Origin of the sequence: Hymenobacter plasmatis, from assembly GCF_020711255.1 — a bacterium.
In the GTDB taxonomy this organism is placed as follows: Bacteria; Bacteroidota; Bacteroidia; order Cytophagales; family Hymenobacteraceae; genus Hymenobacter.
Genome location: NZ_JAJFAW010000012.1, coordinates 1 through 57,671, shown reverse-complemented (window position 1 = coordinate 57,671; position 57,671 = coordinate 1). Strand labels below are relative to the sequence as shown.

Genomic DNA, 57,671 nt, shown 5'->3' with positions numbered 1-57,671 from the left:
CCGGTTCGCTCGCGTAGCTCGCCAGCGGTTTTTTCCAGCACATCCAGCTTGCGGCTGGTAATGGTGACGTTTGCTCCAAGCTGTAGGAAATAGGTGGTCATGGCCCGGCCCAAGCCAGTACCGCCGCCGGTTACAATGATGGTTTTTCCGGCCAGGGCGTTGTCGCGCAACATGGGCTGGGTGTAGGGTGTGGTCATGCGAAAGCAGTGATGAAGGTGGGAATTGCGGATTTAATCGAGGCCCGAAGGTACAAGCCTACAGATGCGAATCTTAACCAATCAGGCTTGAAACCACCGCCACATATTTTGGTTACGGTATAAAGTACTACGTATTTTTTTCGCAACTTCGCACTCAGTACCAGAGAAACGCAATAATTTTACATGAATAGTTCCAGTTCCAGAAGCTCTATGGGCGCAGATTTGGGAGCGGAACCCCAAACGGTATTGGTAATGGGCTGCGGCTGGCTGGGCATGGCCCTGGCGCGCGCGCTGGTGGCAGCGGGGCACAGAGTACTCGGCACCACCACCACCCCCGAGCAACTGCCCATCATGGAAGCGGCGGGCATTGAGGCGCACCTGCTTCGGCTGGGGGCCGATTTTGACGCTCCGGCCGAAAAGCTGCTTCACCGCCTCCTGCAATCGGCCGATGTGCTGGTGCTGAACGTGCCGCCCAGGGCCTCCGCCGCCGGAGCCTACCCGACCCTCTTGCGGCCCGTGCACCGAGCGGTGGCTGCCGCTGGCACCAAGCACGTAATATTTGTAAGTTCCACGAGCGTGTACCCCGACGAGCCCCGCGTGATGCACGAGACCGATGCCTTGAGCACCCGCGATGCGGCGTCCGACGTGTTGCGGGCAGAGGGCCATTTTGTGCCGCGCTATGGCCAGTGGAAGAGCACTGTGGTCCGGCTGGGCGGTCTAATTGGGCCCGACCGTTCCCCGGGTCGCTTCCTGGCCGGCCGCCGGGACCTGGCCCAGGGCAATGCGCCCGTCAACTTGGTGCACCTGACCGATGCGGTGGGGGTCTTGTCGGGTATTATCAAGCACGGCGTATGGGGCCACACCTTAAACGTGTGCTCGGCCCAGCACCCGCTGCGGCGCGACTTTTACCCTGCCGCAGCCCAGTACCTCAAGCTGGAATCGCCCACCTTTAAGGACGAAACAGGCCCGAGCGGTAAAACCATCGACAGCAGCTTGGTGCGCAGCCTGCTGCCCTACCAGTTTCAGCACGACGACGTGCTCAATGCCCTCGCCCACTGCTAAACCCGCCCCAATCGCCTCGGCGGGCGCCGTACCTTTGTCCCGTGAACAACGATGCAGCCCAACCCCTCGTGGCCGTGCTGGGCGGTGGCGCGGCCGGCTTTTTCGGCGCCATTGCCTGTGCCGAGGCCAACCCCAATGCCCAGGTCATACTGCTAGAAAAGACGGGCAAGCTGCTCAGCAAGGTTCGGGTTTCGGGCGGCGGGCGCTGCAACGTGACGCACGCCTGCGACACTGCGGCCCAACTGGTGGCCCACTACCCGCGCGGCAACAAACAGCTCAAGGCGGCTTTCCAGCAGTTTGGCGTCCCAGAAACCATCGCCTGGTTTGCCAAGCGCGGCGTGCAGTTGAAGACTGAAGCCGACGGCCGGATGTTTCCCACCACGGATTCCAGTGAAACCATTGCCCAAGCCCTGGAGCAGGCCGCCCGCCAGGCAGGCGTCCGCATTCTTACCAATTGTGGGGTCGAAGAAATTGAGCCATTGCCCGGGGGTGGTTTTCAGCTCAAGCTGAGTGGCAGCAGGGCGGCCCAATTTGGGACCAGCCTCCGGGTCGGCCAACTGCTCATTGCCACCGGCGGTAACCCCAAAAGCGCCAACTACGACTGGCTGCGCGCCTTGGGCCACACCATTGCCGAGCCGGTGCCGTCGCTATTCACGTTCAACGTGCCCAACTCGCCGTTGAATGAATTGATGGGCGTGAGCGTACCCCAGGCCCGTGTGGTGCTGGCTGGCGAAAAGCTGCAATACGAAGGCCCGCTGCTCGTCACGCACTGGGGCGTGAGCGGCCCGGCGGTGCTCAAGCTTTCAGCCTGGGGCGCCCGCCGCCTCAGCGAATTGGGCTACGTGGGCACGGCCCTCATCAACTGGATTCCCACTTTTACCGAAGAAACCTTGCGGCCGTGGCTGCAGCAGTTCCGACAGGAAAACGGCAAGAAAACTGTGGCCGCCAACCCGCAATTTGGCTTGCCGCAGCGGCTGTGGCGCAACCTCCTCGAGCAAGCCGGCATTGCTCCCGATATCCGGTGGAGTGACCTGCCCGCCAAATCCCAAAACCGCCTGCTGGAGCTACTGCTGCGCACCCCCCTAGCCGTACGTGGCAAGACTACCTACAAAGAAGAGTTTGTCACCTGCGGGGGCATTTTGCTGGAAGAAGTTGACTTAAAAACCATGGAAAGCCGTCGGGTTCCGGGGCTGTATTTCGCCGGCGAAGTGCTCGATGTCGACGGCATTACCGGCGGTTTCAACTTCCAGGCGGCTTGGACCACGGGGTTTCTGGCCGGGCGCGCCATGAGCAAACCGGGCCATCAGCAGTGTTAGATAATGTTGACGAATCAGCCCAATTCTTCCAATACAAACAGCTCACTGCTAATACTTAACGGCCTGTCCGCAACTTTCCTTAGGGTCAGACAGTAAAGGAGATAGTAATTCTTCACTTTTAACTACTCCCCTTTTCCGATGGAAGCCAAAGCCACCCAAGCCCTGCTCAACGAATTGGTTGAAACCCTCAAAGATGGCCAGAAAGGCTACGCCGACGCCATGACCGACGTTGAGGACCCCAAACTGAAAGACACCTTCAAAAAATACGCGGCCCAGCGCGCCGGCTACATCACCGAAATCGAGGACCAAATGTTCAAACTGGACCTCAAGCCCGACGAAAGCTCTTCGTTAACCGGCACCGTGCACCGCGCTTGGATTGACCTGAAATCGGCCCTGACCAGCAAAGACAACAAAGCCGTGCTAAATGAGTGCGAGCGCGGCGAAGACTACGCCATCAAAGCTTACCAGACGGCCCTCAAAGCGCAGGACCTGCCCACTCCCCTGAAATCGGTAATCGAAAAACAATACCAAGGCGTGCAGGAAGCCCACAACACCATCCGCACCCTGCGGGACACGGCGAAATAAATTTGCCTGATTGTTCAGCCCAACAAAAAAGCCGCTCAATTTGAGCGGCTTTTTTGCTTTCTAACCTAATATAATCTTACCTGATTGCTCACATAAGCTGGATAATCCAGGTACACTTACATACTAGCTAGCCTATTCGTCGAAGCTCTCGTTGCGGGGTGCACGGGGCGTACGGGGGGTTTCGTACTCGCGGGGAGCGCCGTAGCTCGGCTTGTTGCCATAGCTGGGCTTGTCGCCGTAGCTGCCCTTGTTGCCACCGTAGCTGGGCTTGTTGCCGTAGCCGCTGCCGCCTTCGCGGTTGCCGTACGCCGGCTTGTTGCCGTAGCTGGGGCGGTCGCCACCGTCGCGGTTGCCTTTGTAACCACCGCCGTAGCCGCCTTCGCGACGCTCGCCACCACCGTAGCTGCTGCCACCGCGGTTGCCGCCTTTGTAGCCACCCTCGCGGCGCTCGCCACCGCTGAAGGGACGACGCTCGCGGTCGCCGCCGAAGCCGCCGGGACCACCCGAACCACCGGTCCGGTTGAAGCCTTCTTCTTTAGCTGCGCCCTCCTGAACCGGAGTGGCGATGCTGAAGCTAACTGGGGTGCCCTGGATGCTGGTGCGGCCTAGTTTCTCCACAATCTCGTTGGCAAACTCCGACGGCACTTCCACGAAGCTGAACTTGTCGTAGAGAGCGATGTCGCCCACTTTGCTACCGGTCAGGTTGGTAGACTCCGAAATCAGGTCCACGATGTCGCGGGGGTGAATCCGGTCTTTCTTGCCCATCGAAACGAACAGACGGGTGAAGCCGGCGCGCGCCGTACCGGCGGCCTTGCTGGCGTCGAGGCTCTGTTGAGCACTCTTGTCCTCCTTCATCGTCATCTTCAGCAGGGCAGCAGCGATGTCGAGCGAGGTAATTTCTTCGCTTTGGTCGAGCAGGCGCTGCACGCGGCCCACGTATTTCTCGAGGTTGCCCTTCTCCACGATTTCCTTGATTTGATTCAGGAACAGCGTAGTTTTCACTTCCGATACGTCGGCAAACGACGGCACCTGCTCCAGTTTAATCTGGGCCTTGGTGAAGCGCATGATGTCGCGCAGCTTGTAGATGTCGCGGCCGCTCACAAACGTGAAGGCTTTGCCCGACTTGCCAGCGCGACCCGTGCGGCCGATGCGGTGCACGTAGTATTCTTCGTCGGCGGGCAAGTCGTAGTTAAATACGGCTTCCACGTTGTCTACGTCGATACCACGGGCGGCTACGTCGGTAGCAACCAGTACTTCGATGGTCGACTTGCGGAATTTATCCAGCGTGTTTTGGCGCTGCTGCTGGCCCATGTCGCCGTGCAGGCCTTCGGCAAAATAGCCCTTGGCTTGTAGGTCCGACACGATTTCGTCTACCATGCGCTTCGTGTTAGCGAATACGATGGTCGACTTCAGGTTGTACATGTCGAGAATACGCGTCAGCACGTCCTTTTTCTGGGGGCCGCGTACCTCAAAGTAGCTCTGCTCGATGTTGGTCACCGTCATCGTCTGGTGGTTCACCTTCACTACTTGCGGGTCGCGCTGGTACTTCTTGGTGAGCTCCATGATGGGCTTGCTCATCGTGGCCGAAAAGAACACCGTCTGGCGCTCCTTCGGCATCTTGCTCAGAATGAACTCGATGTCGTCGCGGAAGCCCATGTCGAGCATTTCGTCGGCTTCATCGAGGATGATTTTAGTCGTGTTTTCAAGCTTCAGGGTGCCACGCTCGATGTGGTCCATGATGCGGCCAGGAGTACCGATAACAATCTGTACACCACGCTCCAGGGCGCGGAGCTGACGGTCGTAGGGGCTGCCGCCGTAAATCGGCACTACCATCAAACCGCGCTTGTATTTGCCCAGCTTCTGGATTTCGCCCGAAACCTGCACCGCGAGTTCGCGGGTGGGGCAGAGCACCAGTACTTGCACGTCCTTGCTCTCGGTATCGATGTTATCGATAGCCGGAATCGAGAAGGCGGCGGTTTTGCCGGTACCCGTCTGGGCCTGGCCAATAACGTCTTTGCCAGCGAGGAGCACGGGGATAGCAGCAGCCTGAATGGCCGATGCTTCTTCATAGCCCATCTCGGTGATAGCGCGTTGTACTTCCTCAGAGAGGTTCAGTTCGTCAAAACGAACTACAATTTTTTCAGCTTCCATGAATGTGGAAAATGGTAAGGGGTAAGAGACTCGCTCCGAAAACAGCCGTACTCAGCGACGTTTCCCCTCCTTCTACCTTGTCACAATCAGGCGGGAAAAACAACCAAAAAACTATGCGGCCAATGCGTTATGCCTCTCTCAGGCTTGCGCGGACTTAGGGCCGTCCTCAAATGCGGGTGCAAAGGTAGGGTTTTTATTTTGGATTAGCTAGACAATGGGCGAAATGGGTTTTCGAGTTCGGATAACCGTCATGCTGAGCGCAGCCGAAGCATCTCGCGTGTGGCAGTAATCCATTCGTGAGGACGTTGCGAGCGAGATGCTTCGGCTGCGCTCAGCATGACGTTCTTTTTGCTTTCGTTCTTACGGCCACACCGGGCACAAAAAAAAGCCCACCAAAGGCGGGCTTTCTTAATACAAAGCTAAGGCAGGATTAAACCAGCGATACTTTAACAGCGTTCGGGCCTTTTTTGCCCTGAGCTACTTCAAATTGAACTTTGTCGTTTTCGCGGATCGAGCTTACTTGCAGGTCGCTGATGTGTACGAAAATGTCTTCGCCAGTTTCGTCGTTTTTGATGAAACCAAAGCCTTTGGTCTCATTAAAGAATTTTACCGTTCCGGTGGGCATGGTGGTTGGTTGTGGAGTTTCCCTAAGCTTTTGGGCCACCGTGGCTTGGTTTCTTAGGTTGCGTCAAAGATAGGCACAATTTCCAAATCACCAAGTGCATAGCTATTTTTTTCAGCCGGTGCCGACCTTTGCCCGCTCCCCTCCTGTTTAATAGCCATGGCCGAGGCACCCGCTCATTCTTTCTCCCACGATTTCGAAGTACCCAACAGTGCCATCGACGCCCTGGGCCACGCCAACAACGTGGAATACGTGCGCTGGGTGCAGGATATTGCCGAGGCGCACTGGCAAGCCATCTGCCCGCCCGAGAAGCGCGACGACATTATCTGGGTGGTGCGCGAGCACCGCATTCGCTACAAGCGGCCAGCTTTGGCAGGCGAAATACTGCGGGCCACTACCTGGGTGGGCGAATCCAGCGGAGCCACCTCGCAGCGTTTCACCCGCCTGACCCGCGCCCGCGACGGTGTGCTGCTGTGCGAAGCCGAAACCACCTGGGCCCTGCTCGACCCCAAGACGGGCCGGCCGGTGCGGGTGACTTCGGAGATGGTGAATTGGTTGACTGCTGATATTTCTTAATTGCGCTACGGTGCTGGCCTGACTGCTTCAGGCGCCGCGCCCCTTTCTTACCTATGTCTGCTTCCTTCCGCATCTACTCTTCTTCTGCCGGCTCCGGCAAGACGTACCAGCTCACCAAAGAATACCTGCTGTTGGCGCTGGGCGCCGACGACCCGGCCTATTTCAAGCGCATTCTGGCCATCACCTTTACCAACGACGCGGCGGGGGAAATGAAGGAGCGGATTGTGGGGGCGCTGCGGCGTTTTGCCTACCCGGAAAGCGGCAAGGCTGACGGGCTGCTGGTAGAAGTGGCGGCGGAGCTGGCAGCCAGCGGGCAACTGCCGCCCCACGCCCAAACCTCCGAGGAGCAGCAGCGGGAAGTGCAGCGCCGCGCCGCCGAAACGTTCCGGCTGGTGCTTTACCACTACGCCGACTTTGCGGTGAGCACAATTGACTCGTTTGTGCAGCGCATCGTGACGGCCTTCACGCGGGAGCTGGGTTTGCCGGCCACCTTCGAAGTTGAGCTGGATACGGATAGTGTGCTGCAAAGCGCCGTGGCCGCGCTGCTCGATAAAGTGAACCGGGACCCGAACAGCAAGCTGCTTTCGCAAACCCTGGCCGAATATGCGCTGGGCCAGGCCGAAGAGGGCAAAAGCTGGAGTCGGCTGCCCGAGGAGCTGGCCGGCTTTGGCAAGGTGCTCTTTAATGAGACGGTGCAGGAGGCCGTAGCTCAACTGGGCAAGCTTTCGCTCGCCGATTTCCGGCGGCTCGACAAGCAGATGCGCACGCGGCGCGCTGAGCTGGAAACGCAGGTACTGGAAATTGGCCGGCAGGCCACTGAGGCCATCACAGCCGCGGGCCTCGACCCCACGCACCTGAGCGGCGGAAAAAACGGCATTTTCACGCATTTTGCCAATCCGCTGCGCTGGCTCCAGGCCGGCGATACGCCCACGGCCACGGCCCGCAAGGTGGTAGAAAGCGGCAAGTGGAGCAGCGGCCAGGCCAAAACCGACAAGCGGCTGGAAGACGTTGAGGCCGTGCGCCCGGCCCTGGAAGACGCGTTTCTGGCCTTGGCCGAAATCCGTCTGGCTCAACTTTCCAACTACGGCCTGCTGACCGCCATGCAGCCCTACTTGTTTCATGCCTCCCTGCTGAGCGAGCTCAATAAGCTGGTGGAGCAAATCAGCCAGGAACGCAACGTGGTGCTGATTTCGGAGTTTAACCGGCGCATTGCCAGCATTGTACTCACCGAGCCGGTGCCGTTTTTGTACGAGCGGCTGGGCGAGAAGTACGAGCACATTCTCATCGACGAATTCCAGGATACGTCGGTGCTGCAGTGGAACAACCTGCTGCCGCTGGTAGAAAACACGCTGGCCAACGGGCACTCCAGCCTGGCGGTGGGCGATGCAAAGCAGGCCATTTACCGGTGGCGCGGCGGCGAGATGGAGCAGATTCTACGCCTGCACCAAGGCGACACCGCGGCGCTGGTATCCCGGGCCCGCGACGAGGAAATGCGCGAGCTGCTGCGGCTGCGCTACGAAACCCTCGACCCCGCCCTGCAAGCCAAGGCACTACAGGTGAACTACCGCTCGGCGCGAGAGATTGTTGATTTCAACAATGCTTTTTTCGAGGCGGTAAGCACCCGGCACGCGGCCCTGGGCCTGGTGGGCGGCATTTACGATGATGCGTTTGGCCAGCAAGTGCCCGAGGCCCGCGCCGGCACGCAGCAAGGGCACGTGGAGCTGCTCTTTACCCAAAAAGACGCGCCCGCCCGGTGGTTCGATGCCGCGGCGGGAGCCTATATCGAGGAGCCGCTGCCGGGCCACCTGCCCGAAGCCCTGCTTACCTACGACGAAAGCACCTGCTACCTCACGCTGCAGTTGGTGGAGCAGGCTTTGCGCGACGGCTTTGCCCTGGCCGACATTGCCGTGCTGTGCCGCACGCGGTACGCCAGTAAAATCATTGCCAAGTTCCTGAAAGAGCGGGGCTACGCCATCATTTCGGCTGATTCGCTGGCCCTGGAATTTGCCGAGGTAGTGAACCTGCTGGTAAGCATCCTGCGGGTGCTGCACCAGCCCGCCGATACCCTGGCCCGCGCCGAAACGCTGCTGCTTGTAGATAAGGTAGTGCGGGGCCTGGCTCCTACCCCTGCCCGCGCCCGGCACATTGCCGAAATTGCCAACGCCCTGCACGGCAAGCCCTTTTTTGACGAGCTGCGGGCCTTGGGCTACGACGTGCGGGAGGACGAAACCGGCAACCTAGGCCTCTACGAACTGGCCGAGCGCCTGCTCAATTTGTTTGGCCTGCTGGGCCGCAACGGCGAGAGCGACTACCTGTTTCGCTTCCTCGATTTGACGCTGGAATACAGCCTGAAGTTTGGCAATAACCTGGGCAACTTCCTTACTCACTGGGAAGAGCGCAAAGGCCGCATCAGCATTAACGCACCGGGCGGGCGGGCGGCCATCACCATTACCACGGTGCACAAGGCCAAGGGCCTGGCATACGGCGTAGTCATTGTGCCCTTTGCCGACTGGAGCCTCGAGCCGCACCGCGGCACTTTACTGTGGGGGCATTTAGAAACTGAGTCAAAGCCCTTGGAAGGCATGCCTGAGGTTGCGGTGGTCAGCCTCAGCAAAGGCATTCAGCAAACGGCGCTGGCCGCGCAGTACGACGAGGAACGCGAAAAAACCTTCCTGGAAGGGCTCAATACGCTGTACGTAGCCTTTACGCGGCCGCGCCACCGGCTCTACGTTATCAGCAAGCGGCCCGAGGAAAAGAAAACAGCGAAATCGAGCGACGAAGCCGGGCCCTCGGTGCCCGGCACGGCGGCTCGCAACGTGGCCGATTTGCTCCACGGCTACCTGCTGGCGCGCGGCGAGTGGCAGGAAGACCAGGTATCCTTTGTGCTGTCGCAGGGGTCGATGGCGGTGCTGCAGGCGGCGGCCGTACCGGCTCCCACTTTTACCCTCACCAACCTGGCCGCCGCCCCCTGGGAAGACCGCCTGAAGCTGCGCCGGCACGCTACCACGCTGTTTGACTTTGACGAGCAGCAAGCCCAGGGTGAGTGGAACCGCAAGCTGCACTACGCCCTTCGCCGCCTGCTGACAGCCGCCGACGTGGGCCGGGTGGCGAGCCAGCTCGTGGCCGAAGGCATCCTGGGCGCCCGCGAACGGCCCGCCCTGGTTGAGAGTCTGGAAAAGCTGGTGAGCGACCCGCGCCTGGCCCCCTACTTTGCCCCGCACCTGAGCGTGGAAACCGAGCGGGAAATACTAGTGGGTGGCGTGCGCCTGCGCGACTACAAGCCCGACCGCGTGGTGCTGGCGCCTTCCCTGGAAGTGTCAGACCGCACCGGGGGCCGCGTCACGCTGCTGGATTTCCGGCTGCCACCGCCTCAGGAAAAACACAAGCGGCTGCTGCGCAATTACGCCACGCTGTTCGAGCAATTGGGCTACGCCGAGGTGCGCGGTATTATTTATTACTTCGGCACCGAGGAAGTGGTGGAGGTTTGAGGGCGGTGGAACGGGGGTTGAGCTGAACCTTGGGCCGCCCCTGCCGAACTTTGGCCCATGCACACCCTTGAACAACTGCGCGCCGGGAAGCTGGCCGGCATCCAGCGGCTCGATTTGGCCGCTGGCTTGACCGAGTTTCCCCGCGAGATATTTGACCTGGCCGACACGCTTGAAGTCCTGAATCTCTCGGGCAACGCACTGACCGAACTGCCGGATGACCTGGGCCGCCTGCACAAGCTGCGCGTCCTGTTCTGCTCCGACAACCGCTTCACCACCGTGCCCGCGGTGCTGGGGCAGTGCCCGCAGCTGAGCATGGTGGGCTTCAAGGCCAACCAGATTCACACCCTGCCAGCGGAAGCACTCACCCCGGCTCTACGTTGGCTCATTCTCACCGACAACCAGCTCAACGAGTTACCCGATGAAATCGGCAATTGCCCGCAGTTGCAAAAGCTGATGCTGGCCGGCAATCAGCTACGGGAGCTGCCCGAGAGCCTAAGCCGCTGCACATTACTGGAGTTGCTGCGCATTGCGGCCAATCAGCTCACGGCCCTGCCCGCCTGGCTGCTCGATATGCCACGGCTCGCGTGGCTGGCTTACGCCGGCAACCCATTTTGCGAACGAGCCGAAACCGCAGCCGTGGCCCAACACCCCATAGGCACCATCGATTGGGCGGAACTGGCCATCGAGCAGCAACTAGGCGAAGGCGCATCAGGCGTGATTTACCAAGCGCAGTGGCAGAAAGCGGGTGCGCCCGCGGCGAATGTGGCCGTCAAGCTGTTCAAGGGTGCCCTTACCAGCGACGGGCTGCCGCACAGTGAAATGGCGGCCTGCATCAGCGCAGGCGCGCACCCCAACCTGATTGCCGTGGAAGGCAAGGTAGCTCAACACCCGGCCAATGCAGAAGGGCTGGTGCTTGAGCTGATTAGCCCGGATTTTCAGAACCTGGCGGGCCCGCCCAGCCTGGCCTCCTGCACGCGGGACGTGTATGCAGCCGGCACTTCTTTCACCCAGGAAGCTGCCCTGCGCCTAGCCACCGGAATAGCCGCCGCCACTTCTCAGCTCCACGCCAACGGAATTTTGCACGGTGACTTGTATGCGCACAACATTCTGACCACCGACACGGGTGACGCGCTGTTGGGCGATTTTGGCGCGGCTTGCTTTTTCTCACATGATGAGCCCGAAACATCCCGCAGCCTGCAGCAGTTGGAAGCGCGGGCCTTTGGGTGTCTGCTGGAAGAACTACTGGAGCGTTGCGCGGTTGCGGAGGCCACGCCGGAGCCATTTGAGGCACTCTGGAACCTGCAGCGGCAATGCGTGCAGCCCACCGTGGCTGCCCGGCCCGTATTCAGAGAAATTCACCGCTCGCTCTTGCAAGTGCAAAAGGCGGCCGCCCAAATCCTCAGCCGGTAGCAGCCTGTTGAGCTAAATACCCTTCGCTGTTGCGCGCTACTTGCTGGCGGCAGGCTCGGGCGCAATGCGGGTGGGCGTTTGCCGGCCGGCCACGATGCCGCTCGCGCTTTGCGCAATGGCCTGGATGATGGCCGTCATGTTGGGCAGGTTCAGGCTTTCCACCTCGTCGTCAACCGAATGGTACAGCTTGTCGTCGGGAATCTGGTCGCTGCTGATGGTGTGGGCCGGCACGCCGAGCTTGGCCAGGGTGGCGTTGTCGGAGCGGTAAAACAGATTTTGCTCGGGGTATGGGTCGGGCTCGAAGCGAAACTTGCTGCCCGTCAGGTTGGCTTGCAGCAATTTGCCAAAGTCTGATTTATCGAACCCCGTTATGAATGCAGTGTTGGGCCCAAACTTGGCTTCTTTGCCAATCATCTCGATGTTGAACATGGCCACCACCTGCTGCGGGGCAAGCTGCTGGGAGAAGTAGCGGGCCCCAAACCCTCCAACTTCCTCGGCCGCAAACGCCGTGAAAATGAGCGGCCGGGCGTTGTCGTTTTTCAGCTTGAAATATTCCGCCAGCGCTACTACCGCGGTGGTCCCGCTGGCGTCGTCGTCTGCCCCGTTGGCAATGGAATCGCCAGCGGCGGAGGGCTTGATGATGCCCAGGTGGTCGTAATGGCCCGAAAACACCACTTTTTCTTTGGCCCGCGCCGTGTCGCGTCCAGGCAGCATGCCCACCACATTGCGCAGCTCGGTAACCACCTGCTCGGTCTTGCCCTTCACCTCAAACGTGATGCTCTTGGCCCTGGCGTTGTTGGCCAGGCTCGGCGCTGTGGGCGTAACGAGCACCACGCAGGAATACGGGCTGCCGGCCTCCGTAGCCCGAAACCGCACTTGCCGCCGGCTATCCACCAGCTTCTTAAAATCGGCGCTGTGAATGGGGTCTAGCAGCACCAGTAAGTTCTGGCTGGGCCGCCGGATTTTGCTCAACACCTGCCCAAAATCGCCGTTGGTCGTAATGGTGAGCACCTCCAAGTCAGGGGTTTGCTGGGTCCACTCCACTGTGGGCTGGTTGCTGACAAGCAGCAGCTTGTCAGCCGGGATGGCGGCCCCATTCAGCGTCGCGCTCAGCCCGGCCACCCGCGAACTATATACCGGAAACACCTGCTCGAATCCCGTAGCACCGGGCAGCGGCAGCAGCCCAATGCGCTGGAATTCGCCCGCCAGAAATTGAGCTGCCTTCAGCCCTCCCGGCTGGCCGGTGCCGCGGCCCTGCATGGCATCGCCGGCCAGGGTGGTGAGCACGCGCCCTACCGTGACCGCCGAAACCAGCGGAGTCGCAGGGGCAGCTTTTGGGGCTTTGCGCCGTTGGGCTGGGGCAGTGAGAGCCGTGAGCGCGAGCGCTAAAGTGAGCAGGTGTGCTTTCATTTAAACGAATTGAAGGGTAGTGCCCCTTTTCAAGAATCAACTTAAGATTTTATGTTTGGCGCAGTAACCTTGCACCTTGCGCAAACATACACCTACCCCGGTCGGAAGAGCTATTCTTTTCATATCAATAAATGGCCAGGCAGGCACCCTTGGTCGTTTATTTCGTGAGCCACCCGTTGGCGTCGAGCCAGTTTCTCAGGTGTTCGGTCCAATCGTCTTTCGTGGTTTTGTTATGCAGGCCGAAGCCGTGGCCGCCGTGTGGGTAGAGGTGCATTTCGGCGGGCACGCCGTGGCGCAGGCAGGCCTGGTAGAATACGATGCTGTTGTTGACGGGAACCGTCTTGTCGTCCTGGGCGTGTACCAGGAAGGTGGGCGGCGTTTGGGCCGTCACCTGCAACTCGTTGGAATACTGGCGCACCTGCTCCGCCGCAGGGGTTTTGCCCAGCAGATTATCCCGGGAGCCGGGGTGGCGCAGGCTGTCGCTGAAACTGATAACCGGGTACATCAGCACCAAAAACGCCGGCCGCACCGACACGGGGCCGGGATTGGGGCCCACCGGCTTCGCAAACTGCGTTCCAGCCCAGGCGGCCAGGTGGCCACCGGCCGAAAATCCCATCAGGCCAATGCGCTCTGGGTTAAGGCTGTACTTGGCCGCCTGCTGGCGCACGAGGCGCAGGGCCTGCTGGGCATCGAGCAAGGGCGCAATGGTCTTATCGGGCTGGCTCTGGTCGTTGGGCAGGCGGTATTTCAGCACGAAGGCCGTCACACCCATTTCGTTGAGCCGCTTGGCCACGTCGTACCCCTCGCTGTCGATGGAAAGGCGCGTGTAGCCGCCGCCGGGGCAAATGATGACGGCCGTGCCGTTAGCGGTACCGGGCGCAGGCAAAAAGGCCGTTAGATTGGGCTGGACCACGTTGGAAATGCGCACCCCACCGTTGGCCAACGTGATGCTCGTTTCCTGGATTCCGCTGGGCTTGGAATCGGGGATGGTGCCGGAGTAGAGCGGGAAGGTTTGCTGGGCCAGCAGGCGGCCGGCAGCCAGCAGCACGAGGCCAGGAATGAGGAGAAAGCGGGTCGTTTTCATAGATAACGCAATTGTACGAACTGTTGAGCTAAATAGCCACATGGTGGCATTATCTTACATAGATTTTCTATTTTTCAAGGAAATTACGTCAAAATGCAACCCTAAATGAACCATGCCGTAGCGCGGCGGGTCTTGGCTGCATGCGAAAGACCACTCTGTTGGCCGTCGCTGCTCTGCTGAGCAGCCCCGGCCTCACCCTGGCCCAGAACACGCCGGAAGAAAACAACCCCAACGTTGATGCCCCTTTCGTGCGAAACATTCGCGCCGACCGTCCCGGGCAAACCATCACCGCGCAGGTGCTGCAGCCCGGTCGCTTTCAGTTGGAAGTAGGCACGCTGCGGACGTCTCCCAGCCTTGGCCCAAGCATGTTGAGCACCGGCGCCACCCTCCGCGTGGGCTTTTTCAACAGCATGGAGCTGCGCGTGACCCAGCCGTACTTTCACAACTACCGCCGACTCAACCCCGAATCTGGCCAAATGGAACCTACCCCGGGCTGGGCGCCGGTAGTAGTGGGGGCCAAGTTTATGATTTCGCCCAACTACGATACCCGCACCCAAGTGGCCCTGCTGGTTGAGTCGCCAATTCCGAATACCGGCAGCGAGGCCCTGGCAGCTAAAACCCTCGCCCCCAGCGCCCGGCTGCTCATTAGCGAGCAAATTGGGCAGCGCTACGGCCTCGAAGCAAACTTCGGCTTCAGCCAGCCCGGCATGAAAGTGGCCGACATCGAGAAAGGCCAGTTCCTGGGCACGTTGGCCCTGAATGGCGCCATTACAAATAAAACCGGCTTTTTCGTGGAAGCCTACGGAACCGGCCGATCGGTGCTCACCTCCGGCACCACGGCTGGCCTCTACTGGCGCCCCGTACCGCAGGCCCGCGTAGATATCAATGCCGGCCGCGTACTCGGCGGCCTGGCCAGCGGCACGGCTACCATAGGCGCCGGCCTGACCTTTAAGCTGGGCCAATAAATCAATAACCCAAAAAAGGCGGGTCGCAGCTGGAATGTATCCGGCTGCGGCCCGCCTTTTTTGGGTTATTGAATTTAGCTCAACGTCAGTACCAAATCGTCGGCTTGCACGCGGCTGCCTTCGGCCAGCACAATGCTGTCGACCACCACATCGTGCGGGGCGGTGATGGTGGTTTCCATTTTCATGGCTTCGATGACGAAGAGCGGCGTGTTTTTGGCTGCGGCCTGGCCGGGCTTCACCAGCACCTTGCTCAGCATGCCTTGCAGCGGCGCGCCCACTTGGTGTGGGTTGGCCTTATCGGCTTTGGCATTGCTAATTTTGGTGACGGCCACCGACTGGTCGCGCACTTGTAGGTTGCGGGTCTGGCCGTTGAGGGTGAAGAAAATGGTGCGGCAGCCTTCCTCGTTGAGCGTGCCCACCGACTCGACGCGCACGATTACCGACTTGCCACGGGCTATTTCAATGATGGTTTCCTCGCCTGGTTTCAGGCCGTAGAAGAACACCGACGTGGGCACTTTGCTTACATCGCCAAACTTCAGGCGGTGAGCCCAATATTCTTCGAATACTTTGGGATACAGCAGCGACGACAGCATGTCGGTGAACTTCGCGCCCGGAAACTTCTCCTGAAATGCGGGCCACTCCTTGTCGAAATCAATGGGCAACAGGTGCTCATTGGGTCGGTCGGTGAAGGGGGATTCGTTCTTAAGAATGAGCTTCTGCAGCTCGGCAGGCCAGCCGCCTTCGGGCTGCCCAATGTCGCCGCGAAACAACTCGCGCACCGACTCGGGGAAGTTCAGGGTTTCGCCTTTCTCCATCACATCGGCTGGCGTGAGGTTGTTGCTCACCATGAACAAGGCCATGTCGCCCACCACTTTGCTGCTCGGCGTCACCTTCACGATATCGCCAAACAGGTCGTTCACGTCGGCAAAGCGCTGCTTCACTTCCTCAAACTTATCGAGCAAGCCCAGCGACGCAGCTTGCGGGCGCAGGTTGGAGTACTGCCCGCCCGGAATCTCGTGCTGGAACACTTCCGAAGTGCCCGCTTTCAAGCCCGACTCAAACGGGTAATACATCTCGCGCACCGCTTCCCAGTAGTTGCTGAACTCGTTCAGTGACTGCTGGTTGAACTCGCGGTGGCGCGGCGTGTGACGCAGCATCTCTACTACGGAGTTGAAGTTGGGCTGAGAAGTGAGGCCCGATAAAGAGCCCAGCGCCACGTCAATAACATTAACGCCGGCCTCTACGGCCTTGGCGTAGGTGGCGGCCTGCAGCGAGGATGTGTCGTGCGTGTGCAGGTGAATGGGCAGCTTTACGGTATCGCGCAGGCCCTGTATCAGCTCAGTAGCGGCGTAGGGCTTGAGCAAGCCGGCCATGTCCTTGATGCAGAGGATATGCGCACCGGCATCTTCCAACTGCTTGGCTAGCTTCAGGTAATAGTCGAGCGTGTACTTGGTGCGGCTAGGGTCCAGAATGTCGCCGGTGTAGCAGATGCAGGCTTCGGCCAGCCGGTCGGTTTTGTTGCGCACAAAGCCGATGCAGGCCTCCATGCCCTTGAGCCAGTTCAGGGAATCGAAAATGCGAAATACGTCGACGCCGGTTTCAGCTGCCTGCATCACAAACCGCTCGGTGAGGTTATCAGGATAGGCCTTGTAGCCCACGCCGTTGGCCCCGCGGATGAGCATCTGCAGCAGGATGTTGGGGATGGCTTCGCGCAGCTTGGCCAGTCGCTCCCACGGGTCTTCGCGCAGGAAGCGCAGGGCCACGTCGAAGGTGGCGCCGCCCCAGACTTCCAGGGAGAAGGTTTGGGGGTGTTGCTGGGCGTAGGCACCGGCCACTTTCAGCATGTCCCAGGTGCGCATGCGGGTGGCCAGCAGGCTTTGGTGGGCGTCGCGCAGGGTGGTGTCGGTGTAGTGCACCAAGGGCTCGTCGCGCAGCCATTGAGCAAAGCCTTCGGGGCCTAACTCGTGCAGCTTTTGCTTGGTGCCGGGCGCGGGCGCCGCGTGGTCGAATTGCGGGATGCGAGGCCGGCGCGGGTTGGCGCGCGGGTCGAGCAGGTTTCGCACGTCGGGGTTGCCGTTCACCACCACCTCGCCGATGAAGCCGAGCAGGCGCGTGGCCCGGTCCTGCCGGGTCTCAAACTTGAACAGCTCAGGGTGGTCCTTGATGAAATCGACATTGGCCTGCCCGTGCTGAAACTCCTCGTTGCCGACGATATTCTTCAGAAACTGGATGTTGGTTTTCACACCCCGCACCCGGAATTCGTCGAGGCTGCGCAGCATTTTTTGGGCCGCGCCGGCCAGCGTGGGCGCGTGGGCCGACACCTTCACCAGCATCGAATCGAAGAACGGCGACACCACCACGCCCTGGTACACCGAGCCCTCGTCGAGCCGGATGCCGAAGCCGCCGGCGGCCCGGTAGGCCACGATGGTGCCGTAATCGGGCTTGAAGTCGTTCTCGGGGTTTTCGGTGGTGATGCGGCACTGGATGGCAAAGCCCGCGCGCAACGGCACCACGTCGGGCCCGAGGCCAATTTCGGGGTCGCTGAGATTGTAATTAGCGGCGATGTAAATCTGCGTTTTAATCAAATCAACGCCCGTAATCATCTCCGTCACCGTGTGTTCGACTTGGATGCGGGGGTTTACTTCGATGAAGTAAATCCGGTCGTGCTCGGGGTTCACCAGGAATTCCACGGTGCCCACGTTGTCGTAGCCCACGGCCCGACCGATGCGCAGGGCGTATTCATAGAGGAGGTGGCGCTGGTGGTCGGGCAGGTTCATGGCCGGGGCCACTTCCACCACTTTCTGGAAGCGGCGCTGCACCGAGCAGTCGCGCTCGTAGAGGTGCACAAGGTTGCCGTGGTGGTCGCCCACCAGCTGCACCTCGATGTGCTTGGGCCGCTCCACAAATTTTTCCAGGAACACGGTGTCGTCGCCGAAGGCATTCATAGCCTCGTTGCGGGCCTCAAAAAAGCCTTTCTCCAGCTGCTCGTCGTCGCGGATGATGCGCATGCCGCGCCCGCCGCCGCCGCTGGCCGCCTTCAGCATCACGGGATAGCCAATGCGGTTGGCCTCGGTTTTGGCCGTTTCAAAATCGACCAGGTCGGCCTCGCTGCTTTCAATCTGAGGCACCTGGCAGCGCAGGGCCACTTCCTTGGCCCGCACCTTATCGCCGAGGGCTTCCATCACCTCGGGCCGGGGGCCCACGAAAATGATGCCTTCCTCGGCGCAGCGGCGCGAGAGCGTGGCGTTTTCGCTCAGGAAGCCGTAGCCCGGGTGGATGGCGTTGGCCCCGTTCTCCTTGGCCACCCGCAGCAGGCCCTCAATGTCGAGGTAGGGCTTCAGCGGCTCGTCGTCGCGGCCTATCTGGTAGGCTTCGTCGGCCTTATAGCGGTGCAGCGAGTACCGGTCTTCGTAGGTATAAACGGCTACCGTGGGGATGTTGAGCTCGGTGGCGGCGCGCATCACGCGAATGGCAATCTCGCCACGGTTGGCGACCAGGAGTTTAGTTATGTTCATATGCGAGGAGTGAGACAAGCGCGCTTACGGCGAAACTACGTCATAGGCTGCCCAATTCAGGATTTGCCTGGAGTAGAATTACGCAGCTCAGGTGCAGCAAATGCCTGATAGCTGTATACGGCTATATTTGGCTCAACTTGGCTGCGACAGTCCGCCCTTTGCTTATGATGCGCTTCCGCTATCTCCTACCCGCCCTGCTGCTAAGCCTGGCGGCGCGGGCACAATCGGCGGCGCCGCTTCCGGCTCCTGCCAGCCCAGGCGCTTGGGGCGGTGGCATTGGCATCGGCAATGGCCTGGAAATCCACGCTGATTACCTCAAAGGGCACCTGCTGCTAGTGGGACGCAGCCGCTATAAGTGGTGGGGGCCCCAGGAAGGTCCCGGTTCCAGCAACTTGCTACAGAATTTCAACACCCGTTCGCGGCAGACCGAAGTGGCCGCCCTGGCCGGCTACGGCCTACCCGTAGGCCGCGGCCTTGCTTATGCAGCAGCCGGCGTGGGCTACGTAGCCGGCCGGGAGCTCGGAGCCTACCGCTACACGATTAGAAGCAACAACTTCTTTTCCAACGACACCCATTACTATGCTTACCGCAGCTACCAGGCCATTGGAGTTCCGCTGGAAGTGGGCTTGCTAACCCCGGGCACGAAACGGGGCTTGGGTATCGGGCTCGCGTTTCAAACTAACCTCAACCCCGAGAAGTCCGTGTACTGCCTGCTCCTCACGTTCTGGGGCGGCCAGCTTGGCGCTTCCCCTTCGGGCCACGGCAACTAATGGCCCAGCAGCTCACGCCTTATTTACCCGCCACTTTTCCTGCCACGATGCGTCCACTTCTTACTCACTTGCACGGACATATGCTCTTCATGGGGTTATTGCCCCTGGTGGTCGGCTGCTCGCTTACGTCCAGCGAAGTGGAGCCGAAGTTGCCCACCGGGCGCATCAGCGGCGGCAACACGCTCGTTTACCGGGCCGAGGGGTTGCCCGTGGTGGCTCACAACGATTCCAGCTTCGGCACCATCATCAGCTCAATATTTGGCGGAAAGGGCCCGGTTAGCGGCTATCTGGATTTCACCAACCAGCTGGTTATTCATGGGGTGGATAGCCAGAACCCGCCGGCAGCCGGCCAAAAGCAGCACGTGCTGCACCTGGAGTTGCCCGCGTTTCAAGGACCAGGCACTTACGCACTTGGCGCGCCGGAGACATTCTACCAAGTGTCGGTGTTCAACAGCGACAAGCGCTTGGATTCGCCCCTGACTTTCTATCCCGTTTCAGCACCAGGGGCGCGGGTTACGGTTACGCAATGGGATGCTGCAAGCAGGCACCTGCAAGGCACTTTCTCAGTAAAGTTGGTTGAGCAGGGCACTGGTCAGTCGGTGGCGCTCACCGACGGGCGTTTCGACCTGATTCTCGAGCAATAACCTCCGCGGCCTGGCGGCAAAACATGTGGGCAGCATAGGGGTTAGGAAGGCACCTCCCGCTATTCTTCACTTCCCCACATGGATTTCACCGACAAAAACATTCTGCTCATCGGCGCTTCGTCGGGCATCGGCTTGGCCACGGCGCAGCTGCTCAGCCAGCTGCACGTGAACTTGTTCACCGCCTCCCGGCACCTGTCGCCGGAGCTGGAAGCCCTAGGCACCACGCACATTGTCTATGATGCCACCCAGCCCGTCGGCACTGCTTTCGACGGGTTGCCGGAGGTGTTGCACGGCGTGGCTTACTTCCCGGGCAGCATCAAGCTGCGGCCGTTCGAGCGCATTCCCACCGATGATTTTCTGGCCGATTTTGACTTGAATGTGCTGGGTGCCGTGCGGGTGCTGCAAGCCACCATCAAGCGCCTGAAAAAGGCCGAAGGCGGCGCCTCCGTAGTGCTGTTTAGCACGGTGGCCGCCGATACGGGCATGAGCTTCCACACCAGCATCGCCACGGCCAAGGCGGCGGTGGAAGGCCTCACCCGGTCCCTTGCCGCCGAGTACGCCGTCAGCGGAGTGCGCGTGAATTGCATTGCGCCTTCCCTCACCAACACTCCCCTGGCTGCGGCGCTGCTCAACTCGCCCGAGAAAGTAGAAGCCGGCGGCAAGCGCCACCCCCTGCAGCGCATCGGCCAGCCCCAGGACCTGGCCTACACAGCCTCGTTTCTCCTCTCTGACCACAGCTCTTTTGTAACCGGCCAAGTGCTGGCCGTGGACGGCGGTATGGGCAAGCTGAAATAGCACAGTGTTATGAAAATCTGCATTTTCTGGCACCGGCGCGACCTGCGCCTCCACGACAATGCCGGCTTGGCCGCCGCCCTGGCCAGCGGCTTACCGGTGGTGCCACTTTTCATTTACGACCAAGACATTCTCGACCACCTGCCCAACAAGGCGGACGCCCGACTCACCTACATTTTCGATGAAGTGGAGAGCATGGCCGCGGCCACCGAAGCAGCCGGCGGCACCTTCCTGGCGCGCTACGGTAAGCCGGTGGAAGTGCTGGAAAAACTGGTCCAGGAGTTTGAAGTGGCGGCCGTGCACACCAACGAAGACTACGAGCCCTACGCCACCCAGCGCGACGCAGCCGTACAGCAGATGCTCCAAAAGTACAACGTTGATTTCCTGCTTTATAAAGACCAGGTCATCTTCGCCAAGGAAGAAATCATGACCAAATCGGGCACCGTGCCCAAGGTATTTGGGGCGTACCACAAGAGCTTTCTGGCCAAGCTCACCGACGACCTATTACTACCCTACGGCTCGCTGGGCGACTTTACAGCTCAGAATCTGCAGCGCCTCCCGGCCGCCAAAGCCGGCCCCCGCCCTACCCTGACCAGCATGGGCTTCGAACGGCTGGAGCAGTACGTGCCCACCGCCGACTTGCCGGCCGAGGACGTGGTCCGCAACTACCACAACACTCGCAACACCCCTGCCCTGCAAAACGGCACGGCCCGCATTTCGGTGCAGCTGCGCTTTGGAACGCTCAGCGTGCGGCAGGTGATGCGGCAGGCCAAAGCCATGAATCCGAAGCTGCTGGCCGAAATCATTTGGCGCGACTTCTTCATGATGCTGCTCTGGCACTACCCCAACACTGCCACTGAGGCCTACGACCCCAAGATGCGGCATGTGCCCTACCGCAACAACGAAGACGAATTCCAGGCCTGGTGCGAGGGCCGCACCGGCTACCCGCTCGTGGATGCCGGCATGCGCGAGCTCAACGCCACCGGCTACCTGCCCAACCGTGTGCGCATGACCGTGGCGGGCTTTCTGGTGAAGCACCTGTTCATCGATTGGCGCTGGGGCGAGCGGTATTTTGCCGACAAGCTGCTCGACTACGAGCTGGCCAACAACGTGGGCAACTGGCAGTGGATGGCCGGCACCGGCGCCATCTCGGCCCCGTGGTTCCGGGTGTACAGCCCCGAAAACCAGCTGGCTCAAGTTGACCCCGAAATGAAATACGTGAAGCGCTGGGTGCCCGAAGTGGGCACAAAGGATTACCCGGCCCCAATTGTGGAGCACAAGTTTGCGCGGGACCGGGCCGTGGAAGCCATTCGGGCCGCCCGGATCGCGGCATCGTAGCGTGGACTCTACGAGTCCGCGCCGGGCCAGGATTTTCGATGGCGGGCGCGGCCTCGCACAGTCCACACTACATCAGAACCGTAGGCCCCTTGCGGCGGTTGTGTAGGCATGGAAAAGGACCGTATCAAACAAGCCTATCTCAGCTTCGTGCTCAACGAAGGCCACCCGCCGCAGTCGGTGTTCAAGCTCACGCAGCAGTTGGGCATTGCGGAGCAGGAATTCTACAAGCATTACCCGAATTTTGAAGCCATCGACCGCGAGCTGTGGTCCGACTTTGGCCGGCAGGCGCGCACCACAGCCGCATCCGAGCCCGTGTGGGAAGGCTACGGGAGCCGCGAAAAGCTGCTGGCCTTCTACTACACGCTGCTAGAGATTCTCAAGCAAAACCGCTCGTATGCCCTCATGAGCCTGCGCCGCTCGCTGCACCGCATGCCGGCGCTCACGCCCCGCGTGCTCGACGATTTCCGGCAGGATTTTGAGCTGTTTGTGAGCGACTTGCTGCGCGACGGCCGGGTGAGCGGCGAAATAGCCAACCGCCCGCTGGTGCAGGAGGGCTACCCCCGCTTCTTCTGGCAGCAGGCGCTGTTCGTGCTGGGCTTTTTTGCCAAAGACGACTCCGTAAACTTCGATCGCACCGATGCCGCCGTGGAAAAAGCCGTGACGCTGAGCTTCGACCTCGTGGGCCGCAACACTCTGGATTCGGCCGTGGATTTCGTGCGGTTTTTGGTGCGTCGCTAATCCTGCCTTGATGTCCGACGAACCCCAAACCTCCCTGCCCACCACCAAAGTGGCCCGCGCCGCGCGCTTTGCCAAAACCGGCATCAGCGTGGGCGCCAACTACGTGAAGCACTACGCCAAGCGGGCCGTGGGTGCCGAATCGACCACCGAGGACCTGCACGCCGCCAACGCCGCCGAGCTCTACGGCGCCCTGAGCGAGATGAAAGGCTCGGTGCTGAAGGTGGCCCAGATGCTGGCGATGGAGAAAAACATGCTCCCCACCGCCTACGCCGACCAGTTTGCCAAGGCCCAGTACCAAACGCCGCCGCTCTCCGGGCCGCTGGTGGTGAAGGCTTTTCGCGACGCTTTCGGGCAGTCGCCCTACACGTTGTTCGATGAATTCGAGCCCGAAGCCCGGCAGGCCGCCAGCATCGGCCAAGTGCACCTGGCTCGAAAGGATGGCCGCCCGCTGGCCGTGAAGGTGCAATACCCGGGCGTGGCTGCAACCATTAAATCCGACATTAACCTCGTAAAACCCATTGCCCTCCGGATAATGGGGCTCAGCGAAAGCCAGGTGCGGCCCTACCTGGAAGAAGTTGAAGCGCGCCTGCTGGAAGAAACTGACTACCAGTTGGAGCTGCGGCGTGGGCAGGAAATCGCGGCCCAATGCCAGGGGCTGCCGCACCTGGAGTTCCCGGCTTACTACCCGGAATATTCCACGGCTCGCATTCTGACCATGGACTGGCTCGGCGGCCAGCACCTGAAGGAGTTTTTGGCCACCAACCCGGCGCCGGAGGTCCGCAATCAGCTGGGCCAGGCGCTTTGGGACTTCTACCAGTTTCAGTTTAACACCCTGCACCGGCTGCACGCCGACCCGCACCCCGGCAATTTCTTGATGCGCGCCGACAACGGCGGCACCCTCGGCGTGCTGGATTTTGGCTGCGTGAAGGACGTGCCGCAGGACGTGTACGAGCTGTTTACCGCCCTGCTGGCTCCCGAAACCATCGTCGACGAAGCCCGGCTCGCCGCGCTGCTCACGCAGGCCGGTGTGCTTCGGGCTACCGATGCTCCGGCAATGCGGGTGCTCTACCTTCGCACCATGCAGGTGTCGCTGGAGCTGGTGGGCCGGCCCTTCCGCCAGGCCACCTTCGACTTCGGCGACCCCACGTACATGGCCGCGCTCTATGCCCTGGGCGACGACCTGATGGCCGACCCCGAGCTGCGCAAGCAGCGCGAACCGCGCGGTTCTGAGCATTTCATTTACCTCAACCGGACCTATGTGGGACTGTTTGCCCTGCTTACCGCGCTGGGCGCCGTGATAGAAACCCACGTGCCCACTGCGGCTGAAGCTGCAGTTTGGCAATTCGAGAGATTGAGTTAAAACCTGGCTCCATTGGCCGTGCTACCTTCGCGGCCATGAATATCCGGGCGGAGCTACTGCGGGAACACTCGGCGCGCCAGACCAAGCGGCTGACCGATTACGCCTGCTCGCACCCGGCGTGCTTGGCCGAGCTGCTGCAGGTGTTCTGGTACGGCGAGCCCCGGGAGCGGCAGCTGGCCGCCGATGTGCTGGGCTGGGTGGGCCAGCGGCGGCCGCAGTGGCTGGTGCCGCACTTGCCGGGCCTGCTGGCGGCCGCGCAGCCCAGCCCAGGCCAGCACCCGGCGGTGCGGCGCAGCGTGGCGCGGGTGCTGCAATTTGTGCCGGTGCCGGAAGAGTGGCAGGCGCTGGCCTTTGATACCTGCCTGGGCATGCTGCAATCCCCGGCCGAGCCGGTTGCCATCCGGGTCTATGCGCTGAGCGCCGCCGTGCGCTTGGCCATGCCCTACCCTGAGTTGACGAGTGAGCTATTGGCGGCGGCCGAAAATGTGCTGGCTACTACGAAGTCGGCCGTTTTGCACAGCCGTGCGGAGCGGGAATTCCCCAAACTTCGCAGTGTTTTGCGGGAAGATTTGCCGGGTTAGTTGTTGTTTTGGCACATTTGTTCCAATTCTCAAAATTCCCATGAAAAAACTACTTACCCTCGGCGTAGCCCTGCTGAGCCTCACTTTCTCCGTTTCGGCCCAACAAATGGCCAGCTGCTGCGCCAAGCCGGCCGCCAACCTCTCGGCCTCGGCCACCGAGGCCTTCGCCATGCTGGCTGCCGACAAAGATTTCTCGGGTGGCCACGACGCGCCCCTGCCCTTCGTGTTCACGGGCGAAGGCAAGGATATCACCTTCAAAACGCCCGACGGTGCCACGGGCCGCGGCTACGAAATCAAAAGCGCCACGCCCAGTAACAAGTACCTCTTCGTAATTCACGAGTGGTGGGGCCTGAACGACTACATCAAGAAGGAAGCCGCCACCTTCGCGAAGGAGCTGCCCGGCGTCAACGTCATCGCCGTGGACCTCTACGACGGCAAGGTGGCCACCACGCCCGAAGAAGCCGGCAAATACATGGGCGAAGTAAAATCGGAGCGCGCCGTGTCCATCCTCAAAGGCGCGCAGATGTACGCCGGCCCCAAGGCGCAGTTTGCCAGCATCGGCTGGTGCTTCGGTGGCGGCTGGAGCTTGCAGGAGGCCCTGCTCGGCGGCAAGCAAACCGTGGGCTGCGTGATGTACTACGGCATGCCCGAGAAGGACGTAGCCAAGCTCAAGACCCTGAATTCCGACGTACTGGGCATCTTTGCCAGCCAGGACAAGTGGATTAACCCCGAGGTAGTGAACCAGTTCAAGAAAGACATGGCCGCAGCCGGCAAAAAAGTAACCGTGTACAGCTACGACGCCGACCATGCCTTTGCCAACCCCTCCAACCCCAAGTTCAACAAGGAGTTTGCTGCCAAGGCCCACAGCCAAGCGCTGGCTTACCTGCGCACCAAATTCAAGGTAAAAGCCTCGTAAAGCCGACTACCCAATAGCAAAAAAGCCTTCCCAATTGGGAAGGCTTTTTTTATGCTAATTTGTTGGCCCTTACAAGCTACCTGGCTCAACTTTCTCCTTTCTAGAATTCCCATGGCCTCGCTCTCCGACCTCTTGTCCGAATACGGTGAAAGCCACCAAAACCCGACCAACAAGCTGGTACACTGGGTGTGCGTGCCGCTTATCATGTTTTCGCTGCTGGGCTTGCTTTGGGCCATGCCGGTGCCGGCTGCCATTCAGCGCATCAGCCCCTGGCTCAATTGGGGCACGCTGGTGATGGCGCTGGCCCTCGCCTACTACGTGCGCCTGAGCGGCCGCCTGGCCTTGGGCATGGTGCTGGTATGGGTGGCCATGGCCGGGGCCCTGCACCTGGTAGCCGAGGTTGCCGTGCTGCCGCTCTGGGCCGTCTGCCTCATCATTTTCGCCTTGGCCTGGGTGGGCCAGTTCTGGGGCCATAAAGTGGAAGGCAAGAAACCCAGCTTCCTCAAAGACTTGCAGTTTCTGCTAATTGGGCCGCTCTGGCTACTACACTTCGTATACCGCCGCTTGGGCTGGAGCTACTGACTGCCGGCACGCTAGCCGAGACCAAAAAGGCCGATTAGGTTACTCAGCGGCCTTTTTGGTTGAAGTGATTTACCGGTTAAACTGGTATTCGTGACGCTGCAGAGAAGCTTGGCCATTGGAAAAGCTCACTTCCTTTTTAACGTAAAACTGGTGGCGGCCCAAGGTGATAGTTTTGCGGATGGTGGCAGGCCGGTTGTCGTCCTGCCCCGGTCCTTCCAGCACCAGGCGCAGGGTTTGCTCGGGCAGCCATTGTTTAGCTTGAATGGTGAAGTCGCTCTTGTCCCAGCGCATGTGGGCGCCGTCACGGGCGAGCGTTAGGGTATCCGTTCCCAGCACGTGGCGCTTGTTGGGCTCTTCGTAGTCGAAATGCAACAGGAGTTGGTTGGGGCCGGCCATTTCGCCACGCATGGTGGTGTTGAGCTTCACGGTTTTGCCGCTGCTGTAATCCAGGTACGTGAGCGAGCCCTGCCATTGACCCATCGCCTCGGATAGCTCCGATTCGGTCAGGCGGGGCGCGGGTACCGTGCTGCTAGTACGAACGGGTTCATAGTCCATCCGCAAATCGGTATCGCCGGTAATGGTCAGGTCCAGGCGGGCGTTGGTGGCGCTCGGGTTGAGCAGCACGGCCGTGGAGCCGGCGGCAAAACGAAGCACCCCGCGCTGGCCCGGGGCCAGGGTGGTTTTCCCAAAAATACCGCCGCCACGGAGCCGCTCCTTGATTTCCACGGCCACGGTGCCCGTATTTTTTGCCGATACCCGGAACGCGCCGCCCTGGCCGCCCCCCAGAATAAACTGCTTGCCGGGCTCAATGGTCAAATCGGAATGAATGGGGCCAAAGGAACCGCCCGCCACGGCGGGTACGGCGATGAGCAATGCCCCCAGCACCATGATGACACCTAAGTGCAAGCGGAAGACGAACAGCCCCAAGTAGGTGGCTGGGCCGCGCCAAGCGGCCAGGGAGGAGGTTGCGGTTTTCATGGGGAAGCAGGCGAATGTGGGTTGTGAAACGATGCCCCAAATGTCCCCCGCTACACTTTCCGCCGCGCTTCAACTTACGCCTTGGGCCGTCCCAGCTTATGATTTGGGCCTACTTACCTCCCCCGGGGTGCGGCCAGTCAGTTTCTTAAACACCCGGTTGAAGGTAGATTTGGAATTAAAGCCACACTCTAACGCAATACCTACCAACGAGTAATGCACCAAGCGCGGGTCCTGGAGTTTACGCTCGGCCTCAGCCACTCGGTAGCGGTTCACGAAGTCGTTGAAGTTTTGCCCGCAGCCGGTGTTGATGACGTGCGAGAGCAAGGAAGTATTGGTGCGGAGGCGGTGCGCCAGCTCAGCCAGGGTCAGCTCCGGCTCCAGCCACGGCTGTTCCTCGGCCATGAGGCGCAGCAGTTTCTCGCGCCACGGCTGTAGCTCCGGTGCCAGCTCAACTACCGCAGCAGTCGGCATTGATTTCTCAGTAACGCCAGTAGTTGCGGTAGATTGGGCTAACCCCGGGCCGCTCCCAGCTGTTGGTATTGTGACTGCGGTTGAGTTGGAAGAATGCTTCCACCCCGGAAGTTGGGCTGGCATCTGCTGCTGCTGGTAATCCTGACCGGGCATCCGCCGCGGTGCCTTCCCCATCAGGCTCGAAACGCAGCGGCACCACGGCGGCGTAGTTGGCTTGCAAGCCTACCACGCTCAGGTAATAAATGAGCACGCCATTGGCCAGGTACGCAAACCAGGAGTCGCGGTAGCCCAATGGCCCCACCAGGGCATCTAATACGGAGAAACCCAGCCACACCACCAGCGCCAGCAGGGCGGCGATTAACAAATCGCGCAAGCCGCGAAATCGCAGCCGGGTGGTATCCGAAAAGTTGTTGTCGAGGTAGCGGCGGTACTGGCGGTAGCGGCGCAACGTGGCTGCGCCGTAGCCCAACATCAGGGCGTAGCCGGCCATCTCAGTCCACAGGCTGATGTGCTCCAGTGCTTCAATGGCCGCGCCTTTCGTGCCGAAGTGGTACGGCAGCGCTTGGCCCCGCAGGCCGCGCTGCCAGCCCAAGTCGTAAATCGCCGCCGCCCCATGCAGGGCCACGTACACCAACCACAGTGCCAAGTGCCACCAGTGCCCCTTGAGCTGAAACTGCTGGTTGGTCAGGCTGCGGAAGTACAGGTAAAACACCGGTCCCCAGGCCAGCCACGGCCGCCACGGCACATAGAACATGAACGTGGAATGCCCATCGTGGCTGTCGTACCAGCCGGCAAAGCCCAGCATCCACTGGGCCACCGGCAGCACGTTCAGAAGCAGCAGCAGCGCCAGCAAGCCATCGGCCAGGGTACCGTGGCGGGCGGCCCGCACCAGTAAGTGGAGCGCGAGCACCAGCCCCGGCGCCACAAACGGCAACAGCAACGCACTATGGGCATTAAATTCAAACAGCACGGTGCGAAGCTACAAACCGCAGGCGGCTGTTGGTCACCGCTTTCGGCAGCTCCCTAAGCCGTCACGAACATGCCGGCCAGCTCGGCCACGTAGTCGGTGAGCTGCTCCCAGGCGGGCAGCACGAAGTACTGGTCTTGGTAGCGCGCACCGGTCACGGGCGTCCGCAATACCGTGGCCAGGTCAAACACCAGGCGCGGCGTGTTCTCATTCACGCAGTGGTGGATTTCGCCGGCCGAAGAAAGCAGGCCCGCGCCGTAGAGCCGGGGCTGGCCCTCGTGCTGCACCAGCCCAAATTCGGCGGTGAAGAAATAGAGCGCCCACAGCTGCTCGCGCGCCGGCGAGCCCACGGGCTGCGCCCGGTACGCCTGCCCCAGCATGTGAAGGAAATCGGCCAAGCCTTCGTCCAGGAGCATGGGCACATGCCCGAACAAATCGTGGAACAAGTCGGGCTGCGGGCTGAAATCGAAGGCGTGCATGGGCCGGATGCGGGTCACAATTGGGAACCGGCGCTCAGCCAACAGCTCGAAGAAAGCGGCCGGCTCGAAGGGCCGCCCCACTGGCGCCAGCTTCCAGCCCGTTTGCTCAAACACGGTGGCGCTGAGCTCGCCGATGTCGGGGATAACCTCGCGTCTCATGCCCAAGCGGGCCAGGCCCTGGGTAAACGCCGGCGCGGCCCGACGGTGCAACAGCGCGGTCTGGCGGTCAAACAGAATCTTCCAAATCAGCTGGTCTTGGCCGGTGGCAGTTGCGGGGTTGAGCTTGGCAAACATGGTACTTGAGCTAATTAAAAGGGCGAAAAAAAAGCCCGATATCCTGGCGGATTCGGGCTTTTGAAGGTTCTTAGTGAAGGTCTGGCATCATGCCTTGCTCTTCCTTTTCGCCAATAGCAGCCCAATCTCCCCCTGTTTGGGGCAAGTCATTAGGTTGGTAATATTGACGTGTTGGTGGCGCATGATTAAGACGAATTTAAGGACGGATTTTAAGAATACAAGGGCCTGCCAAAATTAAATTTGAGTAAGCTCAACCGCTAACCGCTTCTATTCGAGCTCGCCGCGCAGGGCAAACACGCGCCGCAGGTTGCGCACCAGCTTGGCCGACTCGTCGAAGTTCAGCGTCTGCTGCCCGTCCGAGGCAGCGGTTTCGGGCGTTTCGTGAGTTTCGTATACAATGCCGTCAGCGCCGGCCAGCACGCCCGCCAGGGCCATAGCCGGCACATAGTCCCGAATGCCAATGCCGTGCGACGGGTCCACGATTACCGGCAGATGGCTCTTCTCCTTCAAAATGGGCACCGCGTTCAAATCCAGGGTATTGCGGCTGGCTGTTTCGAACGTACGGATGCCCCGCTCGCAGAGAATCAGTTTCTCATTGCCCCCCGAAAACACGTATTCGGCCGAAGAAAGCAGCTCTTCGATAGTACCCGAGATGCCGCGCTTTATCATCACCGGCTTGTCGACGCCGCCCAGCGCATCGAGCAGGTTGAAGTTCTGGGTGTTGCGGGCGCCCACTTGGAACACGTCCACGTAGTCGTGCATTTCCTCGACTTGCGAAACCTGCATCACCTCGGTCACGATTTTGATGCCGCGCGCGCGGGCCATCTGATGGAACAGTTTCAGGCCGTCCATGCCCAGGCCGCGGAACGAGTAGGGCGATGAGCGGGGCTTGAACACGCCGCCGCGCATCAGCCGCACGCTGTTTTCGACGAGGTGCGTCATCACCTTTTCCATCTGGGCTTCGCTCTCGATGCTGCAGGGGCCGGCGCACAACGCCAGGGTCCCTTCGCCTATCGTCACGCCGTCGCCGAGGTCGAGCACGGTGGGCTTCACGCGCCACTTGCGGCTCACTAGCTTGTAGTCGTCGGACACGCGGTGCACGTCGCGCACGCCCGGCAACTGGCCAATGGTGCGGATGTCGAAGTCCTTCTTCCCAATAGCCACCAGGTAGTGGGCGTGCTGGGTAGTGACTTCGGTGGTTTTGTAGCCCTGCTGCTTCAGATGCTCGGTAATGGCCGGCACTAGGGCAGTTTTCTCAAGTTGAATTATCACGGAGTGAAGAAGTTAATTAGACCGTCATGCTGAGCGAAGCCGAAGCATCTCGCGTGCAGCAGTAATACAGATGGTTGCAACGAAGCGAGCGGGATGCTTCGGGTGCGCTCAGCATGTCGGTCTTTTTTGGTGATTGTAAGGTTTACGCTTGCTTGATGGCTTGCACGAATCGGGCAGCCGTGGCGGGCGCATCGTCAGTATCCTCCAGCGCGCGGATGAGGGCGGAGCCGATAATGGCGCCGTCGGCATGGCCACAGGCGCGGTCGAAGCCGGTTTTGTCGGCAATGCCGAAGCCGATGAGGCGCGGAGTCTTGAGGTTCATGGCAGCAATGCGCTCGAAGTACTCTTTCTGAGCTTCCACATCGGGTAGCGTGGTGCCGCCGGTGGTGCCGGGCCCCGACACGAGGTAGAGAAACGCATCCGACAAGGCATCGAGCCGGCGAATGCGTGCTTCCGAAGTCTGCGGTGTAATCAGGAACACCGCCTTCAAGCCATATTTCTGAAACATCGGGTGGTACATCTCCTCGTACTCATCCAGCGGCAAATCTGGGAGTATGAGGCCATCGACGCCCACTTCTGCGGCTTTTTGCAGAAAGACTTCCACCCCAAACTGCAGCACGGGGTTGAGGTAGCCCATGAGCAGCACCGGCGTTTCGGGCACGGCGGCGCGCAGCTCCTGCAGTTGCCCAAACAACACCGGCAAGTTCATGCCATTGGCCAGGGCCGCCGAGCTGCTGCGCTGAATTACGGGGCCATCTGCCAGCGGGTCAGAGAACGGCATGCCGATTTCAAGAATGTCGGCGCCGGCGCCCACCAAGGCTTTGGCAAGGGGCAGCGTGTCGTGCAGGCTGGGGTAGCCGGCCGTGTAGTACATGTTGAGCAGGTTTTGCTTGCTCGCGAAGGCTTGTTTAATTCGGTCCATCGTAGTTGTGAAGTGGTGGGCCGAGGGCTACACCAGCTTGTCCATGTTCTTGAGGTAGGTTTCCAGGTCCTTGTCGCCGCGGCCGGAGAGGTTCACCACCACCACGTCGTCGGGACCGGCGCCAATCTGGCCCAGAGCCGACAGCGCATGGGCCGTTTCCAGGGCGGGAATGATGCCTTCCAAACGGCTCAATTCGCTTACCGCCTTCAGTGCCTCGTCGTCGGTGATGGAAACGAACTCGGCCCGGCCCGAGGCGCCCAAATGAGCGTGCAACGGCCCAATGCCCGGGTAGTCGAGGCCAGCACTCAGCGAATACGGCTCCGTGATTTGGCCGTGCTCGTCTTGCATGAGCAGCGTGCGGCTGCCGTGGATGATACCCGGCGTGCCCAGCACCGACGTAGCCGCCGAATGCCCGGAATGAATGCCGTGGCCGGCCGCTTCCACCGCAATCAGGCGCACCGAAGGTTCATCCAGAAAATGGTAGAACGCACCCGCCGCATTGGAGCCGCCGCCCACGCAGGCCACCACAAAATTGGGCAGCTCGGAGCCGGTTTTCTCCAGCAGCTGGGCCCGCATTTCCTCGCTGATAACGGCCTGCAGGCGCGCCACCAAGTCTGGGTACGGGTGCGGGCCCACCACCGAGCCGATGATGTAGTGCGTATCCACGGGGTTGGAAATCCAGTCGCGGATGGCCTCGTTGGTGGCGTCTTTCAGGGTTTGGCTGCCGCTTTCGGCCCGCCGTACTTCGGCCCCGAGCAGGCGCATGCGGGCCACGTTGGGCGCTTGGCGCTCAATGTCGACGGCGCCCATGTACACCACGCAGGGCAGGCCCATGAGGGCGCACACCGTGGCCGTGGCCACGCCGTGCTGCCCGGCGCCTGTTTCGGCTATGATGCGCGTTTTTCCCAGACGCTTGGCCAGCAGAATCTGGCCTACGGTGTTGTTGATTTTGTGCGCGCCGGTGTGGCAGAGGTCCTCGCGTTTCAGGAACACCCGCGTGCCGTAACGTTCCGACAAGCGCTTGGCTTCGAACAGCGGCGTGGGCCGGCCCACGTAGTCGCGCAACAGCAGCTGCAACTCCGCTTGGAAATCCGGGTCGGCCAGGATGTCCAGGTAGCGCGTGCGCAGCTCTTCCACGTTGGGGTAGAGCATTTCGGGGATAAATGCGCCGCCAAATTCGCCGTAGTAGCCGCGGGCCGTGGGTTGCTGATAGGATGGAGTCATGGTGATTGATTTTATTCTCTAAACGTCATGCTGAGCGAAGTCGAAGCATCTCGCCCACTTCGTTGCAATTGCATTGATTACTACGACACGCGAGATGCTTCGACTTCGCTCAGCATGACGTTCTTTTTTAGACTATTAAGTCACTGTAGGTCGCAACGCTTTCAGCATCTTCCCTACCCTAGTGGCGTCTTTCACGCCCGGCGCGGTTTCAAATCCGCTGTTTAAATCGACGCCCACCAAACCCGGCAGGCGCAGAGCTGCCAGCTCAGGGGCGTGTTCTAGTCCTAGCCCACCGGCCAAGAAATACGGCACGGGCAGGTTGTAGCTTTTCAATAAGTCCCAATCGAACACGGTCCCGTTGCCGCCCGGCGCTGCGCCTTTGGTATCGAAGAGGAAGAAGTCGCAATGGGGCACGTAAGGCAGCAGCGCGGTAAAGTCAACTGCTTTGCCCACCGAAAATGCTTTAATGACTAGCAGGCCGGCTTCGCTTAATTCCTCGCACTGCGCGGGCGTTTCCTGCCCGTGCAACTGCACCGCAGCCAGTCCGAAACGTTGGGCAGTAGTGACGATGGTTTCAGTCGTTTCATTAACAAACACGCCCACTTTCCAGATGCTGGCGGGCAAGGCCTGCACCAATTCCGGGGCCAGCGCCTCGCCTAAAAAACGCGGTGAAGCTGGCGCGAAAATGAAGCCCAGAAAATCCGGGGTCAAAACCGCTACCTCAGCGAGTGACGCGGCATCGCGCATTCCACACACTTTCACCAGCAGCCGCGCCGGGGGAGCCGGGTGGGCTGGGGCCTGCGGCCGGTCGCTGGCTTCGGGCAAGCCGGCAGCCTTAGCAACATCGGCGGGTAAGTGGCGGGGCGTTTTCATTGCTAGGGCTAGGAAACGGCAGCCGGTTTGGGCAAAGCGGCAATCTCCTGCACGAGGGCCGCGCAGGCGCGCTCAGGGCGGGCGTTGCGCATAAAGGCCTCCCCGAGTAGGAAGCCGCGGTAGCCAACTTCGCGCAACTGGCCGATGGCAGCCGCACTGGAAATGCCGCTTTCCGACACCTTCACAAATTCGTTCGGGATGGCGGCCGCGAGCTCCAGCGAAGTATCCAGGCTCAGGCTGAAATCGTGGAGGTTGCGGTTGTTAACGCCCACCAAGTCCACGGCTTGGGCATTGGCCGAGCGGGCCAACTCTTCGCCATCATGTACTTCCAGCAGCACTTCCAGACCCAGGGACTTGGCCAGGCTGCCCAGCGTGTTGATTTCTTCGGGCGTGAGCACGGCGGCTATCAGCAGCACGGCATCGGCCCCGATGCTTTTGGCTTCGAGAATCTGGTATTCGTCCACCACAAAATCCTTACGCAGAATGGGGCAGAAATTGAAGCGGCGAGCCGTAGTCAGGTCCTCGTTTTTACCACCAAAAAATTCGGTGTCGGTAAGAATGGACAGTGCAGCGGCGCCGGCCTGCATGTAGCCCAACGTGGTGCGCTCAACCGGGGCGTACTGGTTTATCCAGCCTTTGGAAGGCGACTTGCGCTTGAATTCGGCTATGAGGCCGCTGCCGTTTTCGCGGAGCAGATACTGGCGCAGCGACACGGGCTGCGAGTTGAAGTACAAGCTGCTTTCAAGCAGCTTGACGGGCACCAGCTCGCGGCGGGTGGCCACCTCTTTCCGCTTGTGCGCGACGATGGTTTGAAGAATAGTGGGCTGAGACATAGGTAGGGAAACAGGGAGGCGAAGATTTTGCTTCGCAAAACGTTGATTATTTAAGAAATTGAGCCAGCAGCGCTGCCCTTATTTGATGCTGAGCATGGTTTCGAACGCGCGCTTCGCGGCCCCGGAATCCAGGGATTCGCGGCTTTGCTCAAGGGCATCTTCCCAGCTCAATCCGGGGCGAGCGCACTGCAGGGCAAGGGCGGCGTTGGCCGTCACCACATTGCGCTGGGCGGGGGTATTGTTTCCATCCAATACCTGCTTGAACAGCTCAGCGGCCGCGGCAGTGGTACTGCCGCCGGCTAGGTCGGTAGCGGTGCAGGTGGCCAAGCCCAGCGTATCGGGAGTGAGCAGCCGCTCTCCCTCAAAAGACGACACCACCTTGGCCGGGCCGGTGAGGGCCAGTTCATCATAGCCGTCAAGGGCGTGCACCACGGCGTAGCGGGTGCCGGTGGGCTGCATCAGGTAGTGGTACACGCGCTGCAGCTCTAGGTTGAATACGCCCAGCAACTGTGCCGCGGGGCGGGCGGGGTTCACGAGCGGGCCCAGGATGTTGAAGAACGTGCGCAAGCCCAGCTCACGGCGCACCGGGCCGGCATGCCGCATGGCCGGGTGGAAAGCCGGCGCGTGCAAAAAGCAGATGCCCGCCTGGTCGAGCTGCCGCCGCAACTGGTCGGAGCTGGCCTCGAAATCATAGCCATGATGCGCCAACACATTGGATGCACCCGAGACCGACGACACGCCAAAGTTGCCGTGCTTGGCCACCTTCACCCCTGCCCCAGCCACCACAAAGCAGGCCAGCGTGGAGATGTTGAGCGTGTTTTTGCCGTCGCCGCCCGTACCCACAATGTCGAGCACTTCGTTGGTGCCCAGCTCCGGGTCCCGGCTCAAGTCGAGCAGCGCCTGCCGGAAGCCGGCCAACTCGGCCACCGTGATGGGCCGCATGCGGTACACGGCCAGGAACGCCGCGGTTTCGGCCGGGTTGGCCCCGCCTTCGCCCAGCTGGCGCATGGCGGCGTGGGCCTCGGCGTGCGTGAGCGGCTGGTGGTCAAAAAGCTTGGTGAGTATCGGTTTCAAAACGTAGGGGTTTCATTATCATAACGTCATGCTGAGCGCAGCCGAAGCATCTCGCATGCAGTTGCAACTCAATCAATCGTCTGTCATGCTGACGAAGGAAGCATCTTATCTCGTCAGCACGACTCGTTTAAGCGGAGATAAGATGCTTCCTTCGTCAGCATGACAAGCGGCGTGAGCGAGATGCTTCGGCTGCGCTCAGCATGACGTCCATTTTTATATTTCCATTCTTTAGCTCAACCAGTTCTCCAGCATCTTGGCGCCGTGCTCGGTGAGGATGCTTTCGGGGTGGAACTGCACGCCGCGCACATCATACTGCCGATGGCGGAACGCCAGCACTTCGCCGTTGGCGTCGCGGGCCGTGGTTTCCAGCTCTGCGGGCATGGTCTCGGGGCGCACGGCCCAGGAGTGGTAGCGGCCCACCTGGAAGCGGGGCGGCAAGCCAGCAAAAAGTCGCTCGTCAGGCGCGGTTACTTCGGCTTCGTTGGCAACGCCGTGGAGCACGGCGGGCATGTTGTAGAGCGTTGCGCCAAAGCTTTCGGCCAAGCCCTGGTGGCCCAGGCACACGCCCAAAATGCGTTTGGTGGGCGCGTAGGTTTTAATGATTTGGGGCATCAGGCCTGCTTCGGCCGGAATGCCGGGACCGGGCGACAGCATAATGGCATCGTAGGCATCCACCGCTTCGAGGGGCAGCTGGTCGTTGCGCGTCACGGTGAGGTTGGGGCCGTGCCCGAGCTCGCGCAGCAGGTGCACCAGGTTGTAGGTGAAGGAGTCGTAGTTATCGAGAACGAGGATTTTCATGGCGTTGCTATCGTGCTGATTACTATTGAACGTCGGTGGCGGCGCGGAGAGCAGCCCGGAGCGCGCCCAACTTGTGATGTACCTCTTCTAGTTCCGACTGCACACTCGAGGCGGCTACCACGCCGGCACCAGCCTGGAAATAAAGCTGGTTGCCGGTGCTCAAAAACGAGCGAATCATGATGGCGTGGTTGAAATTGCCATCGAAGCCCAGGTGGCCGATGCAGCCGCCGTAGTAGCCGCGGGCGGTGGGCTCGAGGCCATCAATCAATTGCAGGGCCCGGTGCTTGGGCGCGCCGGAGAGCGTGCCGGCCGGGAAAGTATCGGCCACCACTTGCAGGGTGTCGGTGCCTTCGTCCAGCTCAGCCGTGACGTGGCTCACCAAATGAATGACGTGCGAGTAAAACTGGATTTCGCGTAGGGTGCGCACCTGCACCTGGCTGCCGTGGCGGGCCAGGTCGTTGCGGGCTAGGTCCACCAGCATTACGTGCTCGGCGTTTTCCTTGGGGTCGGCGGCCAGGCGCTGGGCAGCGGCGGCATCGGCAGCGTCGTCGCCGGTGCGGCGGTACGTTCCGGCAATGGGGTACAGACTGGCTTCGCGGCCCTGCACCAGCACCTGGGCCTCGGGCGAGGAGCCGAAGATTTTGTAGTCGCCGTAGTCGAAGTAGAACAGGTACGGCGAAGGGTTAATGGAACGAAGCGCGCGGTACACGTTGAACTCATCGCCGGAAAAACCTTGCTGAAACCGCCGAGAGAGCACAATCTGAAATACGTCGCCGCGCAGGCAATGTGCTTGCCCCTGCGTCAGGCGCGCCAGAAACTCGGTATCGGTTTGGTTGCTGGCCTCCTCTCCCACCGTGGCAAAATTGAACACCGGCACGCTGGGGTTGCGCACCAGGTTTTCGAGGCGGTTGAGGCCGTCGGCTTCGGCTGGTTGGCCGGCCACGCCGTGCTCAAACAAGTACAGCTCCTGCCGGAAGTGGTTGAAGGCGATGACGTAGCGATACACGCCGTAGCGGATGAGCGGCACATCGCCGGCCGGCACCTTGTCTGCGTCAAACGTGACGTCCTCGAAGCTCTGCACGGCCTCGTACCCCATGTAGCCAAACAGCCCGGTGCTGATGAAGGGCATCTTGGCAGCGGCTTCATCGGGGGTAAATGCGGCCGCAAACTCCCGCAGCTCAGCCAGGGCCTGGCGGGGCTGGCTCAATTGCTCGGTAGTAGCGCGCCCATCTGGAAACGACTGGCGCAGCTCGCCGCCGCGCCGCAGCTCAAACGTGCCCAACGGCTCGCACACCAAGTAGCTGAAGGCGTTTTGCTGGCCGTGGTAGTCGGCGCTTTCCAGCAGCAGGCAGTTGGAATACTGGTCACGCAGGCGCAGGTACAGGCCCACCGGCGTTACGGTGTCGGCCAGCAGGCGGCGGTGGCGGGTGGTGAGTTGGTAAGACACGGAAGCGATGTGGAACAAACGAGGCGAATCGGGTGCCTCAGGGGAGATTTAAAATGCAAAAAGCCCGGCTGGTGGGCCGGGCTTTTGTGGTCAAAGGCAAAATCAAAGTTGACTTCACTAGGCGCACAGGCAGTCCGGTCCGATGTTTCGGAGCTGCCACCACCAAGCCTGGGAAGTACGATGTAAGGTCATATTGGGAGTGCGCTTCCTGGAAACGCGACGCAAAGATAACGGCACTTTCTTAAAATACCAGCAATACGTATTGAATTTTAATGCGAGTCTGGTAATCATCTTTCTAATTTGTCATTGATTTATCAACCTCCCATTACAGCAATTGGGCAGAGCTTACTTAGCCGCCTAGGCTGTCATGCTGACGAAGGAAGCATCTTATCACCTCACAACGTTTCGTGCAGCGGGGATAAGATGCTTCCTTCGTCAGCATGACAGGTCGGGTCCAACGAAGCAATGAATTAACAATGGTCAGCTCGGCACAACGGCCCACCTGATTTGTGTGATAGATTATCGGGCAGCCTTTTTAGAAACACCCTTTCCTACTGAGCCTTTCGCCTTCACAGTTGGGCTAAACATGAACTTGTAAGCGGCTGGAAACTCCCGGCGCCAAAACCACTCGCGGTGCTGGCCATCGGCCGGGGCAGAAAAAGCCAGGTTGGCAGCAGGCACTCCCTGGGCACGCAGTTCATCGCGCCAAGCCTTCATCAGCGGCAGCATGGTTTCTGATTCTTTGGGGCCGCACACGAAGTAAAAACGTGCCGTGGAAGCAGCCTTGTGGGTTTTAGCATAGGCTAAGAGCGAGTCGTTGCATACCCAGAAGGCTGGGGAAAACACGCCTACCTCGCCGAACACTTTGGGGTACTTCAAGGCAGCATACACCGATATAAGGCCGCCCAAGCTGGAGCCTGCCACGCCGGTGTGAGCTGCGTCGGGCTGGGTGCGGTAATGGGAGTCCACATACGGCTTTAGGGTTTGAGCCAGAAAGTCAACGTAAGGGTCGCCCTGGCCACCCTGGTGGGGCTGGTCTTTTAGGGCGGCGCTGGGCCAGGGAATGTATTCGTCGGAACGAAACTGGTCGCCGTTGTCAACGGCCACTACGATGGCACCAGTCGCGTCCTGGCCAGCGGCGCGCAGCTTGTCAAGGGTCTCGTCTACGCCCCACTCGCCGCCGAAGCTGGTGGCATCGTCGAATACGTTTTGGCCATCGTGCATGTACAGCACGGGGTAGCGCTGAGAGGGTTTCTGAGCGTAGTCGGCGGGCAGGTACACCCACACACGGCGCTGGCGGCCGAGCTGGGGGATTACAAAGGAGTTGGCCAGCACGTGCACCCGGGGCGTGGCCGTATGCACTTTGGGCTTGGCAGCCGCGCCGCTTTGGTCGTCCCAGGCCAGGATTTGGTGCGTGAATTCGCGGCCCGAACTCAAATCCGTTTTCCGATTGGCAATCTGCTGGTTTTTGTCGTCTACTTCCACGGCGGCCCAGCTGCCGCGGGTAAACTTGTATTCGGCCTGCCCCGCACTCAGCGGCAGGTTTATTTGATACGTACCGTCGGCATTCTTTTTCAGCGCAAACCGCGGATTGTGCGGGTTCCAGTTGTTGAAGGAGCCGGCTACGAACAGCGTATCGCTGGCCGGCGTGGTGGCCGGCACCTTGGTGATTTTCAGAATGGCTTGGGCAAACACAGGGCTCAACCCAAGCACAAGGCTGCTGGTTAGCAGGGCTTTTCTAATCATAAATAGCTGGTTTATTATCGGATGGTTTCGCCGCTGCCTGCGCCGCGCTCGGCCGAATCCATCTTGCGCAGGGTGTAAACGGCACGCACGGAGTCGACCCCCGGCAGGCCGTTGGATTGAAAATCAAGGAACGAGCCCTTCTTCTGGGGGCCTTTCACAAAATGGCGGTATTCTTCGGCCGACTCGCGCACTACGTAGAGTATGCCCGATGCTGGCACCTTGAGCCGCGAGTAGAAGCTGCGCCCGTCGCCGGCGGGGCGGCGGGTATCTTCGGCCACGGCGCTGGTGCCCAGCAGGCGGTACTTGGCAAGGTCGCTGCCGGGCAAGGCCAGGTTGCCCAAGCCGTCCACAAACACTTCCCGACGGGACATCAGGTGCTCGAGGTCTAAGGTTTTGAGCAGGCCCAGGTGTTCCTCGGCCATGATGAGCTGCTGCACCGCCTTGCCCGGAGGCGCCTCCTCGTAATACACCAGCACGGGCTTCTCAAGCTTGACCTTGCCGACATACACGGGCGGAGCGTCGCTTTGGCCTTCGCCGGTCCGCTCGGCTGTGACTGGGCCGTATGCGGGCAGCTGTTTGCTTCCCCCTTTTGTCGAACTGCCTTTCTCCTTTGGAGAGGGCTTGCGCGCGCCGGTACGGGACTGGGCCGTGGCAGTGGTCATGCCGGTGGCCAGCAGTAAAAGAATCAGCAGATGGGGCTTTTTCATCTTCTAAGGAAAAGCCAAATGTAACGAGCAGACATTGGCCTTGCAAGGCCGCTGGCCCGCCTCCCACAATGCGGCAGTACCATTGCGGCAGGCACCATTAGCTCCTGCGTTAGGGCCTGGCACCCAGGGGCCGGCGACCACCCGAAATGTGCCGTTTCAGCGGCCCCAAACACAACAAAAGCCCGGCCGCGTGTGCTGCGGCCGGGCTTTTGTAACTATTAAAAGCAACCCCTAATTAGTGCTTGGGCTTGATTTTGGTCTTTCTTGGCTTGTCCTTCACCTTGGTGTTGGCGGGCACGGTTTGCGTGGGGGCTACTGTGGGAGCCGGAGTCACGGTCGTCGTGGTCGACTCAACGGTGTTCGTCGTTGCCGGAGCGGTAGTGGCTGGCGGGGTTACGTCCTGCACCGGAGCGGGTACAGTAGTAGGTGCGGGCGTGGTGGTTGTGGTTTGCTTGGTGGTGGTAGTGCTGGTTTGAGCACTAGCTGAATACGCACCGGTGGCTAGCAACGCGGTTAAGACAAGGAGCTTGTTCATTTTCATAAGTGCAGGTAAGTTCGTTGAAGTAGAAAAGTTGAGCTGATTTCAGCGATAAGCCAATATAGCTTGGCCTTTAACGGGGCTTTACCGGAAAGAGTTGAGCTACAGCGCTTGCCCTCGTTTCTGACACTCTATCGGTCAGCCACTTACCGGACTATCGTTTGAGCCGCTGGCACCCATTCGGCATCAGCTCAAGTGTGGTGTCGCCACCTTGCTCCTGCCGCTTGCCTTCTCCCCTGCTCCCACTCGAAAAAGCCGATGCTGGGGCGAGTTCTACTCTCCGCTGAGAAGGCCGCCGTACTCCTAATCAAGATTTGGGCGAAGTCTGAAAGCAGAAAAATTGAGCTGAAATGCGCGCCTCCCTGCGGTGGAGCCCCGCCAACTGCAGCCCCAAACCTTTGCAATCCTAATCGTTTGCAGGTGGTAGCCGCAAGGAAAATAGTTCCATTAATCACCTTAACTCACTAGTTACAAACATTTTATTCAGTGAAAAATGCGTAAATTATACCCATCAATTCGGCCACCGATTAATGGCCCAGAGCTAACTTCCACCTCTCTATGTAGCTAGGAAATAGCAGCTTGAAAAAGCCACCTACAAGCTGCTATAATGCCATTTATAGGGTAACTTGCGCCCTCTTTCAGAAAACTTTTTTACATTTTCCCACCACTCACATTTTTCACCAAATTACCGTTTCCTATGAAACACCATTATCTAGCGAAACTATTGTTTCTGCTATTGTTCGCGGGCTTTGGATTCCCTTCGGGAGCCTTTGCCCAAACCGGCTCCGTAAGCGGCCGGGTTACCGACAGTAAGAACGAAGGCATTCCGGGTGCAACCGTGCTTATCGAAGGGACTTCCCTGGGCAGCTCGTCGGCTGTCGACGGCACTTACAGCATTCAGAACGTACCAGCGGGTCCCCACACCGTGGTTATTTCGTTTGTAGGCTACAATGCTGTCCGCCTGCCAGTGACGGTGACTGCCGGCGCCAATTCCGAGATTTCGGCCAAGATGACTGAAAATGCCACCCAGCTTTCTGAAGCCGTGGTAGTAGGTTATGGCACCCAGCGCCGCCAGGACGTGACCGGCGCCGTGGCTACGGTTGACTCCAAGCAGTTTGTACAGGGCCAGGTAACCAACCCCGAGCAGCTGATTCAGGGCAAGGTGGCCGGTGTTGCCATCACCACGACCGGCGGTGCCCCGGGCACTGGCACCACCATCCGCATCCGCGGCAACTCCTCGCTCAACGCCAACAGCGACCCGCTGTATGTAATTGACGGCGTGCCGGTAGACAAGGAAGGTATCAGCGGTGCTTCTAACCCGCTCTCGCTGATTAACCCCAACGACATCGAGACCTTCACGGTGTTGAAAGACGCCTCGGCTACTGCTATTTACGGCAACCGGGCTTCTGGCGGTGTTATCCTTATCACCACCAAGCGCGGTCTGCAGGGCGATAAGCTGCACGTTGAGCTGAATTCGCAGGTTGGCGTTTCGACTGTGGCGCGCCGCTACGAGCCGCTGAGCGCTGACCAGTTCCGCAGCCTGATTCAACAAAATGGCGCGCCCTCCCAGTATGCTACGCTGGGCACGGCCAATACCAACTGGCAGAACGAAATTTTCCGCACGGCTGGTACCTACGACAACACCGTTAGCCTCACTGGCAGCGTGGCCAAAGTGCCTTTCCGCGTGTCGTACGGCAACCTCTACCAGGAAGGCATCGTCATCACCAACAACCTGAAGCGTAACTCGGGCTCGGTAAGCCTGACGCCCACCCTGCTCGACAACCACCTGCGCATCGACATCAATGCCAAAGGCACGATGGTCGACAACCGCTTCGTGGACTACGGCACCGTGGCCAACGCTGCGCTGTATGACCCCACGCAGCCAATTACCTCGAGCGAAGGGCGCTTTTCGCGCTATGGCGGTTACTACCAGTTCACCAACTCGGTGGGCCAGCCGCTGGGCAACGCTCCCGGCAACCCGGTAGCTGCTCTCAACAACTCCAACAACACCAGCACGGTGAAGCGCCTCATCGGCAACGTGCAGCTGGACTACAAAGTGCACGGCATTGATGGCCTGCGCGCCAACCTCAACCTGGGCCTCGACGCCTCGCGCGGACGCGGCAGCAACGTTATTCAGCCCATCGACTTCGGCAACTACAACAGCGCCGCAGCCGCTGCTACCAACGCTGGCCTGAACGGCAAGTACACCCAGTACGCCCAAGACAAGGACATGCATTTGCTCGAAGCCTACTTGGCCTACGGCAAACAGCTCGGCGGCACCAAGGTTGACGTGCAGGGCGGCTACGCCTACCAGACATTCCAGTACCAGGGTCCCAACTTCCTGGACTACCGTTTCGACCGCACCACCAAAGTCAACAAGGCTGATACCCTGCTCCTGCCCCGCTACTATGGCAAGCTCGTGATGCTGTCGTATTTCGGCCGCGCCACGATGAACGTGAAGGACAAGTACTTGGTGACCGCCACCCTCCGCAATGACCGGACCTCGCGTTTCCGTGAGGGCTACCGTAGTGGCTGGTTCCCGGCACTGGGCCTGGCCTGGCGTGTTAAGAACGAGGATTTCCTGAAAGACAACAACCTGTTTTCTGAGCTGAAGCTGCGCGCCGGCTACGGCCGCACCGGCCAGCAGGACCTCGGCAATGGGTACTATGACACGCAGCCGCGCTACATCTTGAGCGGTGCCTCGACCACGTACCCGCTGGGCAACACTGGCGGCACCGTGCCAAGCTACAGCCCCCAAGGCTACAACGCCGTGCTGACCTGGGAAACCACCAACACCTACAACGCCGGTTTGGACCTGGGCTTCCTCGACAACCGCCTCACGGCTACCGTCGACGTGTACCAGCGCACGGCCAGCGACCTGCTGGCCCGCGTGAACTTCTCGGCCGGCTCCAACCTCACCAACCAGCTCGATGCCAACATTGGCTCCTTGCGTAACCGCGGCATCGAAGTAGGCCTGAACTACGGCATCCTGCGCAGCGAAGACCTGAACTGGGATGTGAACCTGAACGGCGCCTACAACGAAAACAAAATCACCGACCTGGGCCAGCAAGCCGAAAACTTCCAGGGCTACAAGGTTGGTGGCATTGGCGGCGGTACCGGCAACACCATCCAGATTCAGGCGGTGGGCCACCCCATCAATTCCTTCTTCACCGCACAGCAGGTGTACGGTGCAAATGGCCGCCCAGTGGAAGGCCTGTACGTAGATAAGAATGGCGACGGCATCATCAACGACGCCGACTACACGTTCTACAAGCAGCCCGCTCCCCTCGTGACGCTGGGTTTCAGCTCGAACGTAACGTACAAGAAGCTGTTCATGGCGTTTACCCTGCGCAGCAACCTCGGCAACTACGTGTACAATGCTAACGCTGCAAACTTTGGCAACTATGCCAACGCCCAAGGCTCCACTCTTTTCGTAAGTAACCTGAGCCCCGACGTTCAGAACACGGGCTTTACCCGCCAGCAGCTGTTCTCGGACTATTACGTGCAAAATGCTTCGTTCCTGCGCTGCGAAAACATCTCGTTGGGCTACAACGTGGGCAAGGTGCTCGGCGCTTCGTCGCTCCGCGTAACGGCCAACGTGCAGAATGCCTTCCTCATCACCAAGTACAAAGGGGTTGACCCCGAAGTATTCGGCGGCATCGACACCAACTTTTACCCGCGTGCCCGCACCTTCACCCTCGGCCTCGCGCTCGGCATCTAATTCCCACCTCTCATGAAACAAGTATTATCCCGGGGGCTCACGGCCCTCACGCTGAGCACGGCCCTGGTTAGCCTCAGCACGTCTTGCACCAAAGACCTGGACCAGACGCCGAAGTACGAGCTCACGCCCGACAAGGTGTACACTGGCCTGACGGGTTACAAGCAGGTGCTTGCCAAGCTCTACGGCGGCTTTGCGCTCACCGGTTCCTCGGGCCCCGGCTCGGGCGATATCTCGGGCATCGACGCCGGTACTTCGGACTACATCCGCCAGTGGTGGAGTGCCCAGGAGCTGACCACCGACGAAGCCGTCATTGCCTGGAACGACCCGGGCGTGCAGGAATGGCACAAGATGAACTGGGACGCCAGCGACCCGCTGACCCGGGGCTTCTACAGCCGTCTCTACTACGAAATTGCCATTTGCAACGAGTTTCTCCGCGAAGCCACCGACGACAAGCTCAGCAGCCGCCTGGGCGGAGGCGAGTTGGAGCAGGGCAAGCTGTTCCGGGCCGAGGCGCGGTTCCTGCGTGCCGTGGCTTACTCGCACGTTATCGACCTGTTTGGCAACGGCCCCTTCGTGACGGAAAATGACCCCGTGGGCGGCCCGCTGCCCAAGTACGCCACCCGCCAGGAGCTGTATAGCTTCGTGGAAAGCGAGCTGCTGGCCTTGACCAAAGACATGGCCGCGCCCCGCACCAACGAGTACGGCCGCGTAGACCAGGCAGCCGCGCACGGCATGCTGGCCCGCCTTTACCTGAACGCCGGGGTTTACACCGGCACTCCCCAGTACGCCAAAGCCGCCGCCGAAGCCAAGGCTGTAATTGACGCGGGCTATACGCTGAACACCACGCCGGCTACTCCCGTGGCTTCAGCCTACGGCCGCCTGTTTTTGGCCGACAACAACTTGGCCCCGGCCAAAAATGAAATCATTTGGCCCGTTATTTTTGACGCCAACAGCGTGCAGAGCTACGGGGGCACCACGTTCCTCGTGAACGGCTCTACCAGCGGTGCCGACGCTGCATGGCAGCGCCTTGTGGGCCAGACCACGGGCTGGGGCGGTGTGCGCACGACCAGCGCCCTGTTCGATAAGTTCTTCCTGGCCGGTGGCGACACCGCTCGCGACCGCCGCGGCCGTTTCTACACCAAAGGCCAGACGCTGGCCATCAACGACCTCAGCCAATTCACCCAAGGCCTTGGCGTGCTGAAGTACCGCAACGTTACCTCGACCGGGACTCCTCAGGGTGGTCCGGGCAACTTCTCCAGCGTTGACTTCCCCATGCTGCGTTTGGCCGACATGATGCTCATTTACGCCGAGGCGGCTACCCGCGGCAATGGTGACCGCGCCACGGCACTGGGCTACGTAAACCAGATTCGTCGTCGTGCCTTCGGCCTGCCCATCGCCACCGCCAGCGCGGTGGCGGACATCAGCGATGCTCAGATGACCACCGACTTCATCCTCGACGAGCGTGCTCGCGAGCTGCACTGGGAAGGCACCCGCCGCACGGACCTTATCCGTTACGGCAAGTTCACCGACGCTACGTACCTGTGGCCCTGGAAAGGCGGCGTTGCCGGCGGCAAGGCTGTTGACGTTAAGTACCGGTTGTTCCCCCTCCCGGCTGCTGACCTCACCGCCAACCCGAACTTGAAACAAAACCCGGGTTACTAATCTGTTAAGCAAGGAGTTGAGCTGATGTATATTAGTTCAGCTCCTTAGCTTTATTCCCTTCGTTTGCAAAATGGCCCGCCTTTCGACCCAGCCCACTTCAGGCTTTTGAAAGCGACACTTTTACTAAGTCCAAAGTGTTGCGGTTGAGAGTATATCCAGATTGTGTAACCCCATTCCAATCAATAAACAATCATGAAAAATTTGCTTACTAAAGTCGCCGCTATGGCGTTTGCCGTAGCAACGTTGGCATCCTGTGAAAAGGACGGCGACAAGGTGACGGCCACCCCTTCCGCTACGCCAACTCTGACGGCCTCTACCAACTCGGTGGTGCTGTCCCAGGCCAACAGCACTCAAACCGCTCTCACCTACACTTGGACGCCCGTACAACTGACGCTGAGCGGCACAGCTTACACCAAGACCCCGGCCGTTACCTACCAGCTGCAGCTATCCAAAACGGCTGATGGGTTCGGCTATCCGGTCGTAATCGACGGCGGTACGGGTACCACCAAAGCCGTAACCGTGGGCGAGCTGAACACGGCACTGACTACACTGGGCGTGACTGCTGGCACGGCTACCCCCGTCTATGCGCGCGTGGCCGCAGTAGCAGGCACTGATGCTCACAGCTTCGTTTCCAATGCCGTGCCGCTTACGGCTACGGCTTACACGGTATGCCTGCCTCCGGCTGGCTCGAACACGTGGTCCATCATCGGCCCGGCGGGCGTGGACTGGAACACCGATGTTCCGTTGACTTATAACTGCACCACCAAAACCTTCGATGTTACGCGTCAGATGAATGCAGGCGAATTCAAATTCCGCGCCGACAACGCCTGGACGTTGAACTATGGCAGCAGCTCCAGCACGGGCGGTACTATCGTAAAAGACGGCAGCAACATCACCGTTACAAAAGCTGGCACCTACACCATTAAGTTGGATTTGAATAACATGAAGTATTCTATCAACTAGTGAGAACAAGCCGCTTCTCATTCCTCCACATGGCGAAAATACGTTGTTGGAATAAAAGCCAAGCAAGTTGTTACTGACACAAAAAAGCCCTGGCGAGATTCGCCAGGGCTTTTTTGTTGTGGTACCAGGCAGTTAAGCAACCCCTGTAAGGTTGCCTATCACTTGCCTGCCTGCGCAAATGAACCTGCGGCTAAGCAGCACTGACTTTTGGTTGGGCCTATTAGAGAAGGCTCAAGTTTAGCTAAAGCAAAGTGGACTAACTTCCCTCACCCGTCATTGAGCTAAATAGATTGTTTGTTAACTCAAGCAAACTGCCCAGCGGGGCTTGTAAGAGCAAGCGTATCTGTTTATGAAGCCCAAAGGAACACAAAAAAGCCCCCGTCGCTCAAGCGACGGGGGCTTTTTCCTTATTTAATGAGGAGACTACTCAATAACAATTTTGCTGCTGGTCTGCTCGCCGCCAATGTTCAGCTTGACAACGTAGATGCCGGCACTCAGGCTACCAAGCTTGTAGGACTGGGTGCCCGTTTGGGCTTCATTCATGCTCCGCACTTGCTTGCCAGTAGCATCATATACACTCAGAGCGACTGCCTGCTTGCCTTGGGGAACGGTGTAGCTCACGGCTACGGCCGAGCCGGGGTTGGGGTACACACCAAAGCGGAGGGAGTTGGCCACTTCGCTGCGGCTAGCCAGCACGCCAGCACCTACCTGGTAGGTCAGGAATTGCTTGCCAGGGATAAGAGTAAAGTCCTGGTCGGGAGCCAATGCAGTGGTTTGGCCAGCAATGGGAGGGAAAGTATCGGTCGTGAATACGCCGCCGTCGTTGGTGTAAGCTACGAACAGGTCCACCTTGCTGTTGGCCGTGAGGCCCAGAGCGGCGAGGTCGAACTCAAATTCAATTGCCGAGTTGTCGGTATTGGCCGCAAGCCCGGTTGCGTTGGTATAAGCAACGCGGGCACCCAGCAACGGGCCAGTAGTGGCCGTAGCGGTAATGAGACCGGCAGTTCCCTCTTTTACATTGCCCTGATAGGTATCGGGCACACCGCCGGTTACGTTGCCGCCGGAATAGTCGGCGAAACTGAAGTAGCCCCCGTTGGCGGGCGTCTTGTCGAAGTTTACCCGAACGCCGTAGTCCACTTCAAAATCCATCGTGGGCTTAATCTTCAGGGGGCTGTCGCCGGCGGCGCCGCCGGCGAGCTTGGTGCCAGCGGGTACGCCGGTTTTGCCGGGCACGTTCAGGTACATAACCACAGCTGGGTAGGTATTGTCCTGCAGGAAAGCACCCACTACCGCGATATACAGCTTGGTAGCGGAGGTGGCCATGTACAAGCTTTTCAGGCCTCTATCGGCGATGGAGTGGGTGCCAGCGTAGGTGCTTACCAGCTGGTACTTGTTGGTGGTGGGAGTAGTAGCAATTTCGGCGGCGGTCACTTTGCCATCCAGCGTGATTTGCGCCTGGGCGCTCAGACCCGCAACGGTCAAGGCTCCGGCGGCGACAAGAGTAAATACTTTTTTCATTTGTTGTTGGGTTAAAATGTGGTGTGAAAAAAAGCTATTGTTTGCGTGCAAAGTACAACAAGAGTTGGTAATGCCGTATGCAGCTTTGATAAAGTGCCAACCAAGAGAATTGTTTGACTGCTCCAGGGGTTTGGCGTGGCTCAATTGTGCCTAAAGTTTTTCGCTTAGGCTTAGTCAATACGCACCACCCTTCTTCCGGTTTCGTAACTCGTCCTTACTTTCGCCTCACTGTCCCACTCGTAACTATAGCTTATGATTCTGATTGCCGACGGCGGCTCAACCAAGTGCAGCTGGTGCCTGCTCGATGATACCAAAAACCGCATTTACTTCAATACCGAAGGGTACAACCCCGACTTTATAGATACGGCCGGCATTGCCGCTTCACTTTCCCAGAACCTGCCCGATACGCTCCAGCGCGACAAGGTGACGGAAGTGCACTTCTACGGCGCCGGCGTGTCGTCGGCGCTCAAGGCCGAAGTGATTGCGGCCGCGCTGCGCCAGCTGTTTCCCCAGGCCAAGGCCACGGTGACGGAAGACCTGCTGGCCGCAGCCCGCGCGCTGCTGGGCCGCAAGCCCGGCTTTGCCGCCATTCTGGGCACCGGCACCAACTCTTGCCTGTACGATGGCCAGAAAATCACCTACAACGTGGATTCGCTCGGGTATTTCCTGGGCGATGAAGGCTCGGGGTCGTTCTTTGGCAAGCGCCTGCTGCGCGACTACCTGCGCGGGTTGCTCCCCGATGGCCTGCAGGAGGTTTTCCGCGAGACGTACTCCCTGGGCACCCGCAACGACATCCTCGACCGGCTCTACAACCAGCCCCTGCCCAACCGCTACCTGGCCAATTTCGCCAAGTTTGCCTACGACCACAACAACGTGAGCTACTGCCGCGAAATCGTGCTCGAAGGCTTCGAGACGTTCTTCCAGAACCTGGTGCTGCACTACCCCCGCTACCAGGACTACACTTTTAACTGCGTGGGCTCGGTGGGCTACAACTTCCGCGACGTCCTGACGCAGGTGGCACGCGGCCACGGCATGGAAGTCGGCAAGATTATCCGCTCGCCCATCGATGATTTGGTGACTTACCACGAGCACGAATAGGCACCGCTTCTGGCGCCCCTAGCGAACAGCAGTAACCCAAGTTGACACACGGATTATTGAGATAAAAAGCTTGGTTGCTTACTTTACAAAAAAGGCCCGCCGTACTACACGGCGGGCCTTTTTGCTGTCCGAGGCAGCTAAATTGAGCTAGTTGACTACCAGGCGCAGCATTTGCTGGCGGCTGTCGGCCCGTAGCTGCACGATGTATACGCCCGGGGCAAGCTTGCCGAGCGGCAGTTCGCGGGTGTGAGCGCCGGCTGCTTCGCGAACGACGGGCAGGGTCAGTACGTTTTGGCCCAGCACGTTACGCACCGTGAGCTGCACGGGCGCGCCGGTTAGCAGTTCGTACTGCACGGTGGTAGTGCCGCTGGCGGGGTTCGGGGCGGCGGTCAGGTGGAAGGCATTGGCCGTTTCTTGGCCGGGGCGGGTGGCCAGCAAGGTGCTGCGCTTGATGCGACGGCTGGTGTACACAGCGTAGTCGCCGGGCTGCAGGCTGATGGGCGCATTCACATTGGATACCGTGATGCTGTCGCCGCTCAGGTAGTTGTACCACTTGCCGGTGCTCTGGAAAGCAGGGTCAATGGTGGTAGCAGTCACGTCGAAGTTGCCGATAACGGTCACGCTCACCGTGGCGTCAGAAAGGTGTATGGATTTGGCGGCGCCGGCCAGGCTTTGGGTGTAGGAAGTGGGCGTTTCAAACACCGGCTCCTTTTTCTTGAGCGCAATCAGGCTGCGGTACACGTCGTAGAGCTTGCGGCGGTTGGGGTCCTGGTAGTAGGGCCACACGGCGGGCTTGGCGCTGAGCTTGCACTGGTCGTTGGGGTAAGGCGTGGGCACGGTACCGTTCGAGCACATGAAGATGGACTTGTCGTAGCCCAACTCGCCAAACTGCCACACCATTTTGGGGCCGGGCACCGTGAAGAAGAACGCGGCGGCAAGCTCCTGGCGGGCCAGGGCGGTGTTCAGGTCGCGGGTGGTGTAGGTGCCCGAAGAGTTGCCGAAGGTGAGGTTTTTGTACATCAGGCGCTCCTCGTCGTGGCTTTCCATGTAGGTAATCAGGTTGGGCTGGTTCCAGCCGCGGCCGCCTTGGGCAGTACTGCCGTAGTAACCGTAGCTGAAGTTGGAGCGGGTGAGGTAGCCCATGGTGGCTTCGTTATATTCAGGGTTGGCATTGCCCCACAACATGAAGCCGACGTCGGACAGGGCCTTGCCTTCGCTATTGTCGGGGAAGTGCTCCAGAATCGGGTACAGCGTGGGGTCGACGCTTACCATGTGCTGGTAGTAATCCTTCCAGATGTCGATGCGCGACTGGTCGTAGTTGGGATAGGTGCTGGTGGTGGTAATTTTCTGCGAAAAGCCGCCAGCCAGGTCAAAACGGTAGCCGTCTACCTTATATTCCTGCAGCCAGAACGACATCACCTGCTTCGAGAAATACCGCGTGAACGGGCTCTCGTGGTTCATGTCGTTGTACACGTTGTAGGGGTGCGTGGCGTCGCGGTTGAACCAGGGGTTGTCGAGGGCGGGCTTGCCGCCGCTCTCGTACAGCTGCACCATGGGGCTCTGGCCGGTGGAATGGTTGAGCACCATGTCGAGAATCACGGCGATGCCGCGGCGGTGGGCTTCGTCGATGAACTGCTTCAGGGCCTCCTTGGTGCCGTAATATTTGTCGGGCGCAAAGTAGAAGTCGGGGCTGTAGCCCCAGTTGTCGTTGCCGTCGAACTCGTTGATGGGCATCAGCTCAATGGCGTTGATGCCCAGGCGCTTGATATAGTTGAGCGTATCGCGCAGGGTCTGGTAGTCGTGGCGGGCTAGGAAGTCGCGCAGGTGCAGCTCGTAAATCACGAGGTCGGCGCGGCTGGGGCGCTGGAAGTTGGTGGTGCTCCACACATAAGGCGCCTGGTTGGACTGCAGCACCGACACGATGCCCGAGGTCTTGCCCACCGGGTAAGGCTTCAGATTGGGGTAGGTTGCGGCCGGAATGTACTGGTCGTCGTTCGGGTCCAGTATCTTCTCCGAATACGGGTCGGCTACGCGCAGGGTGCCGTCCACGAGGTACTGGTAGGCGTATTCGCGGCCGGGGGTCAGGCCGTCGATTTGCACCCACCAGCGGTTGCCGTCGGGCGTGCGCTTCATGTAGCTGCTGTTGTCGGGCTGCCAGTTGTTGAACTCGCCAATGGCGTAGGCAAACTGCTTGTTTGGGGCCGTCAGGTTGAGAATAACCGAAGTGCCGCCGGCCAGGTACGTAATGCCGTCCTTGGCCCCGGCGGGCAAAGCCGCCGTAACTACCGGGGGGCGCACCACAAACACCAGTGAGTCGGTGGCCTGGGCGCTGCCATTATCGGCCTTAAACTTCACCACGCTGCGGCCCGCTTGCGAAGCCGTAACGGTGGTGGAAAGCGTGGTAGCGTTGGCTTGTTGGGCTACCTGGGTGCCGTTGAGGCTAAAGGTCAGGGTAGCGGCTGCCGAAGCGGTGCCCGTGATGGTGAGCTGGTCGTTGAGGTTGACAAACAGCGGGGTGCCGCCCGCGCCGGTAGTTGGGCTGGTGATGCGGGCCGACAGGCCGGCCGCGGTCACGTCCACGAAAATATCGCCGCCGTTGGTGGCCCGGCCCACAATGGAGCCGCTGGCGTTTTTGAAAATCATGCCCAACCGCAGGATGGTTTCGTTGGCGGGCACTGGGTAAAACGTGCGGGGCGTGAAGGTGATGTGGTAGAGGTTGGGGTTGGTGGCGTCCCGGGTCATCAGGGCGGCCGGGTCGGCCACTGAGAAGCTGGGGCTTTTCACGTTGCGCCAGTTGGTGTTAGACGTGCTCAGGTTGGTCACCGTGCCGGTCCAGATGTAGACGTCGCCGGTGAAATCCTTAAGGGCGGAGTTGCCTTGGCTGGCGTCGAAATTAATGGTAACCGGGGTGGTTTCCGAAAAGAAAACCGGCTGGTTCGTTACCACTTGGGCCTGGGCTGTCCAGGCCAGCAGTACCAACAGCAGGGTTGTTAAGCGTCGAAATGTTTGCATTAGATAATGGTTGGTGGGATAGGAAAACTGGAGGAAGGTCTGCGTGCGCGGGAGTACGTGCAAGCTCTACGGTGAATTGACTGGCAAGATACGGCGGCGCCGCACCCTGCCCGACAGGCCCGCCGTACCTTTGCCCTCTATTGTTGCCGCATGACGCCTTTTCTTCGCTTTCTGGTTCCATTGCGGTTGTGGTATTTAGCTGGATTAGTGGCTGTGCTTTTGCTAGCTGCGCCAGGGAAGGCAAATGCCCAGATTATCCCTCAATCCGACAGCATACCGGCCGCGGCGCCGTTGCTTGGGCCGTCGCAGGCCGCCGCAGATGCCGCGGCGCAGCGCAAGCGCCGCCTACGCCTGCTGGTAGGCGGCTCCGCCGTGGGCTACAGCGTCATTTACACCGGCCTCACTACCTCCTGGTACACCGGCGAGCGGGTGCCGATGCATTGGTTCAATGACCTGCCCGAGTGGCAGCAGCTCGACAAGGCCGGCCACTTCTGGGGCTCTTTCCAGGAAAGCCGCGGCGCCATCGACATGCTGCGTTGGGCTGGCCTGAGCGAGAAAAAAGCCATCTGGTACGGCTCATTTGTGGGTTTTGCCATCCAGAGCCCGCTGGAGCTGCTCGACGGCCGCGACCCGGCCTACGGCGCCTCGGCAACCGACCTGGCCGCCAATTTCCTGGGCTCCTCGGCCCTGCTGGCCCAACAGTTGGCCTGGCACGACATCCGCATCATGCCGAAGTGGTCGTTTCACCTCACCGGCTACGCCCAGCAGCGGCCCAACGTGCTGGGCCGCACCGTGCCCGAGCGCTGGCTGAAGGACTACAACGGCCAAACCTACTGGCTCTGCACCGACGTGGGCGCCTTCCTGAAGCCCGGCAACCGCTGGCCGCGCTGGCTGCAGCCGGCCGTGGGCTACGGCGGCGAAGACATGGTGTACAACGACGACGGCACCAACGCCGCCGCGGGCCTGCGCCCCTACCGCCAGCTGTATTTGTCGCTCGATGTGGATTTGCGCCGTATACCCACCCGCAGCGTGCTGCTTAAGCGGGTGTTCTACACCCTCAGCATTTTCCATCTGCCCGCCCCCGCCCTGGAATACAACGGACGCAACGGTTTTCAATTTCACGGACTCTACCTGTAAGGAAGCATTCGCCGAAATCCGTTGGCAAACCCGTTCCACCCCTTCTAACCGTACTTTTGAAGAACCCGACTGGCCCCGGCCGCTGTTTCTTGCTTCATAGCAACAGCCCCAGCCAGCGTAAATCAGTGATATTATGAACGTAGGAGATAGAGTGCGCCTGCTCACCGGCACCGAAGAAGGAATTGTAACCCGCCTGCTCGACAGCGAACTGGTGGAAGTAGCCATCGACAACGATTTTACCATTCCCGTGCTACGCCGCGAGGTAGTAGTAGTGGCCCAGGAAGAAGGCAACAACTTTGACCGGACCGCCCCCGATTACCGCGTGGGCCAGGTGCCGGGCAAGAATGCCAACGCCAGCAAAAAAGACAAAAGCGCCGCCAAGCCCGTAGCGGCCCGCCCCGCTCAGCCCTCGCTGGCCGAGGCACTAGCCGCCGTGGCCTCCAGCGGCGCCGGAGTGGCCAAAATCAACACGCCCGCCCCGGGCGCCAAGCAGGCCCCGGCGGCCAAAGGCGTGTTTCTGGCGCTGGTGCACCAGTCGCCCGAGCTGCTGGGCGTCACGCTCATCAACAACACCGAAGCCGAGGTGCTCTACACCTACGGCGAGGAAACCAGCACCCGCCCCTACCGCGCCCTGGCCGCCGACAAGCTCGGCCCCAAATCCACGACCAAGCCCCTCTCCTTCCTGCACATGAAGGATTTTGAGACCTGGCCGGCCGTTATTTTTCAGCTGCTGCCCCACCGCCTCAACGGCGAAGCCGCCTACGAGCTGCTCACCAAGCGCCAGGCCTTCAAAGCCAGCACCTTCTACTCGAGCAACCGGCCCGCGCCTATTATCGGCAAGGAGGCCTACCTCTTCCAGCTGGATGAAAAACCTGCCGCGGCCATTGCCCCCGAGCAGCTCACGCAGGAAGCACCCGCTGCCCCGGCGCCCGCCCCGGCCAAACCTGCCGGCGTAGATGCCGCCGCCCTGAAAGCCCAACTCACCGGCGATGCGCCCGCCAAGCCCGCTGCCGTGGTAGCGGCCGCGGCGCCAGCCCCCACCGGCCCGGTAGTAGCCCCGCCCCACGAGTTCGACCTGCACCTGGAAGCCCTGCGACCCAACCACAAAGAAGAGCTGTCGAACACCGCCATTCTGCGCATTCAGCTCGATGCTTTTGAGGATGCGCTGAGCCGCGCGCTGGCCACCAACATGCACGAAATCGTGTTCATCCACGGCATGGGCAACGGAGTGCTGCGCAAGGAAATTCACCGCCAGTTGAGCCGGAACAAAGACATCAAGTTCTTTGAGGACGCCCGCAAGGAGAAGTTCGGCTTCGGCGCCACGCTGGTGCGGCTGAAGTAGCTTTTTACAGGTCTGCCTGCACCTTTTATAACGTCATACTGAGCGGAGTATCTCGCTCGCGCCGTTTGTCATGCTGACGAAGGAAGCAACTTATCACCGCGGAACGACTCGTTCGACCCTGATAAGATGCTTCCTTCGTCAGCATGACAGACGGTGCGGCATTGATGGTCCATTTGGCATGACGTTCTGTTTTACTACATTTCTTACCCGGCCTTTTGCCCTTTCCATGCGCTTACCCTTACTGTTCGCTTCTTTCCTTCTCACCTTCGCGGCCCTGGCCCAACAGCCACTCCCCGTACCGCGCAACCTGCAAGCCACCTACACCAAAGGCACCCGCGCCGAAACCGGCCTGCCTGGCCCCGCCTACTGGCAAAACACCGCCGACTACGACCTCAACGTCACGTTCAACCCCGTTACCCGGCGCGTGGCGGGCACGGTGGCCATCAGCTACCAGAACAACAGCCCCGATTCGCTGCGGCAGCTCTGGTTCAAGCTCTACCCCAACATCTATCAGAAAGGCGCGCCCCGCACGCGGGGCTTCAAGCTCGAAGACGTGGGCGAAGGCATCACCATTTCGGCCCTCACCATCAACGGCGAGGTGTTCGATGTGAAAAAGCTGGCCGTTGAAAACACCAACTTGGCTGTGCCCCTGCGCCGCGCCGTCGGTGCCCGTAAAGTGGCCACGGTGAAAGCCACTTACTCCTACACCCTCAACAAAGGCTCGCACCAGCGCACCGGCGAAGTTGAGCCAGGGGCCGCATTCGTGGCCTACTTCTTTCCCCGCGTGGCCGTGTACGACGATATCGACGGCTGGAACAAGCTGGCCTACACCGGCGACCAGGAGTTTTACAACGACTTCTGCAATTTCAAAGCCGCCGTTACGGTGCCCAAAGACTTCGTGGTATGGGCCACTGGCGACCTCCAAAACGCCGCCCAAGTCCTCACCAAGAAGTACGCCCAACGCCTGCAGGACGCCGAGAGCAAGGATGCCGTAGCCGCCATCATCACGGCCGACGATGCAAAGCGCCGCGACATCACCGCGCCCAATGCCCAGAACACCTGGCGCTTCGAGGCCCGCAACGTCACGGATTTCGTGTTTGCGACCAGCGACCACTACGTGTGGCAAGCCACCAGCCTGGTGGTAGACCCCGCCACCAAGCGCCGCACCCGCGTCGATGCCGTGTACAATCCCAAGCACAAGGATTACGAAGAAGTTATCGACTTCAGCCGCAAGACAGTGGAGGCCATGAGCTACACCTTTCCGAAGTGGCCCTTCCCCTACGCCCACGAAACGGTGTTCGACGGCCTCGACCAGATGGAGTACCCCATGATGGTGAACGACAACCCCACCGCCACCCGCGAAGACGCCATTGAGCTAACCGACCACGAAATCTTCCACACGATGTTCCCCTTCTACATGGGCATCAACGAAACCAAGTACGGGTGGATGGACGAGGGTTGGGCTACCATCGGCGAGTGGCTGCTGTCGTCGATTATCGACCCCAAGCTGGACGACGACTACGGCGTGGCCCGCTACGCTACCTACGCTGCCACCGAAAACGACCAACCCATTGTCACGCTCAGCACGCAGCAGAGCGGCATTCCGTTCTTCCTCAACTCTTACCCCAAGCCCGGCATGGGCTACCTCTACGTGAAGGACCTGCTCGGCGACGAGCTTTTTACCAAAGCGCTGCACACCTACGTGCGCAATTGGAACGGCAAGCACCCCATGCCCTACGACTTCTTCAACAGCATGAACGCTGGCGCGGGCCGCAACCTCAACTGGTTCTGGCAGCGCTGGTTTTTCGACAGCGGCTACCCCGACCTGGCCATCGCTGGCGTAAACAAAACCACGCCCGGCTACGACATCGTGGTGCAAGCCAAAGGCAGCAAGCCCGTGCCCGTAGATTTAACCGTGACCTTCGCAGACAACTCCACCCAGAAGCTCCACCGCACCATCAGCGTCTGGGAAACGGGCGCTACGTCCGTCACCGTGCCCGTAGCCTCAAAGCAGCCCGTGAAGCGTGTGACGCTGGGCAGCACGCTCGTGCCGGATAGTTTTCCGAAGGATAATGTGTGGGAAGGGAAGTAGAATTTAGCTCAATAAAAGCACCTACCTCAACCGGTCGTCATGCTGAGCTTGTCGAAGCATCTCGCCCGCTTCGTTGCCAGTTCTTAAGCAATGCACGTCTATATTCTGACCAATATCACCCGCGCGGTGTTGTACATCGGAGTTAGTAATAATCTAAAACGCCGTCTTGCGGAACACTCAGCCGGGCTAGGAAATAGTAGTCGTTTCACCAGCAAGTACCAAACAAACTTCCTTGTCTATTTCGAACACTGCCCTGATGCGATTCAAACCATAGCTCGCGAGAAGCAACTCAAAGGATGGACCCGAGCAAAGAAAGAAGCGTTGTGTCTCGTCCGGCTATAGCTATACAGGTGGGGGTGATAATCCGGCCTGCGCTTTACAGGCCGGGTTGGTAATCCGGA

General features: G+C 60.2%; 47 protein-coding genes (1 of these 47 running past the window's edge). 24 read left to right on the top strand and 23 right to left on the bottom strand.

Going from position 1 to position 57,671, the window contains the following annotated elements; all coding sequences use genetic code 11:
- Positions 1–197: the 5' end (the start) of an SDR family oxidoreductase gene (locus LJ738_RS10545; RefSeq protein WP_227786284.1), read on the bottom strand. The gene continues 676 nt to the left of window position 1, outside the view; the window shows 197 of its 873 coding nt (coding positions 1–197); the start codon lies at positions 195–197; its stop codon lies beyond the left edge, outside the window.
- 210 nt (positions 198–407) lie between these two features.
- Between LJ738_RS10545 and LJ738_RS10540 the strand changes: the two genes are divergently transcribed.
- From LJ738_RS10540 to LJ738_RS10530, 3 genes are all read left to right on the top strand, one after another.
- Positions 408–1,259, top strand: a complete 852-nt coding sequence (locus LJ738_RS10540; protein ID WP_227786283.1) for an NAD(P)H-binding protein — start codon at positions 408–410, stop codon at positions 1,257–1,259.
- 41 nt (positions 1,260–1,300) lie between these two features.
- A complete protein-coding gene (locus LJ738_RS10535; protein WP_227786282.1) occupies positions 1,301–2,575 on the top strand; it encodes a BaiN/RdsA family NAD(P)/FAD-dependent oxidoreductase in 1,275 nt (424 codons plus the stop codon).
- A gap of 138 nt (positions 2,576–2,713) precedes the next feature.
- Positions 2,714–3,160, top strand: coding sequence for a PA2169 family four-helix-bundle protein (locus LJ738_RS10530; protein WP_227786281.1), 447 nt, complete (start codon positions 2,714–2,716; stop codon positions 3,158–3,160).
- A 132-nt stretch (positions 3,161–3,292) separates the two neighbouring features.
- Here LJ738_RS10530 and LJ738_RS10525 read toward each other — a convergent pair whose 3' ends face one another.
- Together LJ738_RS10525 and LJ738_RS10520 are read right to left on the bottom strand one after the other, a co-directional pair.
- The gene (locus tag LJ738_RS10525; RefSeq protein ID WP_227786280.1) at positions 3,293–5,311 is read right to left on the bottom strand and encodes a DEAD/DEAH box helicase; all 2,019 of its coding nucleotides are present in this window, start codon (positions 5,309–5,311) and stop codon (positions 3,293–3,295) included.
- A gap of 430 nt (positions 5,312–5,741) precedes the next feature.
- Positions 5,742–5,936: a cold-shock protein gene (locus tag LJ738_RS10520; protein ID WP_035564390.1), complete on the bottom strand. Its 195-nt coding sequence runs from the start codon at positions 5,934–5,936 to the stop codon at positions 5,742–5,744.
- A gap of 156 nt (positions 5,937–6,092) precedes the next feature.
- Here LJ738_RS10520 and LJ738_RS10515 point away from each other — a divergent pair, with 156 nt between their 5' ends.
- From LJ738_RS10515 to LJ738_RS10505, 3 genes are read left to right on the top strand one after another with little or no spacing between them, the layout of a single operon-like run.
- Positions 6,093–6,509, top strand: a complete 417-nt coding sequence (locus LJ738_RS10515; RefSeq protein ID WP_227786279.1) for an acyl-CoA thioesterase — start codon at positions 6,093–6,095, stop codon at positions 6,507–6,509.
- A 53-nt stretch (positions 6,510–6,562) separates the two neighbouring features.
- Entirely contained in the window at positions 6,563–9,997 is a 3,435-nt protein-coding gene (locus LJ738_RS10510) for a UvrD-helicase domain-containing protein (RefSeq protein ID WP_227786278.1), read from the top strand.
- Between the two features lie 57 nt (positions 9,998–10,054).
- The gene (locus LJ738_RS10505; RefSeq protein ID WP_227786277.1) at positions 10,055–11,407 is read left to right on the top strand and encodes a leucine-rich repeat-containing protein kinase family protein; all 1,353 of its coding nucleotides are present in this window, start codon (positions 10,055–10,057) and stop codon (positions 11,405–11,407) included.
- Positions 11,408–11,443: 36 nt separating this feature from the next.
- Here LJ738_RS10505 and LJ738_RS10500 read toward each other — a convergent pair whose 3' ends face one another.
- Both LJ738_RS10500 and LJ738_RS10495 read right to left on the bottom strand, forming a co-directional pair.
- On the bottom strand, positions 11,444–12,817 hold the full coding sequence (locus tag LJ738_RS10500) for a M20/M25/M40 family metallo-hydrolase (RefSeq protein ID WP_227786276.1): 1,374 nt from the start codon (positions 12,815–12,817) through the stop codon (positions 11,444–11,446).
- Between the two features lie 157 nt (positions 12,818–12,974).
- Positions 12,975–13,901 carry an alpha/beta hydrolase gene (locus LJ738_RS10495; protein ID WP_227786275.1) on the bottom strand — a complete coding sequence of 309 codons (927 nt, stop codon included), beginning with the start codon at positions 13,899–13,901 and terminating at the stop codon, positions 12,975–12,977.
- 140 nt (positions 13,902–14,041) lie between these two features.
- Between LJ738_RS10495 and LJ738_RS10490 the strand changes: the two genes are divergently transcribed.
- Positions 14,042–14,866, top strand: a complete 825-nt coding sequence (locus LJ738_RS10490; RefSeq protein WP_227786274.1) for a transporter — start codon at positions 14,042–14,044, stop codon at positions 14,864–14,866.
- A 74-nt stretch (positions 14,867–14,940) separates the two neighbouring features.
- Here LJ738_RS10490 and LJ738_RS10485 read toward each other — a convergent pair whose 3' ends face one another.
- A complete protein-coding gene (locus LJ738_RS10485; protein ID WP_227786273.1) occupies positions 14,941–18,381 on the bottom strand; it encodes a pyruvate carboxylase in 3,441 nt (1,146 codons plus the stop codon).
- Between the two features lie 164 nt (positions 18,382–18,545).
- Here LJ738_RS10485 and LJ738_RS10480 point away from each other — a divergent pair, with 164 nt between their 5' ends.
- The 9 genes from LJ738_RS10480 (at position 18,546) to LJ738_RS10440 (ending at position 26,102) form a co-directional block, all read left to right on the top strand.
- On the top strand, positions 18,546–19,151 hold the full coding sequence (locus LJ738_RS10480) for a hypothetical protein (RefSeq protein ID WP_227786272.1): 606 nt from the start codon (positions 18,546–18,548) through the stop codon (positions 19,149–19,151).
- A gap of 89 nt (positions 19,152–19,240) precedes the next feature.
- Positions 19,241–19,795, top strand: coding sequence for a hypothetical protein (locus LJ738_RS10475; RefSeq protein ID WP_227786271.1), 555 nt, complete (start codon positions 19,241–19,243; stop codon positions 19,793–19,795).
- Positions 19,796–19,873: 78 nt separating this feature from the next.
- Positions 19,874–20,590, top strand: a complete 717-nt coding sequence (locus LJ738_RS10470; RefSeq protein ID WP_227786270.1) for an SDR family NAD(P)-dependent oxidoreductase — start codon at positions 19,874–19,876, stop codon at positions 20,588–20,590.
- Positions 20,591–20,599: 9 nt separating this feature from the next.
- A complete protein-coding gene (locus LJ738_RS10465) occupies positions 20,600–21,925 on the top strand; it encodes a cryptochrome/photolyase family protein (protein WP_227786269.1) in 1,326 nt (441 codons plus the stop codon).
- Between the two features lie 108 nt (positions 21,926–22,033).
- Entirely contained in the window at positions 22,034–22,663 is a 630-nt protein-coding gene (locus LJ738_RS10460) for a TetR/AcrR family transcriptional regulator (protein ID WP_227786268.1), read from the top strand.
- Positions 22,664–22,673: 10 nt separating this feature from the next.
- Positions 22,674–24,023: an ABC1 kinase family protein gene (locus LJ738_RS10455; protein WP_227786267.1), complete on the top strand. Its 1,350-nt coding sequence runs from the start codon at positions 22,674–22,676 to the stop codon at positions 24,021–24,023.
- Between the two features lie 35 nt (positions 24,024–24,058).
- On the top strand, positions 24,059–24,604 hold the full coding sequence (locus LJ738_RS10450; RefSeq protein ID WP_227786266.1) for a hypothetical protein: 546 nt from the start codon (positions 24,059–24,061) through the stop codon (positions 24,602–24,604).
- A 40-nt stretch (positions 24,605–24,644) separates the two neighbouring features.
- A complete protein-coding gene (locus LJ738_RS10445; protein ID WP_227786265.1) occupies positions 24,645–25,520 on the top strand; it encodes a dienelactone hydrolase family protein in 876 nt (291 codons plus the stop codon).
- A gap of 111 nt (positions 25,521–25,631) precedes the next feature.
- Positions 25,632–26,102 carry an Mpo1 family 2-hydroxy fatty acid dioxygenase gene (locus tag LJ738_RS10440; RefSeq protein WP_227786264.1) on the top strand — a complete coding sequence of 157 codons (471 nt, stop codon included), beginning with the start codon at positions 25,632–25,634 and terminating at the stop codon, positions 26,100–26,102.
- 69 nt (positions 26,103–26,171) lie between these two features.
- Here the strand turns inward: LJ738_RS10440 and LJ738_RS10435 are convergent, their stop codons facing one another.
- The 15 genes from LJ738_RS10435 to LJ738_RS10365 form a co-directional block, all read right to left on the bottom strand.
- Complete coding sequence (locus LJ738_RS10435; RefSeq protein ID WP_227786263.1) at positions 26,172–27,080, bottom strand: hypothetical protein; 909 nt, start codon at positions 27,078–27,080, stop codon at positions 26,172–26,174.
- A gap of 96 nt (positions 27,081–27,176) precedes the next feature.
- Positions 27,177–27,551: a helix-turn-helix domain-containing protein gene (locus LJ738_RS10430; RefSeq protein WP_227786262.1), complete on the bottom strand. Its 375-nt coding sequence runs from the start codon at positions 27,549–27,551 to the stop codon at positions 27,177–27,179.
- A 7-nt stretch (positions 27,552–27,558) separates the two neighbouring features.
- Entirely contained in the window at positions 27,559–28,521 is a 963-nt protein-coding gene (locus LJ738_RS10425) for a hypothetical protein (protein ID WP_227786261.1), read from the bottom strand.
- Between the two features lie 53 nt (positions 28,522–28,574).
- Entirely contained in the window at positions 28,575–29,291 is a 717-nt protein-coding gene (locus LJ738_RS10420; RefSeq protein ID WP_227786260.1) for a phenylalanine-4-hydroxylase, read from the bottom strand.
- A 267-nt stretch (positions 29,292–29,558) separates the two neighbouring features.
- Positions 29,559–30,563 (bottom strand): 3-deoxy-7-phosphoheptulonate synthase, encoded by a 1,005-nt coding sequence (aroF, locus tag LJ738_RS10415; RefSeq protein ID WP_227786259.1) that lies wholly within the window; start codon positions 30,561–30,563, stop codon positions 29,559–29,561.
- Positions 30,564–30,705: 142 nt separating this feature from the next.
- Positions 30,706–31,485, bottom strand: a complete 780-nt coding sequence (trpA, locus tag LJ738_RS10410; RefSeq protein ID WP_227786258.1) for a tryptophan synthase subunit alpha — start codon at positions 31,483–31,485, stop codon at positions 30,706–30,708.
- A gap of 27 nt (positions 31,486–31,512) precedes the next feature.
- Complete coding sequence (gene trpB / locus LJ738_RS10405) at positions 31,513–32,709, bottom strand: tryptophan synthase subunit beta (protein ID WP_227786257.1); 1,197 nt, start codon at positions 32,707–32,709, stop codon at positions 31,513–31,515.
- A 135-nt stretch (positions 32,710–32,844) separates the two neighbouring features.
- On the bottom strand, positions 32,845–33,582 hold the full coding sequence (locus LJ738_RS10400) for a phosphoribosylanthranilate isomerase (RefSeq protein ID WP_227786256.1): 738 nt from the start codon (positions 33,580–33,582) through the stop codon (positions 32,845–32,847).
- 8 nt (positions 33,583–33,590) lie between these two features.
- The gene (trpC, locus tag LJ738_RS10395; protein WP_227786255.1) at positions 33,591–34,415 is read right to left on the bottom strand and encodes an indole-3-glycerol phosphate synthase TrpC; all 825 of its coding nucleotides are present in this window, start codon (positions 34,413–34,415) and stop codon (positions 33,591–33,593) included.
- Between the two features lie 78 nt (positions 34,416–34,493).
- Positions 34,494–35,489 (bottom strand): anthranilate phosphoribosyltransferase, encoded by a 996-nt coding sequence (gene trpD, locus LJ738_RS10390; RefSeq protein ID WP_227786254.1) that lies wholly within the window; start codon positions 35,487–35,489, stop codon positions 34,494–34,496.
- Positions 35,490–35,717: 228 nt separating this feature from the next.
- A complete protein-coding gene (locus LJ738_RS10385) occupies positions 35,718–36,287 on the bottom strand; it encodes an anthranilate synthase component II (protein ID WP_227786253.1) in 570 nt (189 codons plus the stop codon).
- A gap of 22 nt (positions 36,288–36,309) precedes the next feature.
- Positions 36,310–37,734 carry an anthranilate synthase component I family protein gene (locus tag LJ738_RS10380; protein ID WP_227786252.1) on the bottom strand — a complete coding sequence of 475 codons (1,425 nt, stop codon included), beginning with the start codon at positions 37,732–37,734 and terminating at the stop codon, positions 36,310–36,312.
- A 519-nt stretch (positions 37,735–38,253) separates the two neighbouring features.
- The gene (locus tag LJ738_RS10375; RefSeq protein ID WP_227786251.1) at positions 38,254–39,480 is read right to left on the bottom strand and encodes an alpha/beta hydrolase; all 1,227 of its coding nucleotides are present in this window, start codon (positions 39,478–39,480) and stop codon (positions 38,254–38,256) included.
- Positions 39,481–39,494: 14 nt separating this feature from the next.
- Positions 39,495–40,187: a hypothetical protein gene (locus tag LJ738_RS10370; protein WP_227786250.1), complete on the bottom strand. Its 693-nt coding sequence runs from the start codon at positions 40,185–40,187 to the stop codon at positions 39,495–39,497.
- A 235-nt stretch (positions 40,188–40,422) separates the two neighbouring features.
- The gene (locus LJ738_RS10365) at positions 40,423–40,722 is read right to left on the bottom strand and encodes a hypothetical protein (protein ID WP_227786249.1); all 300 of its coding nucleotides are present in this window, start codon (positions 40,720–40,722) and stop codon (positions 40,423–40,425) included.
- A gap of 700 nt (positions 40,723–41,422) precedes the next feature.
- Here LJ738_RS10365 and LJ738_RS10360 point away from each other — a divergent pair.
- The 3 genes from LJ738_RS10360 to LJ738_RS10350 all read left to right on the top strand — a co-directional run bounded on the left by LJ738_RS10360 (position 41,423) and on the right by LJ738_RS10350 (position 47,071).
- On the top strand, positions 41,423–44,446 hold the full coding sequence (locus LJ738_RS10360; RefSeq protein WP_227786248.1) for a SusC/RagA family TonB-linked outer membrane protein: 3,024 nt from the start codon (positions 41,423–41,425) through the stop codon (positions 44,444–44,446).
- Between the two features lie 12 nt (positions 44,447–44,458).
- Complete coding sequence (locus LJ738_RS10355; RefSeq protein ID WP_227786247.1) at positions 44,459–46,108, top strand: RagB/SusD family nutrient uptake outer membrane protein; 1,650 nt, start codon at positions 44,459–44,461, stop codon at positions 46,106–46,108.
- A 192-nt stretch (positions 46,109–46,300) separates the two neighbouring features.
- Positions 46,301–47,071 carry a SusE domain-containing protein gene (locus LJ738_RS10350; RefSeq protein WP_227786246.1) on the top strand — a complete coding sequence of 257 codons (771 nt, stop codon included), beginning with the start codon at positions 46,301–46,303 and terminating at the stop codon, positions 47,069–47,071.
- Positions 47,072–47,494: 423 nt separating this feature from the next.
- On the opposite strand, the gene LJ738_RS10345 is transcribed toward LJ738_RS10350, so the two are convergent.
- A complete protein-coding gene (locus LJ738_RS10345; RefSeq protein WP_227786245.1) occupies positions 47,495–48,589 on the bottom strand; it encodes a T9SS type A sorting domain-containing protein in 1,095 nt (364 codons plus the stop codon).
- Between the two features lie 252 nt (positions 48,590–48,841).
- Between LJ738_RS10345 and LJ738_RS10340 the strand changes: the two genes are divergently transcribed.
- Entirely contained in the window at positions 48,842–49,687 is an 846-nt protein-coding gene (locus tag LJ738_RS10340; protein ID WP_227786244.1) for an N-acetylglucosamine kinase, read from the top strand.
- Between the two features lie 147 nt (positions 49,688–49,834).
- Here the strand turns inward: LJ738_RS10340 and LJ738_RS10335 are convergent, their stop codons facing one another.
- Positions 49,835–52,699 (bottom strand): alpha-amylase family glycosyl hydrolase, encoded by a 2,865-nt coding sequence (locus LJ738_RS10335; protein ID WP_227786243.1) that lies wholly within the window; start codon positions 52,697–52,699, stop codon positions 49,835–49,837.
- Positions 52,700–52,912: 213 nt separating this feature from the next.
- On the opposite strand from LJ738_RS10335, the gene LJ738_RS10330 reads away from it, so the two are divergent.
- The 4 genes from LJ738_RS10330 (at position 52,913) to LJ738_RS10315 (ending at position 57,612) form a co-directional block, all read left to right on the top strand.
- Positions 52,913–53,836 carry a DUF2279 domain-containing protein gene (locus tag LJ738_RS10330; RefSeq protein ID WP_227786242.1) on the top strand — a complete coding sequence of 308 codons (924 nt, stop codon included), beginning with the start codon at positions 52,913–52,915 and terminating at the stop codon, positions 53,834–53,836.
- A gap of 133 nt (positions 53,837–53,969) precedes the next feature.
- A complete protein-coding gene (locus tag LJ738_RS10325) occupies positions 53,970–55,178 on the top strand; it encodes a Smr/MutS family protein (protein WP_227786241.1) in 1,209 nt (402 codons plus the stop codon).
- A 226-nt stretch (positions 55,179–55,404) separates the two neighbouring features.
- A complete protein-coding gene (locus LJ738_RS10320) occupies positions 55,405–57,270 on the top strand; it encodes a M1 family metallopeptidase (RefSeq protein WP_227786240.1) in 1,866 nt (621 codons plus the stop codon).
- 90 nt (positions 57,271–57,360) lie between these two features.
- Positions 57,361–57,612, top strand: a complete 252-nt coding sequence (locus LJ738_RS10315) for a GIY-YIG nuclease family protein (protein WP_227786239.1) — start codon at positions 57,361–57,363, stop codon at positions 57,610–57,612.
- The last annotated feature ends 59 nt before the right edge of the window (positions 57,613–57,671 follow it).

Excerpts from the sequence above, each read along its gene's own strand:
- LJ738_RS10540 (WP_227786283.1), top strand. The coding sequence starts at position 408 with ATGGGCGCAGATTTGGGAGCGGAACCCCAAACGGTATTGGTAATGGGC.
- LJ738_RS10530 (WP_227786281.1), top strand. The coding sequence starts at position 2,714 with ATGGAAGCCAAAGCCACCCAAGCCCTGCTCAACGAATTGGTTGAAACC.
- LJ738_RS10525 (WP_227786280.1), bottom strand. The coding sequence starts at position 5,311 with ATGGAAGCTGAAAAAATTGTAGTTCGTTTTGACGAACTGAACCTCTCT.
- LJ738_RS10520 (WP_035564390.1), bottom strand. The coding sequence starts at position 5,936 with ATGCCCACCGGAACGGTAAAATTCTTTAATGAGACCAAAGGCTTTGGT.
- LJ738_RS10515 (WP_227786279.1), top strand. The coding sequence starts at position 6,093 with ATGGCCGAGGCACCCGCTCATTCTTTCTCCCACGATTTCGAAGTACCC.
- LJ738_RS10510 (WP_227786278.1), top strand. The coding sequence starts at position 6,563 with ATGTCTGCTTCCTTCCGCATCTACTCTTCTTCTGCCGGCTCCGGCAAG.
- LJ738_RS10505 (WP_227786277.1), top strand. The coding sequence starts at position 10,055 with ATGCACACCCTTGAACAACTGCGCGCCGGGAAGCTGGCCGGCATCCAG.
- LJ738_RS10500 (WP_227786276.1), bottom strand. The coding sequence starts at position 12,817 with ATGAAAGCACACCTGCTCACTTTAGCGCTCGCGCTCACGGCTCTCACT.
- LJ738_RS10495 (WP_227786275.1), bottom strand. The coding sequence starts at position 13,901 with ATGAAAACGACCCGCTTTCTCCTCATTCCTGGCCTCGTGCTGCTGGCT.
- LJ738_RS10490 (WP_227786274.1), top strand. The coding sequence starts at position 14,042 with ATGCGAAAGACCACTCTGTTGGCCGTCGCTGCTCTGCTGAGCAGCCCC.
- LJ738_RS10485 (WP_227786273.1), bottom strand. The coding sequence starts at position 18,381 with ATGAACATAACTAAACTCCTGGTCGCCAACCGTGGCGAGATTGCCATT.
- LJ738_RS10480 (WP_227786272.1), top strand. The coding sequence starts at position 18,546 with ATGATGCGCTTCCGCTATCTCCTACCCGCCCTGCTGCTAAGCCTGGCG.
- LJ738_RS10475 (WP_227786271.1), top strand. The coding sequence starts at position 19,241 with ATGGGGTTATTGCCCCTGGTGGTCGGCTGCTCGCTTACGTCCAGCGAA.
- LJ738_RS10470 (WP_227786270.1), top strand. The coding sequence starts at position 19,874 with ATGGATTTCACCGACAAAAACATTCTGCTCATCGGCGCTTCGTCGGGC.
- LJ738_RS10465 (WP_227786269.1), top strand. The coding sequence starts at position 20,600 with ATGAAAATCTGCATTTTCTGGCACCGGCGCGACCTGCGCCTCCACGAC.
- LJ738_RS10460 (WP_227786268.1), top strand. The coding sequence starts at position 22,034 with ATGGAAAAGGACCGTATCAAACAAGCCTATCTCAGCTTCGTGCTCAAC.
- LJ738_RS10455 (WP_227786267.1), top strand. The coding sequence starts at position 22,674 with ATGTCCGACGAACCCCAAACCTCCCTGCCCACCACCAAAGTGGCCCGC.
- LJ738_RS10450 (WP_227786266.1), top strand. The coding sequence starts at position 24,059 with ATGAATATCCGGGCGGAGCTACTGCGGGAACACTCGGCGCGCCAGACC.
- LJ738_RS10445 (WP_227786265.1), top strand. The coding sequence starts at position 24,645 with ATGAAAAAACTACTTACCCTCGGCGTAGCCCTGCTGAGCCTCACTTTC.
- LJ738_RS10440 (WP_227786264.1), top strand. The coding sequence starts at position 25,632 with ATGGCCTCGCTCTCCGACCTCTTGTCCGAATACGGTGAAAGCCACCAA.
- LJ738_RS10435 (WP_227786263.1), bottom strand. The coding sequence starts at position 27,080 with ATGAAAACCGCAACCTCCTCCCTGGCCGCTTGGCGCGGCCCAGCCACC.
- LJ738_RS10430 (WP_227786262.1), bottom strand. The coding sequence starts at position 27,551 with ATGCCGACTGCTGCGGTAGTTGAGCTGGCACCGGAGCTACAGCCGTGG.
- LJ738_RS10420 (WP_227786260.1), bottom strand. The coding sequence starts at position 29,291 with ATGTTTGCCAAGCTCAACCCCGCAACTGCCACCGGCCAAGACCAGCTG.
- trpA (WP_227786258.1), bottom strand. The coding sequence starts at position 31,485 with ATGGACCGAATTAAACAAGCCTTCGCGAGCAAGCAAAACCTGCTCAAC.
- trpB (WP_227786257.1), bottom strand. The coding sequence starts at position 32,709 with ATGACTCCATCCTATCAGCAACCCACGGCCCGCGGCTACTACGGCGAA.
- LJ738_RS10400 (WP_227786256.1), bottom strand. The coding sequence starts at position 33,582 with ATGAAAACGCCCCGCCACTTACCCGCCGATGTTGCTAAGGCTGCCGGC.
- trpC (WP_227786255.1), bottom strand. The coding sequence starts at position 34,415 with ATGTCTCAGCCCACTATTCTTCAAACCATCGTCGCGCACAAGCGGAAA.
- LJ738_RS10385 (WP_227786253.1), bottom strand. The coding sequence starts at position 36,287 with ATGAAAATCCTCGTTCTCGATAACTACGACTCCTTCACCTACAACCTG.
- LJ738_RS10375 (WP_227786251.1), bottom strand. The coding sequence starts at position 39,480 with ATGATTAGAAAAGCCCTGCTAACCAGCAGCCTTGTGCTTGGGTTGAGC.
- LJ738_RS10370 (WP_227786250.1), bottom strand. The coding sequence starts at position 40,187 with ATGAAAAAGCCCCATCTGCTGATTCTTTTACTGCTGGCCACCGGCATG.
- LJ738_RS10365 (WP_227786249.1), bottom strand. The coding sequence starts at position 40,722 with ATGAACAAGCTCCTTGTCTTAACCGCGTTGCTAGCCACCGGTGCGTAT.
- LJ738_RS10360 (WP_227786248.1), top strand. The coding sequence starts at position 41,423 with ATGAAACACCATTATCTAGCGAAACTATTGTTTCTGCTATTGTTCGCG.
- LJ738_RS10355 (WP_227786247.1), top strand. The coding sequence starts at position 44,459 with ATGAAACAAGTATTATCCCGGGGGCTCACGGCCCTCACGCTGAGCACG.
- LJ738_RS10350 (WP_227786246.1), top strand. The coding sequence starts at position 46,301 with ATGAAAAATTTGCTTACTAAAGTCGCCGCTATGGCGTTTGCCGTAGCA.
- LJ738_RS10345 (WP_227786245.1), bottom strand. The coding sequence starts at position 48,589 with ATGAAAAAAGTATTTACTCTTGTCGCCGCCGGAGCCTTGACCGTTGCG.
- LJ738_RS10340 (WP_227786244.1), top strand. The coding sequence starts at position 48,842 with ATGATTCTGATTGCCGACGGCGGCTCAACCAAGTGCAGCTGGTGCCTG.
- LJ738_RS10335 (WP_227786243.1), bottom strand. The coding sequence starts at position 52,699 with ATGCAAACATTTCGACGCTTAACAACCCTGCTGTTGGTACTGCTGGCC.
- LJ738_RS10325 (WP_227786241.1), top strand. The coding sequence starts at position 53,970 with ATGAACGTAGGAGATAGAGTGCGCCTGCTCACCGGCACCGAAGAAGGA.
- LJ738_RS10320 (WP_227786240.1), top strand. The coding sequence starts at position 55,405 with ATGCGCTTACCCTTACTGTTCGCTTCTTTCCTTCTCACCTTCGCGGCC.
- LJ738_RS10315 (WP_227786239.1), top strand. The coding sequence starts at position 57,361 with ATGCACGTCTATATTCTGACCAATATCACCCGCGCGGTGTTGTACATC.